A 57,671-nucleotide genomic window follows, 5' to 3' on the forward strand; every position below is an offset into this window, starting at 1 on the left:
ACAGATTGAGCCGCCCCGCAAGGGGCGGCTCAATCTGCTTTTGGGGCAGATTTGCCATCAGCCAGCGGCCGATCCCGTACCCGCGGCGGGCCGGCGGAGCTGTCATTCCCGGCCCCGGGGGACGCAGGCCGGGCACGGTGACCGACTCGGCGCACTTGTCGGCCACCATCTGCGCGAGCGGAGCGGCAACTCGCCGGCTCTCTCTGCCGCGATCTTGGAATTCTATGGTTGTCATAGCGACCGCAAGATTCCAAGATCCGCGAACCGGGCGGACGTATGACTGTGGGCTCCCCGCTTACGCAGGGAGCCCACAGTGGCGTCTGGATCAGCCGCGCTTGAGGACCTCGGCGCGGATCTGGCGGAACAGGTCGGCGCTGTCGGTGGACGAGCGGTTGACGAAGATCCCCAGCATGAGGCTGCCACCGTCGGCCCAGCCGCAGACGGACAGGGCCTGGCCGCTGCTTGCCGTGGTGCCGCAGCGCATCTTGCCGCCCAGCGGGCCCGGGTCGACGTCTTCGACGCCCGAGGCCGCGAGTTCGCTGCTGAAGGCGTCGTCGAGTTCGCCCTCGGGGTCGGTGATCCGGCCGGTGGCGCCGACCAGGCCCACGGCCTTGGTGAGGTCGCCGCTCGGGGCGTAGTAGGCGGCCACGGCGCTGTCGGCGTTGGTGGCGGTCTTGATCTTCTGGGCGGTGTCGTTGGCGGTCTTGTTCAGCGTGGCGTTGTCGACCTTGGTGAGGCCGGCGACGGTTGCGGGAAGGTCGATCCGCGCGGGGTACTCGGCGGCCTCCGCGGAGGCGCTGGGCTCGGCGGAAGCGCTGGCGGTCGGGCCGGCCGTCGGTTCGTCGTCGTCACCGGAGGTGAAGACCATCGCGGTGCCGACGCCGACGAGGATCAGCAGGATGACGATGCCGCCGATCACCAGTGCCAGCATGCCGCCGCGGTTGGTGCGGGGGGCGGCCGGTGTGACGAACGACGGGGGCTGCTGGGGCGGGGCGTAGCCCTGGTAGCCGGGTTGCTGCATGGGGGGGTAGCCCGGCTGGGGGTACCCGGCGGGCTGCTGCGGTACGGCGCCGTAGTTCGGGTCGTAGGGCTGCTGACCCTGGTAGGGCTGGCCGGACATCGGCGGCTCGGTGGTGTACGACTCCTGCGAGTAGCCCCCGGTTTCGTAGCCGCTGTAGGGCGGGCCGCTGAGCGGAGGGTTCGGGGTACCGCCGTAACCCCCGTACTGGGGCTGCTGCTGTTCCGGCTGGCCGTTCCAGGGCTGGCCGGATGGGGGATAGGTCACGGGGGTCCTCCACGAGGCTTGGTGCAAGGTCTTTGTTCGAACGTAGCTGGTCGGCACACCCGTGCCCCGGTTCAGCCGATCAGGGCAGCCTGCCCGCGCAACGCGTCGAACAGGACGTTAATTCACCTATTGTCGCGGATCGGCACGCTTCCGACCTCGGCCGACTGTGCCCCGGTGCGGGTCGATCGGGTGGCGACATCCGCCGCGCCGGTGGGCTGACACATGACCAGGTAGCGGGCACGCACCTGGCGACGGCGGGCACGGCCCGCTCCGTAGACTCGCATTGTGACCGATACCTCGACCACCCAGCGACGCGAACTCTCCGCGCAGTACCAGCCCGCCGAAGTAGAGGAGCGGCTGTACCAGGGTTGGGTAGAGGCCGGCGTATTCCAGCCGCAGGGCGACGGCGAGCCGTTCAGCATCGTCATTCCGCCACCGAACGTCACCGGGTCGCTGCACGTCGGGCACGCGCTCGACCACACGATCCAGGACACCCTGATCCGCCGCCGGCGAATGCAGGGGTACTCGACGCTGTGGCTGCCGGGCATGGACCACGCCGGCATCGCCACCCAGAACGTCGTCGAGCGCCAGCTCGCCGGCGAGGGCGTCTCGCGGCACGACCTGGGCCGGGAGAAGTTCGTCGAGCGGGTCTGGCAGTGGAAAGCCGAGAGCGGCGGCAAGATCCTCGGCCAGATGAAGCGGCTGGGCGACTCGGTCGACTGGTCCCGCGAGCGGTTCACGATGGACGAGGGCCTTTCCCGCGCGGTCCTCACGATCTTCAAAAAGCTCTTCGAAGACGGCCTGATCTACCGCGCCAACCGCATCATCAACTGGTGCCCGCGCTGCCTCACCGCGCTCAGCGACATCGAGGTCGAGCACTACGAAGAAGACGGCGAGCTGGTCTCCATCCAGTACGGAGAGATCGTCGTGGCGACCACCCGGGCCGAGACGATGCTCGGCGACACCGCCGTGGCCGTGCACCCCGACGACGAGCGGTACAAGCACCTCATCGGCACGGAGGTCGAGCTGCCGCTCACCGGGCGGCGGATCCCGATCGTGGCCGACCCGCACGTCGACCCGGCGTTCGGCACCGGTGCGGTGAAGGTCACGCCGGCGCACGACCCGAACGACTTCGAGATCGGGCAACGGCACTCCCTGCCCAGCGTCACGATCATGGACGAGCGTGGCGTGATCACCGCGCCGGGTCCCTTCCAGGGCCTGGACCGGTTCGAAGCGCGACCGGCGGTCGTGGCCGCGCTGCGCGAACAGGGCCGGATCATCGCCGAGAAGCGGCCCTACCAGCACGCGGTCGGCCACTGCTCGCGGTGCTCCACGATCGTCGAGCCGCGGCTGTCGCTGCAATGGTTCGTCAACACGGGTCCGCTCGCGAAGGCCGCCGGTGACGCGGTGCGCGACGGCCGCACGCGCATCGAGCCGCCCGAGCTGGCCAAGCGCTACTTCGCGTGGGTCGACAACATGCACGACTGGTGCATCTCGCGCCAGCTGTGGTGGGGCCACCGCATCCCGGTCTGGTACGGGCCCAACGGCGAGATCGTGTGCGTCGGCCCCGACGAGGAGCCGCCCACCGGCGAGGGCTGGGAGCAGGACCAGGACGTCCTCGACACCTGGTTCTCGAGTGGGCTGTGGCCGTTCTCGACGCTCGGCTGGCCGGAGCAGACCGAGGATCTGAAGAAGTACTACCCGACCAGCGTTCTGGTGACCGGCTACGACATCCTGTTCTTCTGGGTCGCCCGGATGATGATGTTCGGCCTGTACGCCATGGACGGCCGGCAGCCGTTCGACGTCGTGGCGCTGCACGGCATGGTGCGCGACCAGTACGGCAAGAAGATGAGCAAGTCGTTCGGCAACGTCGTCGACCCGCTCGACTGGATCGAGCGTTTCGGCGCCGACGCCACCCGGTTCACGCTCGCCCGCGGCGCCAACCCCGGCGCCGACGTGCCGGTGAGCGAGGAGTGGTGCCAGGGCTCGCGGAACTTCTGCAACAAGCTGTGGAACGCCACGCGGTTCGCGCTCATGAACGGCGCGACCGTCGAGGGCGACATGCCCACAGAGCTGAACACCGTGGACCGGTGGATCCTGAGCCGGCTGCAGCACGTCACCGCCCAGGTCGACCAGTACTTCGAGACGTTCGAACTCGCCAAGGCGTGCGACACGCTGTACCACTTCGCCTGGGACGACGTCTGCGACTGGTACGTGGAGCTGTCGAAGCCGGTCCTGGCACAGGGCAGCGAAAGCACCCGGCGCGTCCTCGGCCACGTGCTCGACACCCTGCTGCGGCTGTTGCACCCGGTGATCCCGTTCGTCACCGAGGAACTGCGCTCCGCGCTGAACCCCGGCGGGGGGTCGGTCGTCGTCGCGGCGTGGCCGGAGGCGGAGAAGCGGTACCACGACGGCACCGCCGAGGCGGAGATGGACGCGCTGCAGCGGGTGGTCACCGAGGTCCGGCGGTTCCGCGCCGACCAGGGCCTGAAGCCGGGCCAGCGGGTCGTCGCGCGGCTCGACGGCCTCGCCGGTGCCGGGCTGGCGCCGCACGAGTCGCTGATCCGGTCGCTGGCCCGTCTTGATCTTCCCGAGGCCGAGTTCGCGGCCACCGCGACGCTCGCCGTGGCGGGCGGGGTCACCGTCGCGCTGGACACGCGGGGCTCCATCGACGTCGCCGCCGAGCGGGCGCGCCTCGCGAAGGACCTGGCCGCGGCCGAGAAGGAGGTCGCGCAGACCCGGGGCAAGCTGGGCAACGCGGCGTTCGTCGAGAAGGCGCCGGCTCCGGTCGTGGCGAAGATCAAGGACCGGCTGGCGACGGCGGAAGCCGACATCGCCCGGATCAACGCCCAGTTGGCGGCGTTGCCGGCATGAACGAAGAGTTCCGGCGGGTCGACGCCGAGCTGATGAAGCGCGGCTACACCCGCATGGTGTTCGACCTCGGGCGGATCGAGGCGCTGCTCGACCTGCTCGGCAACCCGCAGCGGGCGTACCCGTCCGTCCACCTGACCGGGACCAACGGCAAGACGTCGACGGCGCGGATGATCGACTCGCTGCTCCGTGCGCACGGGTTGCGCGTCGGTCGCTACACGAGCCCGCACATGTCGAGCGTGCGCGAGCGCATCAGCATCGAGGGCGAGCCGGTCGGCGAGGAGCGGTTCGTCGACATTTACCGCGAGGTGGAGCCCGTCGCGTCCTATGTGGACGGTGAGGCCGACGAGCCGTTGACGTACTTCGACATGACCACGGCGCTCGCCTTCGCGGCGTTCGCGGACGCCCCGGTGGACGTCGGGGTGATCGAGGTCGGACTCGGCGGCGTCGACGACTCGACGAACGTGATCCAGGCGCGCACGTGCGTCATCACGCCGATCGGGCTGGACCACACCGAGTGGCTCGGCGACACGCTCGAAGACATCGCGTTGGCGAAGGTGGGCATCGTCCACAAGGGAGCGACGCTGATCTGCGCCGCCCAGCCGGACGAGGCGATGGAGCCGATCCTGCGGCACTGCGCCGAGGTCGAGGCGACGATCGCCCGCGAGGGCACGGAGTTCGCGGTGCTCGCCCGCTCGCTCGCCGTCGGCGGGCAGATGCTGGCGCTGCAGGGACTCTCGGGCGTCTACGAAGGCATCTACCTGCCGCTGCACGGTGCGCACCAGGCGCAGAACGCGGCCGTGGCACTGGCCACCGTCGAGGCGTTCCTCGGTGCGGGGACGGTGCGGTCGCTCGACGCGTCGGTGGTACAGGAGGGCTTCGCGGACGTGACGTCGCCGGGCCGGCTGGAGCGGGTCCGCAGCGCGCCGACGCTGCTGCTCGACGCGGCGCACAACCCGGCCGGCATGAAGGCTCTGGTGACGGCGCTGACCGAGGAGTTCGACTTCCGCCGGCTGATCGCGGTGGTCGCGACGCTCGGTGACAAGGACGTGCGGGGCATGCTCGATCTGCTCGAGTCGGCCGTCGACGCGGTGGTCGTCACGAAGAACACGTCGCCGCGGGCGATGCCGGTCACCGAACTGAACGACCTGGCCGTGGACATGTTCGGCGAGGACCGGGTGCGCGCGGTGTCGAACCTGCCCGACGCGATCGAGCTGGCGGTGGCGCTGGCCGAGGAGGACCTCGAACTCGGCCTCGGCGGCGTCGGTGTGCTGGTGACGGGGTCGGTGGTCACGGTGGCCGACGCACGGAAGCTGCTGGTGCGGTGACGGAGCCGGCCCGCGGGCCTGAAAGGGCCGGATCAGACGGGACCGGATCGGGCGCGGCCGGGCCTGGATCGGCCGGCTCGGGCGCGGTGCGGCCTGAAGCGGCCGGGCCGGAGCGGCCGTCCGGGTTGCGTAATCCGCCGGCCGCGGTGCGGGGTGCCGGCGCGGGTGCGCTGGCCACGATGGCGCTCGTGCTGCTCATGGGCATCGTGCCGCTGATCAGGCTCGACGCGCCCGGTGCGGCGATCGTCGTGATCGCGGTGCTGGCCGTGGTGGCGATCGTCCTGTGCGGACTGCTCAAGCACGAGTGGGCCTGGTACGCGGCGATCCTGGTGCCGTCGGTGCTGATCGTGGCGGGCTTCCTGCACGTGGCGCTCGCCGTGCTCGGCGTGATGTTCGCCCTGCTGTGGGCGTACATGCTCCACGTACGGCGCACCGTGTTGCGCTGACTCAGCCGTGGATCTCCCAGTTCGTCACCGCCAGGGTGTGACCGTCGGGGTCGTGGAACGTGGCGGCCCACAGCTCCAACTGCTCCCCGTGGCTCACCACCCGCGGCGGGTGCACGAAGTCGAGACCCTTGTCGCCGAGTTCCCGGTAGGACGCCTGCACGTCGGGCACCTCCAGGGTCAGGTACACCACGCCCGGATCGGCCGGCCCCGGGTCGGCGGAAAGCTTCAGCAGCAACCGGGACTGGCCCCGGGCCAGCCGCGCCGAGTTCTTGCCGGTCTCGATCTCGGACAGGTCGAGGACGTCGCGGTAGAACGCCACCGACCGGCTCAGGTCGCGGACGAGCAGCGTCACGTTGACGCCGCTCGCGCCGAGGTTCGACAGGCTCATCGACGGCGCCGCCAGGAACGCGTCGCCGGACAGGTCCTCGTCGGTCTCGGGGTCGTCGGTCTCGGGGTCGTCGCTGCCGGCATCCTCGGGAGGCGCGGGGCGGTCGCGGGCTTCGGTCCGCGACGCACTGCCGTTGGACGCCGCACCGGCGCGGTCGCGGTCGATCCGCAACGGGACGACGTTGAACGGGTCGCCGGGGTCCTCGTCGCGGGTGGCCGCCGGCCGGGCGGTTCCGCCTCGTGCGGGTTCGGCCCGGGGGGCTGGGCGAGCAGTGCCGTAGCCGTTGGGACCGGTGTCCGGCACGTCGATCTCGAGCGCGTGGTAACTGCTCCGGTCGAACGTCATGCGGTCGGTTTCGCTGCGGTCGGAGTAGGCGTGGTCGTCGACGATCGAGCCGGTGAGCACCTCGCCGTACCCGCCCTCGACGGTGCCCGAGACCACTTCGGTGTGGTCGGGCTCGGGCCGTGACTCGGGCCGGATCGGCGTGGCCGCCGGCTGGGCGTCGGGCTGTGGGGCGAGTGGCCAGTCGGGCGGTGGCTCGGAGGGCGCCTCGGCCACGTAGACGGGGTTGATGCCGGAGGAGGCGCGGGGTTCGCCGGTTTCGGTGTCGGCCGACTTGCGTTGCCGCGGGCTGGGCCGGCGCAGGTGCGGGCTGGGCCGGCGGCGGGGCAGCGGCAGGGAGACGGGCGGGCCACCGGCTTCGGCCGCGAGCGGGGTGCCCGGGTCGGGAGCGTCGGACCCGCCACGGCGACCGCCCCAGCTGGCGCCACCCGGAAGCGAGGACCCGCCGGGACCCTGGCCCCCGGGACCGTCGCCGCCGGGACCGTCGCGATCGTCGTCGTCGAGGTCGTCCGGGCCGCCGCGCCGGCTGGCCCAGCCGGTGCCGCGTGGGCGGTCGTCGCCGGGGTCGTGTGGGCGGTCGTCGGCGGTGCCGTGCGGGTCGTCGGTGGTGGTGGTGGTGCTCAGTGGGCGATCGTCGGTGGTGGTGCCGGCCCAGAGGGGGCGGTTGCGGTCGTGGGCTCCTTGCTCCGTGGCCGGTGGGTCGTCGTCGGTCGGGTCGGTTGGGTCGTCGACGGGTGTGGGCGGGGCGGAGCGGTTGGCGACGGGGGTGCTGCGGACGGGACCGGCGGCGGTGTCCGGAAGGTCGCTGTCTTCGGTGTCGTCGGGCTCACTGGAAACCGGGGGAGCGGCGGTGGCCGGGGGGTGCTGGGCTTCGGGTTCGTCGGGTTCGTCGGGGTTGCGCCAGTATTCGTGGAGTTCTTCGTCGTCGGGGTCGTAGGTCTCGGTGACGAAGGCGCGGTTCTGGCGGTCGCGGTCGGCTCGGATGTTTCGGCCGAGGGGGTTCGGCGCGGGGGTGAACGGCGCGGGGTCGGGTTCGTCGAAATCGGGCGTTTCGTCGCGTGGGAGTGGGGGTGCGGCGGCCGAATTCGAGACGATCTTGGTCTTGGGGGCGCCGGGTGGTGGCGGGGCGGCCGGCTCGACGAGCATCGGGGCGGAGACCGGGGCGAAGTCCATGCCCGCGGCGGCGATGGTGCCGGAACTGGTCGGCAGGTTCGGTGGCGGCGTGGGCGGCGGGCCTACCGGCAGCGGGGGGAGGTCGTCGAGGAACTCGTCGGCGGGGAGGTCGTCTTCGAACTCGTCGTCGAGGTCGGCGGGGAGGTCCTCGACGTACTGGGGGTAGAGGTCCTCGCCGGCGGCCTGGGCGTGGGTGACGACCTTGTCCCAGAGCACGCGTACTTTCCGAGGATTGTTCGCGACCACCTCGACCGGGAGGGTGGCACCGTCGTCGGGCCATTTGCTCACCGGGACGGCCGGGTCGAGCACCCGCACGGCGACGCCGTCGATTCCCGCGGCGAACACCGACAGGTGCAACTCGCACCGGCCGACCATGCCCGACGAGGGCGGCGGCGAGGCGCTGTAGACGTGCGCGGTGCCGAAGATGTACTGGCGACCGGCGGACCGCACGGCGGTGAGGATCAGCAACGCCGGACCCAGCACGCCGACGGCCACACCCACCGCCATGATGCCGGGATTGCCGAAGCCGATGCCGTAGGACACGACGAACAGACCGAGTGCGCCGAGCGCGATCGCCATGAACCGGCGCCCGTACGACATGCTCAGCCGATTGCCGTTAGCCAATGTGACCTCCCACGGGCTCAGATTGAGGCTAGGCCCCTGGCGCGCACCGCGAAAGCCGACGCCGCGTTCACTTGCACGTATTTTGCGAAACCCCGTTCACCGGTAATGGGGATGAGGCGCCGCGGACGGCTCGGGTACGCTGGACGGACAGGCGTCGACCCGGCCATCACCGGCGAGCCTCCGGAAGAACGGGCCCTGTTGGCAGTTCGGTGCACACGGGTCCTATTAGAACCGGACGGGGCGGCCCGTCACAGCCGGCCGATGAGCGGCCATCCGCGCCAAGCGGATGGCAAGCGGGGTGGTACCGCGGGCCAGACAATGGGCTCGTCCTCGCACGTTGAGTAGTAGCAACGCGAGGAGCCACCGATGTCATATCCGAAGCACGTCGAGAAGGCGGGCGTACCCGCCAGCCCCGACCTGCCCGCCGTCGAGCGGGGCGTGCTGGAACACTGGAACGCCGACGGCACGTTCGAGGCGAGCGTCGAAGCGCGCCCGGCCGGCACCAACGGGTCCAATGAATTTGTCTTCTACGACGGCCCGCCGTTCGCCAACGGCCTGCCCCACTACGGCCACCTCTTCACCGGCTACGTCAAAGACGTCGTGCCGCGCTACCAGACGATGCGCGGCAAGCACGTCGAGCGCCGGTTCGGGTGGGACACCCACGGCCTGCCGGCAGAGGTCGAGGCGGAGAAGCAGCTCGGAATAACCTCCAAGGCGGAGATCCTGGCGCTCGGCGTCGACAAGTTCAACGCCGCCTGCAAGGAGTCGGTGCTGCGCTACACCAACGAGTGGGAGCGCTACGTCAACCGGCAGGCCCGCTGGGTCGACTTCGACAACGACTACAAGACGCTCGACCTGCCGTACATGGAGAGCGTCATGTGGGCGTTCAAGACCCTGCACGACAAGGGTCTGGTGTACGAGGGCTTCCGCGTGCTCGCCTACTGCTGGCGCTGCGAAACCCCGCTGTCGAACACCGAGACCCGCATGGACGACGTGTACCAGGACCGGCAGGACCCGGCCCTCACCGTCGCCTTCAAGCTGGAGACGGGCGAGAACCTGCTCGCCTGGACCACCACGCCCTGGACGCTGCCGTCGAACCTGGCGCTCGCGGTGGGCCCCGACATCGAGTACGCCGTGTACGAGGAGAACGGGCAGAAGTACATCCTCGGTGCCGCCCGCGCGGGCGCGTACGAGAAGGAACTCGCCAACGCCACGAAGACGGGAACGGTGCTCGGCAGCGAACTCGTCGGCCGCAGGTACACGCCGCTGTTCGACTTCCTCGTGGAACCGGCCGGCCCGAACGCCTTCCAGGTGCTCGGCGCCGACTTCGTGTCCACAGAGGACGGTACCGGCGTGGTGCACATGGCACCCGCGTTCGGCGAAGACGACCAGACCGCCTGCAACGCCGCCGGAATCCCGACGGTGGTGACGGTCGACGACCACACCCGGTTCACGTCGCTGGTGCCGCCGTACGAGGGCCTGCAGGTGTTCGACGCGAACAAGCCGGTGACGCGCGACCTGAAGGCCCGCGGTCTCGTGGTGCGCCACGACACCTACACCCACTCGTACCCGCACTGCTGGCGGTGCGCCACACCGTTGGTCTACAAGGCGGTGTCGAGCTGGTTCGTCGCGGTAAGCACGTTCCGCGACCGGATGGTGGAGCTCAACGAGCAGGTCACCTGGGTGCCCGGGCACGTCAAGGACGGCTCGTTCGGCAAGTGGCTGGCCAACGCCCGCGACTGGTCGATCAGCCGGAACCGGTTCTGGGGCTCGCCGATCCCGGTGTGGAAGAGCGACGACCCGCAGTACCCGCGCGTCGACGTCTACGGCTCGCTCGACCAGCTCGAGGCCGACTTCGGGGTTCGCCCCGACGACCTGCACCGGCCCGGCATCGACGAGCTGACCCGGCCCAACCCGGACGACCCGACCGGTCGCTCCACCATGCGGCGGGTTCCGGAAGTGCTCGACTGCTGGTTCGAGTCGGGGTCGATGCCGTTCGCCCAGGTGCACTACCCGTTCGAGAACCGCGACTGGTTCGAGCACCACTACCCGGGCGACTTCATCGTCGAGTACATCGGGCAGACCCGCGGCTGGTTCTACACCCTGCACGTGTTGGCGACGGCGCTGTTCGACCGGCCGGCGTTCCGCACGTGCATGGCGCACGGCATCCTGCTCGGCGAAGACGGCCGGAAGATGTCGAAGAGCCTGAAGAACTATCCGGACGTGCAGGGTGTGTTCGACACGTACGGCTCCGACGCGATGCGCTGGTACCTGTTGTCGTCACCCGTGTTGCGCGGCGGCGACATGCCGGTGAAGGACAGCGGCGTGCGCGACTCGGTGCGTCAGGTGCTCCTTCCACTGTGGAACGTGTGGTCGTTCTTCTCGTTGTACGCCAACGCGGAGAACTACGACGCCGTCGCGCGAACCGACTCCACGCACCTGCTCGACCGGTACGCGCTGGCGAAGACGGCCGACCTCGTGGAAACCGTCACCGCGCAGATGGACGCGTACGACATCTCCGGTGCGTGCGCGTCGGTGCGGTCCTACCTGGACGCGCTGACGAACTGGTACGTGCGACGGTCGCGCGACCGGTTCTGGGCCGGCGACCGCGACGCGTTCGACACGCTGTACACGGTGCTCGAAACCCTGTGCCGGGTGGTCGCGCCGCTGGCGCCGCTGACCGCGGAGGAGGTGTGGCGCGGGCTCACCGGCGAACGGTCGGTGCACCTGCGGGACTGGCCGACCGCGGACGCCATGCCAAAAGACGCCGAACTCGTCAGGAGCATGGACGCCGTCCGCGACGTCTGCTCGGCGGCCCTGTCGCTGCGCAAGGCGAAGGGGCTCCGGGTGCGGTTGCCGTTGCCGGCGCTCACCGTGGCCACGCCGCGCGCCGAGGAACTGCGGCCGTTCAAGGATCTGATCGCCGACGAGGTCAACGTCAAGACCGTCGACCTCACGGCCGACCTCGCCGGGCACTGCGAACAGGTGCTGACGCTCGTGCCGCGGGTGCTCGGGCCGCGCGTCGGCAAGCAGGTGCAGGTGGTGATCAAGGCGGTCAAGGCCGGCGACTGGGAACTCGTCGACGGTCAGCCGGTGGCCGCCGGGGTCACGCTGGCCGAGGGCGAGTACGAGCTGAAGCTCGTGGCGGCCGACGCCGACCACTCGGCCCCGTTGCCGGGCGGCGAGGGGGTGGTGGTGCTCGACACCGCGGTCACCCCGGAACTGGCCGCGGAGGGGCTGGCGCGCGACGTGGTGCGCGTCGTGCAGATGGCCCGCCGCGATGCCGGGCTGGCGGTGTCGGACCGGATCACGCTGAGCGTGGAGGCACCCGGCGAGGTCGGCGACGCGGTGCGGGCGCACAGCGCGTTCGTGGCGGCGGAGACGCTGGCGGAGCGGGTGGAAACAGCACCGGTGGAGTCAGGGTTCGAGGGCGAAGCCGGCGACGGCGTGGCCGTGCGGGTGCGGGTCCAGAAGGTGTGAGCGCAAGGGAGACGGCCCCCGGGCCGTCTCCCTCAGCTCTTGTTGACGTTCCAGACGGTGAACGCGTTGCCGTCGGTGGCGCAGGCGAGGTGGAAGTAGTCGCCGTGGCAGGTGCCCGGCCGCACGGTTTCCTCGCTGGCCTCGGTCTTCCCGTCGTCGCCCATGTAGATCGAGACGATCTCGACCGTGTGCGGAGCGAGGTCCGATCCGGGGACGAACACCACGTGACCGTTGCCGAGCGCCCAGAGCTGCCCGCCGTACTTCTTCGCCGTGCCGTCGGCGGTCTCGACGGTGGTGGTGAACGCGGCGTCGCCCTCGGTCGAGGTCACCAGGATCCAGCCGAACGGGCTGCTCTTCTCGTCGGCCACGGCGCCCGGGATGTTCGCGAACGGCACCTTGGCGCGGAAGGTCTTGTCGGCGCCGGCGAACGTGGCGATCTCGCGGGTCGACGCGTCGTCGCCGACCTGGTCGATCACGCAGCTGATGCCGCGGTTCTGGTTGCAGCTGCCGATCCACAGCGGCTTGCGGTTCGCCGGGCCGCGGGTCAGCTGCGGGACGCCGGTGCCGTTGAAGACCTGGTACTCCAGCTTGTTCTCCACGTAGTAGAGGAGGTTGTCCTCGGGGTGGAGGTGGACCAGGTTCGGCGGCGTGGCCGGCGGCACCTTCTCGACGGCGTACTTGATCTCGTTCTTCGCGATGTCGTAGAGGTACAGCACGCCCTCGTTGTTGAGGACGCCGACCTTGTCGGTGGAGTGGCGCAGGTCGGAGAGCAGCCGGGCGCCGGGCGGCAGGTTCTGCGGAGCGTTCTCCTTGGGGGTCTTGCCGGCGACACCCGATTTGATCTTGCCAGCGCTCGGCGCGTAGACCACGTAGTCGAGGTTCTGCGTGAACCGGTCGAACCGGTGGAGCATGACGTCGTCGTCCTTGCCGAGCGTCAGCGTCGTGTGCAGGTCGTCGACGCCGTTGGTGAGCTCGACGTACTTCTTCCCGTCGGCGGTCGGCTTCGAGATGACCGCGATCCAGTTGTCGAGCATCCGGGCGCTCGCCCACTCGCCCTTGACCGTCGACCGGTGCCGCCGTTCCGCGCCGGTGGCCAGGTCGACGGTGACCACCTCGACCGTCCCGTCGGTGCGCTGGCCGATCGCGTAGGCCTTGGTCTCGGCGGCGAACGCCTGCCGGAACCCGTTCGGGGCGAGGTCCGGGATCGTCGTCGTCCGGGGATCCGCGAGGGTGGGCGTGGTGAAGTAGTGGTCGTAGACGTAGTAGCCGGCGGCCACGAAGCTGAGCACCAGCACCGGTACCAGGAGAAGGGCCGCCCAGAGCCACTTCCGGCCGCGCCGGGCCCGGCGGGGCCGCGGCGGCGCAGGATGACCCGGCCCGGGGTAGCCGGGGCCGCGCGGCGGCGAAAACCCGGGCGGGACCCCGGGTGGACCGCCAGGGGGTCCGCCCGGAAGGGTCGAGACGGGCAGCGCTGAGACGGGCATCGCGGTGGGCGGCCCGGACGACGGGACGGCCGACACCGGCATGCCGCCGGACAACGACGTCGCGGTGACGGACGCGGGCGCGGGCCGCTGGGCCGGGACCGTCGGCGCGGCTGCCCCGGCGACGGCGCCCTCGGCCACCGGCAGTTCCGGCTGCTCCAGCACCGTCGGCGCGATGCCCGTGTACGTGTGCAGGAGCCGGCTGACCAGCGGCACCCGGCTCGTGCCGCCGACCAGGAAGATGCCGGTGAGCCGGTCGGGGGTGAGACCGCTGCGGTGCAGGGCGGTGGTGAGCTCGCCGGTGGCCCGGTTGAGCAGGGGCGTGGCGAGCTGTTCCAGTTCGTCGCGGGTCAGGTGCAGCGACGCGCTCACGCCGGGCACCGCGATGGGCGCGGTGGTGGCCCGGGACAGCATCTCCTTGGCCGCGCGCACGTCGTCCCAGAACATCCGCCGGTTCCGCCGGGCCAGTTCGTCGGTCGGCCGGCTGATCTGGGCCCACACCTGCGGATGCTGGGCCGCGAGGAGCTGTCCCAGGTGGTTGACGATGGCCGCGTCGATGTCGAGGCCGCCCAGATCTTCGGCGCCACCGGCGCCGACCACGGTGAACGTGGCGCCGTCGTTGCGGACCAGCGCGACGTCGAGCGTGCCGCCGCCGAAGTCGAAGATCGCCAGGACGTGGCCGGGCGGCACCGGCTGCCGCAGCGTCTCGGTGAAGTACCGGGCGGCGGCGATCGGTTCCGACATCAGGGTGACCGGTGGCCAGCCGGCCGCGGCGGCGGCCTGCTGCAGCCGTTGGCGGCGGTGGGCGCCCCAGGCGGCCGGGCAGGTGATCACCGCGGGCGGCAGGTGCCCGAGGGTGTCCTGCACCGCCCGCGCGACGGCCCGCAGCGGTGCGGCGAGGACCTCGACGATCGGCAGTTCCCGGTCGCCGAGGAACAGTGCGTCCTCGTCGATGCGCCGCTTGGGGTTGGGTTCGTAGCGGGCCGGGTCGAGCTGGGCCATGCGTTGGGCGTCGCGACCGACGTGCAGGGAGCCGTCGTGGTCGAGGAAGACCGCGCTGGGCAGCACCGGTTGGCCGTCGAAGAGCACGGGCCGGGTGCGGCCGTCGGGCCACCGGACGATCGCCACCGTGTTGGACGTGCCAAGGTCGATTCCCACGGCATAGCCACTGCTCATGGCGCCTCCCCCGCGCAGCACAGAACCCGCGCGAGCATACGGGCCGGAACTTCTATTGCGGTCGGCGGGCGTAACGCGCGACGTACTCCTGCCCGGTCAGCTTCGCGATCTCGTGCATCAGCTTCGCCGTGACCTCGCGCATCAGCTTGGCGTTCGCGGCTTCCTTCTCGTACGGGGAGAGGTCCATCGGCTCGCCGAAGACGACCTCGCAGCGGGCCAGCTTCGGCAGCCGCGCCCCGATCGGCTGGATGCGGTCGGTGCCGATCAGCCCGACCGGCACGATCCTGGCGCCGGTGTCGAGGGCCAGCTTGACGGTGCCGGGCCGGCCGCGGTGCAGGCGTCCGTCGGGGGAGCGGGTGCCCTCCGGGTGGATGCCGAGGACGTTGCCGGCCTTCAGGACGGGCACCGCGGCGTCGATGGCGAGCAGCGCCTCCCGGCCGCCGGTGCGGTTGACCGGGATGTTGTTGAGCCCGGTGAGCAGCGGGCCGAGGATCCGGTGCTGGAAGTACTCGGCCTTGGCGAGGTAGTACACCGGCCGTGGGCACACCATCGGCACCACGATCGAGTCGACCACCGACAGGTGGTTCGCCGCCAGGATGACCCCGCCGTCGGTGGGGATGTTCGAGATCCCCCGGACCCTGGGACGCCACACCATACGCAGAACCGGTGAAACCGTGAGCTTCCCGAACGTGTACAGCGCGGACAACCCGGTACCCCTTCGTCGTGCGATCGTGGGCAGTGTGACCGACGATCGGCTGCACCGGTATGCGACAAACGTCACCGCCGACGTCCGTGACCCCGCGGTGGTCGACGCGTTCGCGCGAGTGCCGCGCGAACACTTCGTGCACGCCGTCGTCGATGAGGACGGCCGGCCGGTGCCGGTCACCCTGGAACAGGTCTACTCCGACGAGGCGCTGGTGACCAGGGTCCACGACGGGCGGCCGAGCAGTTCCAGCTCGCAACCGTCGCTGATGGCCCAGATGCTCGCCGAACTGCGGCTGCGGCCGGGCCACCGGGTGCTCGAGGTGGGGACCGGCACCGGCTACAACGCGGCGCTGATCGCCACGATCACCGGCGCCCCGGTGGTCACCGTCGACGTGCAGCCCGACGTGATCGCCGAAGCCACCGCGGCGCTCGCCCGGGTCGGCGTCTCCACCGTGACCGCGCTGCTGGCCGACGGGTACCTCGGCGCGCCCGGATACGGGCCGTTCGACCGGATCGTCGCCACGGTCGGCGTCGGTGGGGTGCCGCCGTCGTGGCTGGAACAACTCGCCCCCGACGGGCTGATCCTGGCCCCGATCGAGCACGGCGGAATCCAGCCGTGCGTGTCGGCCACGGTCTCACCGGACGGCCTGGCCGGCCGGGGCGCGCTGCGGTCGGGGTTCATGCTGGCGGCCGGCGCGCTGCACCCGCGGGCCACGCCACCGGCGACGATCACGATGCCCGAGCCGTCGGTCACGGTGCCGGTGCCACCGGTGGCGACCCGTCACTACTACGAGCTGTGGTTCGCGCTCGCGGCCTGGGACGCCCGCGTCGAGCGCCGGTACGCGGAGGGGCTGGTCGAGGGCGTGTGGCCGGGCCCGGCGACGGCGTGCACCGTGGTGGATCCCGCCGACGGGTCGGTGGTGGTCGCCCTCGACGCGCTGTACCCGGTGGGCGCGACGCCGGAGTTGGTGGATCATGTCCGATCGCTGGTCGGCCGATGGCACGCCGCGGGCGGTCCGGCCGTCTCCGACTGGCGCTGCGACTTCACGTTCGGCGACGGCCTGTGGCTTCCCACCGGGTGGCGAACCGAGGCGCCCGGACGTGCGCCGACCCCGTAGGATCGCGGCCGTCAATGTAGGCCGGGGGGACCAATGGCCAGCGGGTATGCGGTCGGCATCGATCTGGGCACGTCGAACACCGTGGCGATCGTCCGGTGGCCCGACGGTCGTACCCGTCCGGTGCTGTTCGACGGGCAACCGGTGCTGCCCAGCGCCGTCTTCCTCGACCAGGACGGCACCCTGCGCGTGGGTCGCGACGCCCAGCGGATGGCCCAGCTCGACCCGGCCCGGTACGAACCCAACCCCAAGCGGAGCATCGACGACGACGCGCTGTTCCTCGGTGACCGGGAGCTGCCGATCGTCGACGTGCTCGCGGCGCCGCTGCGGGCGGTCGCCCGGGCCGTCACCGACACCGTTGGCCACCTGCCGCCGGCGGTGATCACCTGCCCGGTGGCGTGGGGCAGCGCCCGCAAGGGCCGGCTTCAGCAGGCCGCTTCCCGTGCCGGCTGGCCGCCGGTGACCGTGGTGCCCGAGCCGATCGCGGCGGCCCGGTACTTCACCGAGACGCTGCGCCGGCCGATCCCGCCGGGCAGCACGCTGGCGATCTTCGACTTCGGCGGCGGCACCCTCGACGTCGCCCTGGTGCGCAACGACGGGGCCACCTTCACCGTCGTCGGCACCGGCGGCGCGGAGGACCTCGGCGGCCTCGACATCGACGCGGCCATCGTCGCCCACCTGGGGCAGTTGCTGGCCGTGCAGCACCCGCAGGTGTGGGCCCAGATCAGCCAGCCGACCGACGAACTGGCCCGGCGGAACCGGCGGATGTTCTGGGACGACGTCCGCGCCGCCAAGGAGATGCTGTCCCGCTCGAACAACGCGCCGATCCCGGTGCCCGGCGTGAGCGCGTCGCTGCACCTGACCCGCGACGAGCTGGAGCAGCTGGCCACGCCGCTGCTGCGCCGGGCCACCGGTGAACTGACCCGCGCCCTGCGCCAGGCCAACCTCACACCCGCTCAGCTCAGCGGGATCTTCCTGGTGGGCGGCACGAGCCGGGTCCCGTTGCTGAGCCGGATCCTGCACGCCGAGAACAACGTCGCACCGACGGTGCTGGAGCAGCCGGAACTTCCGGTGGCCGAGGGCGCCGTCGCGGGTGGGGTGGCCGCCGCGTCCACGCCGACGCAGGCACCGGTGTCGGCGTCCCCGGCCGTGCCGGTGTCGGGAACGCCGGTGTCCGGGCTGCCGGTGTCGGGAACGCCGATCTCGGGGTCACCCTCCTCGGGAATGCCGTCGTCGGGAATGCCGTCCTCGGGAATGCCGTCGGGAATGCCGACCCAGGTTCCGCCGCGACCGGTCCCGAGGCCGTACACCAACGTGGGTCCACCCCCGCCCCGTCCCATGCCCGCCGGGCCGATGTGGGTGACGACCGGGCCGCCGCCGCGCCCGCCGCGCCGCTACCGGGCCTGGCCGTGGCTGCTCACGATCGCGCTCGTCGTGGGCGGCCTGTGCTACGGCGGTTATCTGGTCTACCAGGCCCAGACGGTCGAGCCGTTCGCGAAGGAACACACGATCACCATCGCCGACCTGGCGCCGACCGGTCTGCACCAGATGGTCGTCACCGCCTCGACGGCGTACGCGATCGGCCAGCACACCGACGGCTCCGTCGAGGTGTCGACGGTCAACCTCGCCACGGAGGCGAAGCACTCGTACAGGTCGGCGCCGGCCGGTGGGTGGACCGTCGCCGTTCAGCTCGGCGACTGGGTGGCGGTGGTGTCCGTGCCCGCCGCGGACGGAAGCCGGCAGATGTTCGTGGCCAACCCCGTCACCGACGAGTCGGCGACGGCCACGCTCGGCAACGGCGAACTGGTGACGCTGCAGGGCACGAAAGGCGGCGGGGGAACCGCCCTCGAATACGTCACCCACTCGGCGGCCGCCAACACCGCGCGGTACGGCACCGTCGACAGCAAGAGCAACGTGCCGGGCACACCGATCGGGCTGCCGGGCGGCTCCCGGCCGCTGTACAGCGAGAACGGAACGTTCTTCATCGACGGCGCCGGCAAGGTCTACCGGTTCTCGTCGGCGGGGTTGCAGGCGACGCAGGCGAAGGTGCCGCCGGGGCATCCGACCACGTTGATCGAGTACGACTACGACCGCAGCGCCCTCCTCCTCGCCGAGAGCAAGCTGGGCTACCAGGTGCTCCGGTCGGGATCCCCGATCTACCAGGGTCCGACCGACCGCCAGCCGGTGTGGATGGGTTTCTGCGGTGCCGACGACGACGTCTGCGTGATCGACGAGAGCCCGAACTCGCCGGTCAGCCGCGAGTTCGTGCAGATCGAAACCGGCTCCGAGCAGCGCACCCCGGTGCCGTACGCGGCGGTGTCCTACCGGGTGCCCGGCCTGTCGTACGGCACGGACAACTTCATGATCGTCCCGGCATTGCAACAGGACAAGTTCAGCTCGATCGTGGTCGAGCCGACGCGGGGGTTGAACCACATCTATGACAGCGAGGTGCTGCTGCTCGCCGACGACCTGAACGGCGGTGACATCGACGCCCTGATGCTGCCCACCCATCCCTTCGGCGCGGCAGCCGACTGGGATGCGATCCCGCAGTCGTTGACGGTGACCGGCCTCGACCTCGACGGGGACAACCGGAAGACACTGGGCCAGGTGACCATCCGCCGGGCCAGCTGCGACGTTGCCGCCAGCCGCCTGGCCTGCGCCACCGCGACCGATTTCCAGGTATGGAAGATCGGGCGGGGATAAGCCGTTGACCGCGGCTGTTAGCGTGACTCATAGTTGTTAACGGCCACCCGGCCGACGAGGCCTTACACGCAGCCCATAATAATGGGCCAGATTGAGATTCTGGTTTATTCAGGCTTCGTCACTCGGGTGGCATTTCTTTTGTCATTACACGGGGATTCAACGTCGCCATGAACCTGCCAGCCGAAGACCGCGGCGCCGCCGACCGCCTGCTCCACCTGGTGCTGAACTCCGGCGCCCACCTGTGGCACAACCGGCCGGGCATCGACAGCAACGGTCAATGGCTCCCGGCCACGCGCGGCCGCCGGCAACCCGGCGCTGCGTTGTCGGCGCTCGCTCCGCTCGCGCGGGCCCCGGGGCCCGAGGAGGCGACGTCTTCCCTCGTCGCTCCGGTCGCTGCGCTCCCTGCGCTCCTCAGTACAGACGCCGCCGGCCCCGGGGCCAAGCGGGTGGCACCTGGGCTGTTCGCGCCCGCGGCGGTGCACCTCTACGGCACACTGCTCGACATCTACCGTCTCGACCCCGAACTCGCCGCCCGGTTCGCCAGCTACGCCGCCACCGAGAGCGACTGGCGTGACCTGCAGGTGTGCCTGGCCGCGCTGATGCTGGTGCAGCACCGCACCGGCGCGCCGGTGCACGACGACGACGGTTCGGTCGCCTTTCACGACGACGACTATCGCGGGGTGGGCGTCGCGATGATGCTGCGCCTCGGCGACCGGTCGATGACGCCCAAGCAGGTGCTCCGGGTCGCCCACCTGCTGGAGACGCCCGAGATCGCCGCGCTCAACCGGTCTGCCGGATTTGCCGACCCGGCGGGCCGCAAGCCGCCGCTCGGGCGGTGGCCCGCCGCCGCCCGGCGTTGGCTCGCGCACCGCGAGCGCAACGCCCCGCTGCTCGACGGCCTGGTCAAGGCCGGTTACAAGGAGACGATCAAGGCGCTGGCCCGCAAGTGCGGCTACAAGCCGGCCACCGACCGGTTCTTCAGCGTGCTCGGCTGGGCGCAGAAGCAGGCCGCCGGCGGGCACCGCACCGTGGGCGTCGGCGGCGACCTGGTGCTCCAGCGCCGCGAGCGGTTCGACGGGCTCGGCGAGGCCGAGATCTGCGAGCGCATCGTCGCGGAGAAGCTGTCGTTCAAGGAGACGGTCGGCCGGCTGCCGGCCGGCGTCGGCCTCACGCCGGCGATCATGGTGACACTGCTGCCGTCGCTGAGCGACCGGGACGTCCGCATCCTGACGCCCACGCTGGAGAGCCTCGGCCTGCTCGCCGACGCCGAGATCCGTGCCCGCTGGGAGAAGGCCCTGCTCTCGGCCACCGACCAGCGGTCGTTGAACGTCGCCCGCAACGTGCGCGGTGCCGACGTGCGCGAGTCGCTGGAGGTCGCCGCCGAGGCCGCGGTCGCCAGCGCGGTCAGCGACGCCGTCGCCGACGAAGACGTGCACGTGTTCTTCCTGGTCGACAAGTCGGGCTCGATGGAGGGCGCGATCGCGAAGTCGAAGGAGACGCTGGTCCGCATCCTCGCCGGCTTCCCGCCGGAGCGGCTGCACATCGCGACGTTCGACACCATGGGCCGGGTGCTGCGGCCGAAGGTGACCAGCCGGGCCGGTGTCACGCACCTGCTGTCGTCGGTCAACGCCGGCGGCGGCACGCTGCACGGCGCCGCGCTGCGCGCGCTTCGCGTGGCCGAGGTCGAGATCCCGGCCGGCGCGGCGCTGATCGTGATCGTGGTCGGCGACGAGGCCGGCGAGAGCGGATCGGGATTCGCCGAGGCGTTCCGGAGCTACGGCTACCGGCCGTCGGCGATCGCGTTGATCGTCAATGTCGACAGCAGTTGGCAGCGCGGCAGCACGGTGCGCGACGCGTCGCACGATCTCGGCGTGCCGTTCAGCGAGGTCGAGGTGGGCCAGTTCGACGATCCGTACCAGGTGACGCGGGTGCTCAAGACGCTGCTCGACGCGCCGGTGGCCGATCGGTCGCGCCCGGCTGCCTCGTACCCGTGGCTCGACAAGGTGTTGGCAACTCCCCTCCTCACGGCGACATGACCGAGCGGAGCGAGGTCATCATTTGGCTCAGTGGAGCCGAGGAGGGCGCGGAGCGACCGCCTCGGCGGCATGGCCGCAGGTCGCGGAGCGAGCTGCGGCCATGACGGATTACAGGCGATTCCTGAAGCACGAGGCCGAGACGATGGTGCTGCCGTACCTCGGCGGCCCCTACGTCGACACCCGCGACCGGCGGCTGCGGGCGTCCGGCGCCACCTCCACCGGGTACTGGCGGTTCGAGGTCAGCGGGCGCACCGCGACGGCGGTCGAACCCGCCGACCCGCCCGACCTGAGCGACCTGCCCGCGGTGCGCGGCTACTGGGTGGCCGGCTATCTGGTCGGTGAGCGGGCCGTCGCGTACCGCCTCGCGATGGGGCCGGACACCGATCCGATGCGGTTCGCGCCGGTGATCGCGCGGCGGTGGCCGGGCGGGGCGTTGCTGTACGACACGGAGGACTTCGAGACCGGTGTCGAAGACCGGGTGCGGGCCGTGTTCGAGCAGGGTACCGAGCAGGGCGTGAACGGCTCGCTGACGGCGATCTCCGGCGTGCCGGCGCCGTTGCGGGCGGCGTTCGGGTACGCCGTCATGCTGCGGGTGGCCACCGCGCTGGGTGTGCCGATGCGGCCGGTGCAGTTGCGGTGGCACATCGGTGAACTCGTCGCGGTGGGCGACGTCGCGGCCCGCCGGATCCTCACGGCCGCGCAGGAGCGGCGCTACGCCGAGCCGAACCACGTCGAGGAGTGGCGGGCGCAGCGCACCGACGCGCGGCTGCGGCCCACCTCGTCGCGGGAGCGGGTGCTGGAGCGGGCCGAGGCCGCCCTGTACGGCGCCGGCGCGGTGCTGCGCGACAGCCGGTGGCTCAGCGGCGACCTGCTCGAGGTGCGGTACGACTTCATGGACGACCGGTTCGTCTCGGTGGTCGACGGTGAGTCGCTGCGGGTGGTCGACGCCGGGATCTGCCTGGCCGGCGCCGACCGCCGGGTCACACTGGAGAGCCTGCCGGGCGTGATCGCCGAGGCGATCCGCACGTTCCAGTTGGAGATCACCGCGTGGTGACTGCGTCTTGTTAGTCACCGAGGTGTGCTTTTTATTGGACGCCGAGGGCACGGTGCTGTGGCGCGACTCCTCCGGCGACCCGTCGGCGTTGCCCGACTCGCGGGAGCGGTGGTCCGCGATCTGGGCCTGTCGCGACGCGCTCGCCGAGGTGGCCCACTCGCATCCCCGCGGCCCGTTGGCGTTCTCCGCCACCGATCTGTCCACTATGGACGCCGTCGACGCAGCCCTCGGCCGCCCGCTCGGATACGCCGTGGTGACACCGGAAAACCTGCTGCGCCGACGGCCCGATGGCACCACCCTGATCGAGGACGTCGAACCGGCGTGGGTTCTCGACCTGCGCCGGGCATCCGGACTGGGGGGATAGGGCATGGCGATTCTGAACGTGACGTACAGCGGCCGCTCGGCCGACGTCCCGTGGGACGTCGACGACAAGCTCAGCGACGCCGAGGTGAAGCGCGTCGCGGCCGAGGCGATGCGCGAGCGGGCGATGCGGCGCGCGCTGCATACCGACACCGCGCAGCCGGGCCTGTTCGCCAACTTCGTCGTCGACCGGATCCACGGTCCCGACGGGGTGCTGCGGCTCTACCTGCGGCCGAAGGTGCCGTTCGGGTGTTGATTCTCTTCTGCGGCGCGGGCGCGCTCGGCTCCACCGCCGTCACCCTGTGCCGCACGCTGCCGGCGAAACTGTCCATTGTGGACTTCGACCGGGTGGAGTCGAAGAACCTGCTGTCACAGGCGTTCACGCGCCAGGCGGTCGGCCGGAACAAGGCCGAGGCGCTGAAGTTGCAACTGCGCACGTTCTACGGTGTCGACGCGACGGCGTATCCGGTGCGACTCACGGCCGACAACGTCGCCACCGTGGCCGCCGGTGCCGACCTGCTCGTCGACTGCTTCGACAACGCCGCCTCGCGGCTGGTGGTGCGCACGTTCGCGGCCACGGCCGGAGTGCCGTCGGTGCACGCCGGGCTCGCCGCCGACGGCACGTTCGGGCTGGTGCGGTGGGGCGAGCGGTTCGAGCCCGACGACCCTGATGACGCGGCCGAGCCCGGGCGAACTGCCACCTGCGTCGACGGCGAGCACCTGCCGTTCATCGGGCTGGTCGCGGCGCGGCTCGCCACCGTTGTCGCGCGGTTCGTCCGGGCCGGGGAGCAGGAGGACTCGCTGGTCACCCTCGCTTGAGGACGGCGCCGCGGATCGTGTCGAGCAGCGTCGACGACTCGTCGACCGAGCGGTTGCCGAACACCCCCACGGCCAGCGACCCGTGGTCGGCCCAGCCGCAGACCGCCACCGTGCGACCGTTCAGCGAGCCGGTGCCGCAGCGCTTGTAGCCGCCCAGCGGGCCGGCGTCGACCTCGGCGTCACCGGTGATCTTCAGGTCGCCGGTGAGGTCGGCGAAGCGCGCGGTGAGGTCCTTCTCCGGGTTCCAGATGAACCGGGTGGTCGCCAGCAGCGTCGCGCCGCGCTGGCGGCTGTCGCTGTAGAGGACCGACAGCGAGCCCTCGTCCCACTGCTCCGACTCCACCTTGCCGAGGAGCGCGTCGGCGGTCTTCTGGCGGGTGGCGTCCTTCGAGCGGGTCAGGCCCGGCACGTCGGCCTCGGCCGCGATGCTCGCCGGGTACTCCTCGGTGTACGGCTTGGCCCACAGGGTGGCGCCGCCGCAGCAGGCGACCGCCGCCAGGAACCAGAACAGCAGCCACCACGGCCAGCGGCGGCGCCGCCGTCGGGGCGCGGGCGGTGGGGCCGCGTACGGGTACGGATTCACGGGTGGGCGAGCGGGCTGTGCCCGTCTCCTCTGATCTTGCGGACGTGGCGGGCGACCGGCCGGTGGGCCGTAACCACCGCGCTGGCCGGCCCATGACGTGGGTGGGCCCGCCGGCGGCCCGTAATAGCCCGGCGGCGGTTGCGCCGGCCGGGTGTGACCCGGCGGCAGTTGCGGTGGCATCGAGCGGGTCGGTGGCTGCGCCGGCGGCGGGGCGACCTGGGCGACCCGGCGGCGGCCGGACCGCCAGACGCGGAAGCGTTCCCGCAGCGTGGGGCCGTAGTCGTCGTCGGCGGGCAGATCGTAGGTGTCTTCGTCGTCGTCGCGCAGGCCGCTCCGGCGGCGCGGAGTGCCCGGCGGGGGGACGGTGGCCGAGCCCGACCAGCGCGGCTCGGGATCTTGTGTCTCGCCTTGGGCGGCTTCGCCGGAAATGCGGATCGTCGGGGACTCGTCGTCGCTGGGGTCGGGGAGCGCCGGGGTCACCTGAGCGCCCGGCAACTTCGGATCGTCCCGATCCGACATGACCCCACCCCCCGGTCGCTCTCACGTTTTGTAATTCGAGAGTACGGCGGTGGTTCACGTACGCTGGGTTCCCGTGACCGTTACGAGCGTTTTCCCGCAGCTCGAGCACCTGCTGCCGCAGGTCAGCAAGCCGATCCAGTACGTGGGTGGCGAGTTGGGTGCCGTGGTCAAGCCGTGGGAGGCGGCCGCCGTGCGGTGGGTGCTCATGTACCCCGACGCGTACGAGGTCGGCCAGCCGAACCAGGGCGTCCAGATCCTGTACGAGGTGCTGAACGAGCGCGACGACGTGCTGGCCGAGCGCACGTACGCCGTCTGGCCCGACCTCGAGGAGCTGATGCGCACCCACGGCGTGCCTCAGTTCACGGTCGACAGCCACCGTCCGGTCGGCGCGTTCGACCTCTTCGGCATCTCGTTCGCGACCGAGCTCGGCTACACGAACCTGCTCACGGCGCTGGATCTCGCGGGGATTCCGTTCTCTTCCGCCGACCGCACCGATCATCCGCTGGTGATCGCCGGCGGGCACGCGGCCTTCAACCCGGAGCCGATCGCCGACTTCATCGACGCCGCGGTGCTGGGCGACGGCGAGGAGGCCGTCCTCGAAATCACGAACATCGTTCGTGACTGGAAGGCGGCGGGGTCGCCGGGTGGGCGCGACGAGATCCTGCTGCGGCTCGCCCGCACCGAGAGCATCTACGTGCCGCGCTTCTACGACGTCGACTACCTGCCCGACGGTCGCATTCAGCGGATCGTGCCGAACCGGGCAGACGTGCCGTTCCGGGTGCACAAGCGCACCACGATGAACCTCGACGAGTGGCCCTACCCGAAGAAGCCGATCGTGCCGCTCGCCGAGACCGTGCACGAGCGGTACGCGGTGGAGATCTTCCGGGGCTGCACCCGCGGCTGCCGGTTCTGCCAGGCGGGCATGATCACGCGGCCGGTGCGGGAGCGGTCGATCACCACCGTGGCGCAGATGGTCCGCGACGGGCTGGAGTACTCCGGGTTCACCGAAGTGGGTCTGTTGTCGCTGTCGTCGGCCGACCACTCCGAGATCGGCGACATGTGCTCCGGGCTGGCCGAGCAGTACGCGGGCACGAACGTGTCGCTGTCGCTGCCGTCGACCCGCGTCGACGCGTTCAACATCACGCTGGCCGAGGAGCTGTCGAAGAACGGGCGGCGGACCGGCCTGACGTTCGCGCCGGAGGGCGGCTCCGAGCGCATCCGGCGGGTGATCAACAAGATGGTGTCCGAGGAAGACCTGATCCGGACCGTGGTCACCGCCTACACGAACGGCTGGCGGCAGGTGAAGCTGTACTTCATGTGCGGCCTCCCGACCGAGACCGACGACGACGTGGTGCAGATCGCGCGGCTGGCGCACGAGGTGATCAAGGCCGGGCGGGCGGCGACCGGGACCAAGGACATCCGGTGCACCGTGTCGATCGGCGGGTTCGTGCCGAAGCCGCACACGCCGTTCCAGTGGGCGTCGATGGCGTCGCCGGAAGTGATCGACAACCGGCTGCGGCTGCTGAAGCAGGCCATCAACGCCGACCGGTCGCTCGGGCGGGCGATCGGCTACCGGTACCACGACGGGCAGCCGTCGCTGATCGAGGGCCTGCTGTCGCGCGGCGACCGCCGGGTCGGCGCGGTGATCCGCCAGGTCTGGGCGGACGGGGGACGCTTCGACGGCTGGTCGGAGCACTTCTCGTTCGACCGGTGGGTGAATGCCGCGGCTTCCGTCCTGCCCGATTTTGGCCTTGACCTGGACTGGTACACCACCCGCGAGCGCGGCGAGGCCGAGGTGCTGCCCTGGGACCACCTCGACTCCGGCCTCGACAAGACCTGGCTCTGGCAGGACTGGCAGGACTCGGTCTCCGGCTACGAGCAGGACGACTGCCGCTGGACCCCGTGCTTCGACTGCGGCGTGTGCCCCAGCCAGGACACCGAGATCCAGATCGGCCCGACCGGTAAGAAGCTCGTGCCGCTGACGCTGAACAGCACGCTGAGGGTGCCCGCCAATGGCTAAGAACCAGCCGCCGGGCGGGCAGGCGCCGATCGTGCAGCGGGTGCGCCTGCGGTACGCCAAGCGCGGGCCGCTGAGATTTACCTCACATCGCGACTTCGCCCGGGCGTTCGAGCGGGCCATCCACCGCGCCGGCGTGCCGATCGCGTACTCGCAGGGCTTCTCGCCGCACCCGAAGGTGTCCTACGCGTCGGCGGCGCCGACCGGGGTCGCCAGCGAGGCCGAGTACCTGGAGATCGGGCTGCGCGAGGTGGTCGACGTCGGCCTGCTGGCCCGGGCCGTCGACGCGGCCCTGTCGCCCGGTCTCGACGTCGTCGACGCGATGGAGGCTCCGCTCGCCGGTGGCGGGTCGCTCGCCGACCGGATCGACGCCGGATCGTGGACGATCGAACTGCCCGGCGTGCCCTCCGCGGTGGCGTCCGCCGCGGTCGAGGCCTTCCTGGCGGCGGCCGAGGTGCCGGTCGAACGGATGACCAAGCAGGGCCGCCGGACGTTCGACGCGCGGGTCGCCGTCGCGTCGCTCGCCGTGCGGGATGACGTACCTTCCGGGGTCGACGGCGCACCGTGTGCGATACTCGACCTTGTCGTACGGCAGGTCACCCCGACCGTGCGACCCGATGACGTTCTGTCCGGCCTGCGCGTGGTCGCTGGCCTGGAGCCGCCGAGCCCGCCGAGGGCGACCCGGCTGGCCCAGGGATTGCTCACCACGGAGGGCGAGATCGTCGATCCGTTCGCGGCTGACCGCGCACAGGAGGCCATCGGCGCCCCGTCGGCCTGACGGGGTGGGCAGACTTCGGTGGCCAGCCGCCCGCGCTTTAGATCTTGGAGCGGGGTGGCGGGCCGTCGGCACCACAACGGTGCTCCTGCGTGGCTGCGTTGGCACGCGCCCGGGAGCGCCAGAACTGGAGAACGTCCCGAATGCTCGACAACGAGCCGAGCGGCGAGACGGGTGGGGCGCAGACGCACCCCGACGTTGCCTCAGCCGCCGATACGTCCGACATCCCTACGACCCCTGCTCCGAGCAAGTGGGAACAGCTGCCGCCCCTGGTGGCGGCCGATGAGCTGACCGACGAGGCCGAGGAGGCTTCCGAGCCGTTGGCCGAGGAGGCCGACGCGCCGTCCGGTGTGGCGGCTGAGCTGCCGGCTGAGCCCGTTCAGGCGCCGGCAGTGGTTGCCGAGGTGCCGGCCGCGGTGCCTGTCGCCGAGGCGCCGGCCGCGGTGCCGGTCGCCGAAGTGCCGGCCGCGGTGCCGGTCGCCGAGGCGCCGGCTGCCGTGGCGCCGGCTGCCGTGGCGCCGGCTGCCGTGGCGCCGGCTGCCGTGGCGCCGGCTGCCGTGGCGCCGGCTGCCGAGGTGCCGGCCGAGGTCACCGAGGAGCCGGCGGCGCCGGCCCGGCGGAGCCGGCGGCGGGCCACCAAGAGCACCCCGGCGGCCGCGGCCCCGGAGGTCTCGGCCGGGGCGGCCGTCGAACCGGGTGCGGCGATCGAGGCCGAGGCGGCCGTCGAAGCGGTCGAGCCCGCGGCGGAGCCGGCCCCGCGTACCCGTCGCCGGCGGGCCACCAAGGCCGCGGCTCCGGCGGCAGACGCTCCGGCGGCCGAGGCAGTTCCGGCCGCTGAGCCGGACGCGGCGGGGGAGACCCCGTCCGTGGAAAACGACAATCTTCCCGAACCTGACACCATCGGCGTGTCTACCGAAACGGCGCCGGAGCCGGCGCGCCGGACGCGGCGGCGGTCGAGTGCGGCCGCGCCACCGGTGCTCATCGAGCCGGGCGCCCCCGATGCCGCGGAGGCCTCGGCCGCGCCCGAGGAGGCCGCGGCGCCGACCCGGTCCCGGCGGCGGCCGGCGCCGGCCGTCGTGCTGTTCATGGCGGCCGAGACCACCGAGGAAGAGGCGCCACCCACCCGGACCCGACGGTCCCGGGCGGCCGCCGCACCCGTGGTCCCGGCCATCCCGGCCGCCGAGGAGCCGGTGCGGCGGGCAGACCGCGCCGACGGCGACGCTCACGACGTCACCGAAGACAGCGAAACCGAGGCGGCGGGTGAGCCGCCGGCGCGGACCAGGCGGCGGCGCGGCCGGCGCGGGGCCGACGCCGAGCCGGCGGTGCCGGAAGAGACCGCTGAGGAGCCCGAGGACGTCACCGACGCCGACACCGAGGACGACGACGAGGACGACGACTCGACCGCCGCCGGTCGCCGCCGCCGGCGTGGGCGCCGGGGACGCGGCCGGGGCCGGGGCGGAGCCGACGACGAGGGCGACGGCGAGACCGAACCCGACGCGGTCGACGACACCGAGGCCGTCGCCGAGGACGAGGACGACGACGAGGGCTCGACCACGCGCCGCCGGCGCCGGCGGCGCCGGAAGGGCGCGGCCGACTCCGACGCGAGCGACGACCCGAACGTGGTCGTCAAGATCCGCGAGCCGCGGCCGGCGCGCGACGAGGTGCAGGGCGTCTCCGGGTCCACGCGCCTGGAAGCCAAGCGGCAGCGCCGGCGCGACGGTCGTGAGCAGCGGCGGACCCGTCCGCCGATCCTGAGCGAGGCCGAGTTCCTGGCCCGCCGGGAGGCGGTCGACCGGGTGATGGTCGTGCGGCAGCGCGGCGAACGAACCCAGATCGCCGTGCTCGAAGACGACATCCTGGTCGAGCACTACGTGACCCGGAGCACGTCGCAGACGCTGGTCGGCAGCGTGTTCCTCGGCCGGGTGCAGAACGTGCTGCCCAGCATGGAGGCGGCGTTCGTCGACGTCGGGCGGGGGCGCAACGCCGTCCTCTACGCCGGCGAGGTCAACTGGGACGCCACCGGGCTCGAGGGCCGCACCCGCACGATCGAGCAGGCGCTGAAGTCGGGCGACTCCGTGCTCGTGCAGGTGACCAAGGACCCGATCGGGACCAAGGGCGCGCGGCTCACCAGCCACATCGCGTTGAGCGGCCGGCACCTCGTGTACGTGCCGAACGGGAACGCGTCCGGGATCAGCCGCAAGCTGCCCGACGTCGAGCGCAAGCGCCTGCGCGACATCCTCAAGAACCTGGTGCCCGAGGGCGCCGGCGTGATCGTGCGCACCGCCGCCGAGGGGGCCAGCGAAGACGAGCTGAGCCGGGACGTCGCCCGGCTGCAGGCGCAGTGGGAGGCGATCCAGAAGCGGTCGACCTCGGTGAACGCGCCGGCCATCCTCGACGAGGAGCCCGACCTGGTGATCCGGGTCGTCCGTGACCTGTTCAACGAGGACTTCAAGGATCTCGTGATCCAGGGCACCGACGCGTACGAGATGGTCGAGCCCTACCTGCAGCACGTCTCGCCCGACCTGGTGCCGCGGCTGCGCCGCTACACCGGCACCGGCGACGTCTTCCACGACATGCGCATCGACGAGCAGTTGATGAAGGCGCTCGACCGGAAGGTCTTCCTTCCGTCCGGCGGCTCGCTGGTGATCGACCGTACCGAGGCGATGACCGTCATCGACGTCAACACCGGGAAGTACACCGGAGCCGGCGGCAACCTCGAGGAGACGGTCACCCGCAACAACCTGGAGGCGGCCGAGGAGATCGTGCGCCAGCTGCGGCTGCGCGACATCGGCGGCATCATCGTGATCGACTTCATCGACATGGTGCTCGAGTCGAACCGCGACCTGGTGCTGCGCCGCCTCACCGAGTGCCTCGGCCGCGACCGCACCAAGCACCAGGTCACCGAGATCACGTCGCTCGGCCTGGTGCAGATGACCCGCAAGCGGGTGGGCCAGGGCCTGCTGGAGGCGTTCAGCGAGACCTGCGAGCACTGCCGCGGGCGGGGCCTGATCATCCACCCGGAGCCGGTCGGCGACAAGCGCGGCGGCGGGGGTGGCGGCGGCAACGGCCACGGCGGCGACCGGTCGGCGCTCGCGAAGGTCGCGGCCGCGTCCTCGGCGCCGGCGGCCACGAACGGCTCCGGCGGCGAGGGGACGACGACGCGGGCCAGCCGGCGCCGCAGCCGGCGCGGATCGGCCGCCGCGGTGGCGGAGGCGCCGGAGGTCGAGGCGCCGGAGGTCGAACCGGTCGACGTCGAGGAGGCGGAGACCGAGGACATCGAGGACCCGACCGTCGAGGCCGACGAGGCCGCTGTGGTCGAGGACACCGACGGTGACGCCGACGACACGGGTGACGGGCTGCGTCGCCGCACCCGGCGCGGCACGAGGCGGCGCACCCGTCCTTAGGTCGTGACCTGGCAGTCAGCTGTGACCTGGCTGCCAGGTTCATCGAATACGGTCGCATCGAGCGGTACCGGTTCGGGTAAGCGACGTACTGTGTGCCGCGGCACCGCCGTACGTCGACCGAGGAGTTCCCCCTGATGCTTGCTCGAACCGGGCTGGTTCTGTTCGCGTCCGTCGCGCTCGCCGTCGGACTCGCCGGATGCGGTAACGACAAGCCGAAGCGCTCCGGGTCCGGCGCGCCGAACGCGTCCGCGTCGGCCTCCGCGTCCGGATCGGCACCGGCCGGGGTCGACCCCTCGGCCTCGGGCGGGTCCGGTGCTCCGGGTGCTCCCGGTGACCCGGGCGTCGCCGGTGACGGCGGCACCGCGACCGGCTCCGACAAGCAGGTCTGCGCCGACCAGGAGAAGCTCGTCGCCGACTCGACCCGCAGGTTCGGCGAGGCGGTCGTGCAGGCGGCCTCGGGCGAGGGTGGCGAGCAGGCGGCCGTCAACGCGGTGAAGACGCTGTTCTCGGAGTGGGCGGCCGGCATGCGCACCCAGGCCGGCAAGGCGACGAGCCCGGAGCTGAAGCAGGCGCTCACCGAGTACGCCCAGGGCCTCGAGAAGGTCAACAGCCAGATCAACGGCGTGCAGGACCTGGACAAACTGGGCGACCTGAACACGGCCGAGATCGAGTCGGCCACCGACAAGGTGCTGCGCATCTGCGGCTGATCCCCGGGATTTGGGTCGTCGGGGCTCCATGGCGTACGCTTGCCTGCGGCGCATTTCTATGCGCCCCGTTGCTGTGTGCCCGAGGTTATCCGGGGGTCCGGCAACCATCAAGGTCCACCAGCTACGACAGGAGTCCGCGTCGATGTACGCGATCGTCAAGACCGGCGGCAAGCAGTACAAGGTCGCTGAGGGCGACGTGATCGAGGTCGAGAAGCTCGCCGGTGCGCCGGGCGACTCGCTGTCGCTGGCCGCGGTTCTCCTGGTCGATGGCGACAACCTGGTCACCGACGCGGCGAAGCTGGCCAGCGTCGCGGTCACCGCCGAGCTCGTCGCCCACACCAAGGGTCCGAAGATCCGGATCCACAAGTTCAAGAACAAGACCGGGTACCACAAGCGTCAGGGTCACCGTCAGCCGTTGACGCAGGTCAAGGTGACCGGCATCAAGTCCGGAAAGTAGGCAGGCGATGGCTCATAAAAAGGGTGCCTCCAGCTCGCGCAACGGTCGCGACTCGAAGGCTCAGCGGCTCGGCGTGAAGCGGTTCGGCGGCCAGTTGGTCAACGCCGGAACGATCATCATCCGCCAGCGTGGTACCAAGTTCCACCCGGGCGAGCTCGTCGGTCGCGGCGGCGACGACACGCTGTTCGCCCTTGCTCGCGGCTCGGTGCTGTTCGCCAACCGGCGCGGCCGCAAGACCGTCAGCATCGTGCCGGTCGAGGCGTAACACACACAGCTTTTCGTCAACGGCGGGTTCCGGGCTCGAACGCCCGGGCCCGCCGTTGATGCTTGTTGAGAGGATCATCGTGGCCAGTTTTGTCGACCGGGTGGTTTTGCATGTGCGCGCCGGCGACGGTGGCCACGGATGCGTCTCCGTCCACCGGGAGAAGTTCAAGCCGTTCGGCGGCCCCGACGGCGGTGACGGCGGGCATGGCGGCAACGTGACGCTCGTCGTCGACCCGCAGGTGCACACCCTGCTCGACTTCCGCTTCCGCCCGCACGTGCGGGCCGGCAACGGCAAGGGCGGCCAGGGTGGCGACCGCGACGGCGCCAACGGTGAGGAACTGGTGCTGCCGGTGCCCGACGGCACCGTCGTGTACTCCGAGAGCGGCGAGCTGCTGGTCGACCTGATCGGCGAGGGCACGTCCCACGTGATCGCGATGGGCGGCCGGGGCGGGCGCGGGAACGCGGCGCTGGCGAACACCCGGCGCAAGGCGCCCGGCTTCGCCGAACTGGGCGAGCCCGGCGAGCAGTTCGACGTGGTGCTGGAGCTCAAGAGCGTCGCCGACGTGGGGCTGGTCGGCTTCCCGTCGGCGGGGAAGTCGTCGCTGATCGCGGTGATGTCGGCGGCCCGGCCGAAGATCGCCGACTACCCGTTCACCACGCTGACCCCGAACCTCGGGGTGGTGCGCGTCGACGACCACACGTTCACGGTGGCCGACGTTCCCGGGCTCATTCCCGGTGCGGCCGACGGTCGGGGGCTGGGGCTGGAGTTCCTGCGGCACATCGAGCGGTGCGCGGTGCTCGTCCACGTGGTCGACACGGCCGCATTGGAGACGGAGCGCGACCCGCTCGCGGACATCGACGCGATCGAGGCCGAACTGGCCGCCTACGGCGGCCTGGAGGACCGGCCGCGGCTGGTGGCGCTGAACAAGATCGACGTGCCCGACGGGCGCGACCTGGCCGAGATGGTGCGGCCCGACCTGGAGGCGCGCGGGCTGGCGGCCTACGAGGTCAGCGCGGCGACCCGGGAAGGGTTGCGGGAACTCATGTTCGCGATGGCGCAGGCCGTCGAGGAGCACCGCAAGTCGGCGCCGCCGCTGGAGCGGACCCGCATCGTGTTGCGGCCGACGGCGGTGAACGACTCCGGGTTCACCATCGAGCAGGACGACGAGGGCGTCTACGTGGTGCACGGCACGAAGCCCGAGCGGTGGGTGCGCCAGACCATGTTCGACAACGACGAAGCGGTCGGATATCTGGCTGACCGGCTGGCCCGGCTCGGCGTCGAGGACGCGTTGGCGAAGGCCGGCGCCGAACCCGGCTCCCCGGTGCGCATCGGCATGCGTGAATTCGACTGGCACCCCACGGTGCCGGTCGGCGACAACTTCGTTCCAGGTCCCCGCGGCACCGACCGGCGGCTCGACGTCGACGAGGTTCGCGCAGCCGCCGCGGAGCGGCTCGCGGCACGCAATGCGCGCCGCGTCCACACGGAGGTTGACGACGAATGGACCGACTGAGTTCGGCGCCAACACCCGTGCCCACCTGCGTGTAGTCTCCCGACGTGGACGCCAGGGAGAACTTCGTCGCCGAGGTGCTCTCGGAGATGCGGGCCCAGGGAGCCTCCGACGCCCGCTTCGACGAGGAGCGCTTTGCCGTGGCGTACCAACGCGACGCCGACGCGACACAACCGGTCTGGATGTACCTGGCGACGCTGTTCGCGGAGTGCGAACGCGAGCCCGAGACGCGCACCGACCGGATCCGCCGCTACGTCACCACCTTGCTGGGTACGCAGGAGCCGCCGGCGGACTGGGCGTCCGTCCGGCCGCTGCTGCGTCCGGTGCTGCGCGGCGCGATGTTCGGCCGCAGCAACGAGTCCAACCGGCCGGCGGTGCTGCGCCGGCCCGCCCAACCGTTTCTCGACGAGCTCGTCGTGGTCGACCGCCCGACCTCGATGTCGTACGTGACGGCCGCGATGGCCGCCAACTGGGGCGTCGGCGACGAGGAGGTGTTCGCCACGGCGCGGGGGAACCTGGCGGCCGGCGGCGTGCTGCCCGACGCGGAACCGGCCGAGGGGCCGGTGCTGCTGCGCTTCGTCGACGACGGCGACGCCTACTGGCCGTCCCATCTTCTCCTCGACGGGTGGCTGGCGAGCCTCGCCGGCCGGGTCGGCGGGCCGCCGATCGCGTTCGTGCCCGACGTGAACACGTTGATGGTCACCGCCGCCGACCCCGACGGGCTGGCGCCGTTGCTGGAACTGATCGCCGACGAGTACCTGGAGGCGCCGCGGCGGCTGTCGCCGGTCGGCTACACCGTCGACGCGGTGGGCCGGGTCGTGCCGTACGCGGCGCCGTCGGGCCACTCTGTGAGCGCGATGCTCGGCCGGGCCGAGCGGCTGCTCGCCACCCACGAGTACGCCGCCCAGCGGGAACTTCTCGCCGAGGCCGACCTGCCCGAGTTCGTGGCGAAGCTGGAACTGTTCGCCCGCGACGACGGCTCCGTGTTCACCGTGACCGCGTGGACGACGTCGCTGCCGACGCTGCTGCCCCGGGCCGACTACGTGGGGCTGGTGGTCGACGGCGCCGAGCCGTTCTTCGTTCCGTGGCCGGCGGTGACGGGCGAGGGGTTGTGCGCGGAGGCGGTGGAGTACCGGCCGGTGCGGTACCGGACGGTGCCCGACGTCGGTCCGCCACTGGTCACGGTGCTGCGGCAGCAGGCGGTCGACCCGTAGACCGGTCCGCATGGTGGGAAGCTGGCCCACATCGCCGGCCCACAGGGCGGTGAATGGCCCCTCTGGTGGCCCCTCCGATCGTTCGTTGTGGCGGGTTCAATGCGGGGGCGGACAAGCCGACGGGGGGAATCGGCATGGCTTTCGACCTATTGCGGATCGCGGCGGAACAGGGGCTGCTGGTGGTGGGCCTCCCGGCCGGCCCCGGGGTGGAACGGCCCGGGTGGCGGCTGGTGTGCCAGCGCTGCCGTGGGTGGCTGGCGCTGCCGGCGCGGCCGCCCGAGGCGACGTGGTGGCTGCGCCGGGTGTGCGCGTTCGCCGTCCGGCACCGTCATCCGCCCAGCGGGTCGCGGAGGGCGGGGAGGGCCGGGCGATGACCGTGTTCCAGTACGGGGTGCGGGTGGCCGCGTCCCGGCCCAGGGACGCGCTGGTGGCCCCGCTGGTGCGGGGAACCTGCACCGATGCGGTGGTCGAGAGCGGTCCGGCCACCCGTCGGGTGCTGGTCTACTTCGACCGGGAAGCGACATCGTTGCCTGCTGCGGTCGTCACCTCGGTTCTCGACCTGGAGGACAGTGGCCTGGACTGTCTCGCGGTCGGGCCCGACGACGACCTCGTGACCCTCGATGTGATCGCGCCGCGCCTGGGCCTTTCGCCCGGCGCGGTAGGTGATGGCCCGGTGTTCGATGGTGCCGTGCCGGCGGTCGAGTGCGGCGGGTTCCGGGTGTTCCGGTGGAGCGACGTCGTGGCGTGGCTGCGGTCCGCGCCGGGCCCGGCGGCACGGGAACCGGCTCCGGCCTGGCCGCCGGTGTTCGCGGCGCTGAACCTGGCGCTGCGGCTGCGCCGGCTCATCCGGGCCGATCCGGGCCTGGTCGCGGCCGTCCGCGACCTGCTGGGGTCGTGATGATCTACGATGCCCCGAATGAACGTCGTGCGGCGGGTCGGCATCATGGGTGGCACGTTCGACCCGATCCATCACGGCCACCTGGTGGCGGCCAGCGAGGTCGCCGACCGGTTCGCGCTCGACGAGGTGGTGTTCGTTCCCACCGGTCATCCCTGGCAGAAGGCCGACGTGCCGGTGAGCCCGGCCGAGGACCGCTACCTGATGACGGTGATCGCCACCGCGTCGAACCCGCGGTTCACGGTGAGCCGGGTCGACGTCGACCGCACCGGGCCGACATACACCATCGACACGCTCCGTGATCTGAAGAAGACGTACGGACCCGATACCGGGTTCTACTTCATCACCGGTGCCGACGCGCTCGAACGCATCCTGTCCTGGAAGGACGCCGACGAGATGTTCAAGTTGGCGCACTTCGTCGGCGTCACCCGGCCGGGGTTCGAGCTGAGCGACGAGCACCTGCCGGCCGACACGGTCAGCCTGATCGAGGTGCCGGCGATGGCGATCTCGTCGACGGCGTGCCGGGCGCGGGTCGCCGGCGGCAAACCGGTCTGGTACCTGGTCCCCGACGGTGTGGTTCAGTACATAGCGAAGCGTGGTTTGTACCGCTTGTCCTCCAGCGAGTGAAACGAGCGCATGAATTCGGTTGGCGAGTAACCGAGAGGCGACTCCTGCGCCGCGCGTGAGAGGCTTGAGCGGTCCGGATTGGCGGAGAGAGGAGTCAGGTGCCCGCTACCCAGCGTGCCATCGAGATGGCACAGACCGCGGCCCAGGCGGCGGCCGACAAGAAGGCCGAAGGCGTCGTCATTCTCGACGTGGCCGACCAGCTCGTCATCACCGACGCGTTCCTGTTGGCGTCCGCCCCCAACGAGCGGCAGGTGCTCGCCATCTCCGACGCGATCCAGGAGAGCCTGCTCGCCCTGCCCGAGAAGGCGAAACCTGTTCGCCGGGAAGGGGAGCGGGCCGGCCGGTGGGTCCTCCTCGACTACATCGACATCGTGGTGCACATCCAGCACACCGAGGAGCGCGAGTTCTACGCACTCGACCGGCTGTGGAAGGACTGCCCGACGATCCCGTTCCACGACCGTGACCTGCAGCCGGCGGAGTCCGGCGAGTGACGTCGACCCGCCTCGTTCTGTGGCGGCACGGCCAGACGGCCTGGAACGCCGAGGGCCGCATCCAGGGCCAGCACGACGCCAAGCTCGACGACACCGGCCGGGCGCAGGCCAAGGTCGCCGCACGCGAGTTGGCGCTGCGTAAGCCCGACCTCATCGTGTCGAGCGACCTCTCCCGGTGCTCCGACACCGCCGCCGAACTGGCCGCGCTCACCGGTCTCACGCCCACCTACGACGTGCGGCTGCGCGAGCGCGGGTTCGGCGACTGGCAGACGCTCACCCGGGCCGAGGTGCGGGAGCGGTGGCCGGAGGCGTTCGCCCGCTGGGTCAACGGCGAACCGATCGACGACGCCGACGTGGAGAGCACCGAGTCGGTCGGCGAGCGGGTGGCGGCGGCCCTGATCGAGATCGTCGAGGCGCACCCGGGGAGGACGGCGGTGGTCACCACCCACGGCGGTGCCGTGCGGCATGTGATCGAGGCGCTGCTCAAGTGGCCGCACGGCGTCGTCTACTCGGTGGCGCCGCTGTACAACTGCCACTGGAGCGAACTGCGCCATCACCCGTCGCGCGGGTGGCGGTTGCACTCGCACAACGTGGGGGTGGGCGCGGCGGAACCCGGTCCGGCGCGCTAACGTCCGAGGGGTATGCGCAATCGACTGTCGCTGTCCGTCGCCCTCCTGGCCAGTCTGCTGGCCGGGCTGCTTCTGACCGGGTGCGGAGGAACCGACAGCGGTTCCGACGGCGGTTCCGGCAGCAGCGACTATGGCAGCAGTTCGTCGTCTTCGGAGCCGGGAGGGCCGAGCGTGTCTTCCACTGATCCGTCCGGAAAGTCATCGCCCGGGATCACCATTACCGGCACGCCGACCGAGGGCGTGGAGAACGGCTGCATCGTCATGCAGTCGGGCGCCACGCTGTACCTGCTGCTCGGCGGCGACCGGTCGGTCCTCATGTCGGGCCAGCCGGTGGTCGTGCGGGGCGTACCCGACCCGGGCCTGATGACCACCTGCCAGCAGGGGACGCCGTTCCGGGTCACCGAGGTCAAGCCGGCCTAGGTTCTGGCGGTCCGGTCGGCTAGCGTGCCGGGCATGAGCGTCGCTGTGGTCACCGATTCCACGGCTGCGTTGCCCGCGCCGCTCCTTGCCGGTCTCACCGTGGTGCCGCTGACGGTGGTCATCGACGGGGTCGGTGCCCAGGAGGGCGTCGGCGTCGCACCCGGCGCGGTCGCCGAGGCGTTGGCCGCCGGCAAGTCGGTGAGCACGTCGCGTCCCACGCCGGCGGCGTTCGCGGAGGAGTACGAGCGGCTTCTCGGTGCGGGCCACGAGGCGGTCCTGTCGGTGCATCTGTCGGCCAAGCTCTCCGGCACCTGGGAGTCGGCCGCGCTGGCCGCAAAGGACTTCGCCGGCCGCGTCGAGGTGATCGATTCCGGCGGCGCCGGCATGGGGCTTGGCTTCCCGGCCGTCGCGGCCGCGGGCGCCGCGTCGGCGGGCGCCGACCTCGCGGACGTCCGGGCCGCCGCGATGTCGGCGATCGAGCGGACGACGACGCTGTTCTACGTCGACACCCTCGAATTCATGCGCCGTGGCGGCCGGATCGGCGCCGCTTCCGCGGCGGTGGGGACGGCGCTCGCCGTCAAACCGATCCTCGGCATGCGGGACGGCGCGGTGGTGCCGTTGGAGAAGGTGCGGACGAGCAGCCGGGCGATCGCGCGGGTGGTCGAGCGGGCCTTCGAGGCGGTCGGCTCGCACGCCGTCGACGTGGTCGTGCAGCACGCCGCCGCGCCGGAGCGGGCCGACGCGCTGGCGTCGGCGTTGTCGGCACGGTTGGCCGTGCGGGACCGGTACGTGGGCGAGATCGGCGCGGTGCTGGCCGCGCACTCCGGCCCGGGCCTGGTGTGTGCGGTGCTGTACCGCGTCGCGCCTTAGCGGTCGCTTCTCCGGTTCGCAAGCTTTTCCACAGGCCAACCTCGATATCCACAGAACGCGATTGACCGGTGCGCGACCGGGTGGCGCGCGAATACGTTGCCCCGCATGCCGTTCCGTCGCCGTTCCGCCGAGGTCCCCGAGACCGATCCCGTTGTCGCCGCTCGCCTCGCTCGTGTCGTGGGCCCGGAAGACGGCGTCTTCCAACTGGTTCCTCCTCCTGAAGCGGACGATTCCGTCGACCCGGCGGCCGGCCGGCGGGCGCTGGCGGCGTTCGACCCGGGCCGGCGGGCGGTGCGGGCGCTCGCGGTACTGGCGCTCGTGGTGGCGGTGGTCGTCGGGTTCGTGGTGTGGCGGGCCCGGCCGAAGGCCGAGCCGGTGGCGGCCGATCCCGGTGCCGCCACGGTGGCGGCGGTTCCCGTGTCGTCACCGGTGGCCTCCATCGTGGTGTCGGTGGTCGGTCGGGTGAACCGGCCGGGCCTCGTCCGGTTGCCGCACGGCGCCCGGGTCGCCGACGCGATCGAGGCCGCCGGCGGCGTCCTGCCCGGCACCGACCTCGGATACCTCAACCTGGCCCGCAAGGTGGTCGACGGCGAACTGATCGCCATCGGCGTCAGCCCACCACCGGCCCCGCCGGGCGGCGGCACCGGCGCCGGGCCGGGTGCTCCGGGCGGCCTCGTCAACCTGAACACCGCCACCGTGGCCGAACTCGACACGCTGCCCGGCGTCGGCCCGGTGCTCGCCCAGCGCATCATCGACCACCGCAACCGCACCGGCGGCTTCAAGTCGGTCGAGGAACTGCGCAAGGTCGACGGCGTCGGCGACGCCCGGTTCGAACAGCTCAAAGATCTGGTGACGGTGTGAGCCCACCGTCCGGCAAGCCGGCGCCCGACCTGCGGCTGACCGCCTTCTCCCTTGGCGTGTGGCTGTTCGCCCTGCTGGCGTTGCAGCTGTCCGCGCCGGTTGCGGTGGGAGTAGCGGTGGGCGCCGGTGCCGTTGCCGCAGCCGCTCTGTGCTGGTGGCCCGGGTCCGGTTGGCGTTCGCGTCCGTCGCCGGGTCGTCGCGGCGCGTGGTTGCGTGCGCTGCCGGGCGGGCGCGGCGCCTCGCTTTCGCGTCCCTCGTCGAGCCGGCGCGGCGTCGTGCCGGCGTTCGGGGCCGGGGCGGTCGGCCGGATTGCCGTGGCCGTGCTGCTCGGTGGTGGCCTCGGGGCGGCCGTCACCGCCGCCCGGCTCGCCGAGCGCGACGCCGATCCGATCCGCGACCTCGCCACCGCCCGCACCACGGTGCGGGTCCGCCTCGTCGTGAGCGACGACCCGCGCGCGATCAACGGCCTGCCCGGGCGGCCGGCCACCTACCTGTTCCCCGCCCGCCTCCGTCTCATGTGGACAGACGAGGTCCGGGTACGGGCGGGGGCGCGGGTGCTCGTCCTGGCCGGGCATGCCGGCTGGCGCGGTCTCCTGCCGGGCCAGGTGGTGGAGACGCGCGGACGCCTCCAGCCGTCGCGCGGCGGCGATCTGCGGGCGGCGGTGCTGTCGGTCAATGACGCGCCCCGGCCGCTCGGCCGGCCGCCGGTGGCGCAGCGGATGGCCGGCTGGCTGCGGGCCGGGCTGCAGAAGGCCTGCGAGCCGCTGCCCGACGCGGCGGGTGGCCTGCTGCCCGGGCTCGTCGTCGGCGACACCAGCCGGCTCGATCCCGCGGTCGAGGCCGACTTCCGTACCACCGGCCTGACCCACCTGACCGCCGTGTCCGGGGCGAACTGCGCGATCGTCGTCGGGGCGATTCTGCTCCTCGTCCGGGCGGCGCGGGCCGGTCCGCGGACGGCCGCGGTGCTGTCGGTGCTGGCGCTTGCCGGTTTCGTCGTCCTGGCCCGGCCGTCGCCGAGCGTGCTGCGCGCGGCCGCGATGGGTGCGGTGGCGTTGATCGCGCTGGCGTCGGGACGGCCACGCGCCGCGCTGCCCGCGCTCGGTGCGGCCGTCGTGGTGCTGGTGGTCGTCGATCCGGAGCTGGCCGGGTCGCCCGGGTTCGCGCTGTCGGCGCTGGCCACGTCCGGTCTCCTGCTCCTGGCGCCGCGCTGGCGCGACGCCCTGCGCCGCCGTGGGGTGCCCGCCGGGGTGGCCGAGGCGCTCGCGGTGCCGGCCGCGGCCCAGGTGGCGTGCGGACCGCTGGTGGCCGGCCTGTCGGGAACCGTGAGCATCGTGGCCGTCCCCGCCAACCTGCTCACCGGGCCGGCGGTGGCTCCGGCAACCGTGCTCGGGGTGTTCGCGGCCGTCGTCTCGCCGGTCTGGCCCGGCGGTGCCGAGTTCCTCGCGTGGCTCGGGTCCTGGCCGGCGCGGTGGCTGGTGCTGGTGGCCCGGCACGGGGCCGAGGTGCCCTCGGGTGCGGTGCCGTGGCCCGACGGGGCGTACGGCGGGCTGCTGCTCGGCGCGGTCACCGTCGGGCTGTTCCTGCTCGGGCGGTGGCCGGTGGTCCGGCGGTTGTCGGTGGTGGTCGGGCTCGCGGCGGTCGTCGCGGCTCTGCCGGTGCGGGTGCTGACCACGGGTTGGCCGCCGCCCGCCTGGCTGGCCGTGGCGTGCGACGTCGGGCAGGGCGACGCGCTGGTCCTGGCGGCGGGGCGAGACTCCGGTGTGGTGGTCGACGCCGGTCCCGACCCCGCGGCCGTCGACCGTTGCCTGCGCCGGCTCGGCATCCGGTCGGTTCCGATGCTGGTGATCAGCCACTTCCACGCCGACCACATGGGCGGGGTCACCGGCGTGTTCCGGGGCCGCGCGGTCGGCTCCGTGGTGACGCCCGAGCACGCCGAACCGGCCACGGGCCGGGCAGCGGTCGCAACGGCCGCGGCCGGCACTCCGATCACGGCCGCCGGTCCCGGCTGGGCCGCCTCGGCCGGTCGCCTGCGGCTGCTGGCCCTCACCCTGGCCGAGCCGTTACGCGGTACCCGGTCCGATGCGAACAACAACTCGCTGATCCTGCGGGTCGAGTCTGCCGGGTACGTGTTCCTGCTCGCCGGCGACGCCGAAACCGAGCAGCAGCACGCCCTCCTGGCGCGTTACGGCCCGGCAGCCCTACGCGCCGACGTGCTCAAGGTCGCGCACCACGGCAGCGCCTTCCAGGAGCCCGACTTCCTCGGTGCGGTCGACCCCTCGGCGGCCCTGGTGTCGGTCGCCGCCAGGAACGACTACGGCCACCCGAACCCGGGTGTGCTGGCCCGCATCGCCGCCGGCGGCGCCCGCGTCATGCGCACCGACCGCGACGGTGACATCGCCGTGGTCGTGGCCGCCGGTGGCCGTCTCGCGGTGGTCGCCCGCGGCGTAGACCCGGGCCGCCGAAAATGATCGACGCCGGAGGTTGGGGGAGGGGGGCGGGCCCCCCAGGCGACCCGCGGGAGCGTGGCAGCATGGCGGGATGGCCGACGCTGTGACCGTCCACGTGGTGTTTGGTGAGGAAGAACTTCTCGCGTCCCGGGCGGTGGCCGGGATCGTCGCGGCTGCCAAGGCGGCCGATGCGGATGCCGAGGTGCGGCAGTACGAGGCCGGCGCTCTCGTGCCCGGGGAGCTGGCGGAGATGCTCAGCCCGTCCCTCTTCGGGGGGAATCGGGTGCTCGTCGTCCGCAGCGCGCAGGACGCCAAGAAGGACGTGATCGCGGCGCTGGTCGCGTACGCGAAGTCGCCGGAGCCCGACGTGACGTTGGTGCTCCAGCACAACGGGGGCGCGAAGGGCAAGGCGCTGATCGACGGGCTCAAGGCGGCCAAGGCCAACATGGTGGCCGTCCCGAAGATCGGGCGGGCGCGGGAGCGCGTCGAGTTCGTCACCGGGGAGGTTCGCCGGCTCGGCGGCCGGGCCAGCGAGGACGCCGCGGAGGCGCTGATCGCGGCCGTGGGCACGGATTTGCGTGACCTGGTGTCGGCCTGTTCGCAGCTCGTCGCCGACACCGGCGGTGGCGCGATCGACCGCAAGACGATCGCCCGTTACTACCGGGGGAAGGCCGAGGTGAGCGGCTTTCAGGTCGCCGACGCCGCGATGGTCGGCGACGTCGCGGCGGCCCTGGAGGCCCTCCGGTGGGCGCTGCACATCGGGGTCGACCCGGTTCCGATCGCCGACGCGCTGGCCGACGGCATCCGCACGGTCGCGCGTGTCGCGTCAGCCGGAAGGGGCAATTCGTACCAGATAGCGGGAAATTTGGGCATGCCGGCATGGAAGGTCGAGCGTGCCCAGCGTCAGGCCCGTGGCTGGACGGCCGATGCGCTCGTTGATGCCATGCGAGTGGCCGCTGAATGCAACGCGGCCGTCAAGGGCGGATCCGACGACCGGGAGTACGCCCTGGAACGTGCGGTGTTCGCCGTCGCGGCGGCGCGTCAGGGAGGTGGTGGTGCTCGGTGAGTACCGTTGAGCGGAGTGTTGGGCGCGCCCCGATCTACGCCAGGTTGTTGCGGCTGCGCCGGCTCAAGATCACTGGGTTGATGAGTTTCCTGCTCCTCGAGTGCACGGTCGCGGTCGCGATCCTGCTCGCGCTCGCTGAGCTGGTCAGTTGGTGGGCCGTCCCGCTGCTGCCGATTCTCGTGGCGGTCATGGTGAAGGTCAACGACATGGTCGGCGGGCCGGCCAAGTCGTCGGTCCCGGCCGTGGCCGAGGCGCGCTCTGTGCGCGTCACAAAGCAACGTGACGACGTGGGTGAGCCCACCGATCACCGCGCCCCCGACGAGCATCGGGACTGGGACGAAGAGCCGGAGTGGGACGCGGCGCGCGACTGGAACGCCCAGGCCAGCGCCAGTGCCAGCGGCGAGCGGACCGTCGACCGGCCCACCGAGGAGATCATGCTTCCGGTGGAACTCACCGGCCGTCCGCGGCAACGCCAGGCGGCCCCGGCCGAGCATTACGACCCGGCCGTGACCACCGAGTTCCAGATGATCACCGACGATCACGTCCCGGAGCCCCGGGCGTACGAGTCCCCGAACCCCTACGCGCGCGAGGTCTACGAGACGCACGAGTTCCAGGCGGTCCGCGACCCCGACGACAGGCCCGCACACGCGTACGCGCAGCAGGAGTCGTACCAGCATTCCGGGTACGAGGAACGCGGGTACCAGGAGTACGCCGAGTACGGGCAGGCCGTCTACGAGACGTCGGCACATGAGGCGAACTCCGGACGCCATGCCGCGGTCCTCCCTGCCCCGCCGTCGGTTCCCGTCGCGCGATCCGCTCCGACCGCCGCGGGGTTCCCCGGGTCGATGGCGGAGACCCTTCCCGCGATGCCGGTGGTCTCGGCCACGCAGGCGGGTCCGTCGGGTGCCGCGTTCCCGGCGCAGGCCGTGCCGGTTGCGCGATCGATGTCCGGGGGATCGTTGGCGGCAGCGGGCAGCGCTCTCGCCGCCCGCGGACGCTCAGGCCACGACGAGGTCCGGCAGCCCGCACACAGCGCGGCAGAGGCCGGCAACGCGGCCTGGAACACGACCGAGGCCGGCAATGCGGCCGATCACGCGGCGTGGAACACGGCGGAGGCCGGCAACGGGGCCGATCACGCGGTGTGGAATGCGGCCGAGGCCGATCATGCGTCGTGGAATGCGGCCGGGGCCGGGAACGCCGGATGGAGCGAGGGCCGGAACAGTCAGCCACGGGACTCCGCCGAGGGCGGCAATGCCGTGTGGAGCGCGGTCGGGAGCCGGCAGGCGGCAGCGGCGCGGAGCCGGCAGGAAGTGGCGGCCGAGGGCCGGCAGGCGGCGTGGACGGCCGACGATCGCAGCGGAGCCGAGGGCTGGAACACGGCCGACGGCTGGAACACGGCCGACGGCTGGAACACGGCCGAGGGCGGCAACATGGCCGAGGGCGGCGGTCACGCTGCCTGGGATACGGCCGAGGGCCGCAATGCGGCCTGGAGCACGGCGGCCGAGGGTGGGAACTCCGCCTGGAACGCGGCCGAGAGTGGACGGTCGGGCGGCGACACGGCCTGGAATGCCGGCGGCAACACGGCCTGGAACACGGCTGAGGCCGATCACGCCGCGTGGAACACAGCCGAAGACCGGAACCAGGCCTGGAACTCCGCCGGGAGCGACAACGCAGGCTCGGGCACGTCGGAGCGCCGGCAGGCGGCATGGGCAGACGAGGCCCGGGACACGGCGTGGAACACGACCGAGAGCCGGGACACCGCCTGGGTTCCGGCCGAGGACCGCGGCCGCGGCGACGGGCGACCGGTCGCCTGGAACACCGCCGAGGTGCAGGCCGCTGCCCGCAACGCGACCGATGGTCGTTCGGTGGCGGGGAACGCCGCGACCCGCAACGCGTCGGATCGTCGGGTGGCGGCGCGGGGTGCGGTCGACAACCGTGGCTCGGCCCGGAACTCGACCGACCGCCGCGCGCCGGTCGGGAACCCGGTCGAAGGCCGGCCGGGCGTCCAGGGCGCGACCGAGAGGCCGGGCGTCCGGACCGGGGGCGAGGGACGGCCGGGCGGCCAGGACAGGGTCGAGACCCGGCCGGCTGTCCGCACCGGCGCCGAGAGCCGCACCGCGGCCCGGGGCACGTCCGACGAACAGAGCCACCAGGCCCGGGCCGCCAGCCACGCGGCGAGCTACTGGAGTCGCGTGGCGGGCGGGGGCCAGCCCGGTGCGGCCACGACCCCGGCCGCGCAGCCGGAAAGTGGACCGCCGAACCTGCCCGGTGCGGCGGCGCCCCGGCGCGCACAGTTGTTCGGGGCGGCGGTCCGTCGGTCGATGGCGGCGCAGGCTCAGCAGCTCGGGGTGAATGCCCTCGGTGGGACCACTCGGGGGGCCAGTACCCGCAGTCCGCGTGGCGCCTCCAACGAGACCGGACGTCACTCACGCGGTGACGGGAACGGTAGTGGGACTTCACGGCCGGGCATCCGGTTCAACGACCGCGGGTTCGGTCGCCTCCGGGACGCCTGAGGCGCGGCCGGGTGGCTTGAGGCGCGTCGGTGCTCCGACGCGGGATCGACCGGCGCGCTGATGTCTTTGCGGCCGGCGTTGGTGCTCGGGTCCACCGCGTAGGTGCCGGCGGGTAGGTGTACGGATACCCGCCGGCCCGGTTGCGGCCGTATACGTGTTGGTGCCGTTGGCGTGCGCGCGAACGGCATGTTTGGCCCACCTGTGTCAGCCGAGGAGCCGGCGGTGCCAGAGCCCCAGTGCTGGCTCCACACGTTCCCCGTGACGTGGAATGCCGTTCCGCGAGACATTGACGCGAACCGCTGCCGTACGCGATCATGTGCCTACTAGCGTATTGCGTCACGGGGAGGGCACTAAGCTATGCTAGAAAACCTAATTACAAACGTAAGACGGAGAGCCAGGCAAGCAACGTTGGCAACTATTGCCGTTGTAGTTGGATTGATATCGCCACTGGTTCTTCTGTCCGAGAATGCATTCGCTGCCGCGCCAAATGCGCCGGTCAACCTGAAGGCCTATGTCGGTGGGAACAGCATCGCCCTGACGTGGAATTATGCTTCTGATCAGGTGCCGACGCAATACGACATCTACCGAAACAACGTGTTGGTCGGCACTATTGCACCGGCAAGTGACAACCGGTCTGATGATTTTACCCAGCGCTGGTTCGACACGAGTGTCGCCAATGGTACGACGTACTCGTACAAGGTCGTCTCGAAGAATGCCGCGAACGAGGCCTCGTCACCGAGTTCCACGGTCTCCGCAACACAGCCGGCAAGTCCATTCGGAGTGCCGACGATCACCATCTCGTCGAGCGTGTCGTCGACGTACGTTCCGTACATGACGGCAGTCAAGGCCCTGCTCCAGAAATGGTATCCGAAGATTGTCACCAAGCTTGGTGCGCAGGCGAATGCTCCGGCAACCATCACGCTCAACACCGACCCGTCCTTCGGTGGTGCATACGTAAGTGGCAACAACATCTACATCGGAGTGCCGTTCCTCAATGCACATCTCAACGACCCGGATATGGCGATCGCCATCCATGAGGTGACGCACATTGCGACCTCCGGCATCAACTGGACGTTCAATCCCAGCTGGATCACCGAGGGCTTTGCGGACTATGTGCGCTACTGGGTGTACAGCAGCGGCATGGCGATAGCGAACCCTGCAACGTTCACGTACCTGCATGGCTATGAGCACGCCGGCTACTTCTTCAACTACATCTCGACCACGTTCAACAAGCCGAACTTCGCCAGGGACCTCTACGCCAACCAGCTTGCGAGCAGCGACCTCAACACGTTCATCAGGTCGCAGACCGGCAATGCGAACGGCTACACCACGCTGGGTGAGGCGTGGAACAACATGACCGGCAAGAAGGTCAGCTCGATCCTGACTTTCAAGAACGGCTCGACCAACTCCTGTGCCGATGTACTGAACTACACCGACTCGGACAACAATCCTGTTCAGATCGTCAGCTGCACGGGCAACATCGCACAATGGTGGACGTTTACGCCGATCAGCAGCACCAGCACCTACGGCACCATTCGAACAAACGTGGGGCAGGCGCTGGCCGGTAACCCGCTCCGGGACGGTAGCGAGCGTTGCCTCTACCCGCAGGGCAACGGTACAACCAGCGGCACCGCGGTCGTAATCTACAACTGCGACCCTGGCAGCACCGGCATGCAGTGGTACTTCCAGACCAACGGTCTCATCCGCAACGTGAACTCGAATCTCTGCTTGCAGCCTCAGGGCGGTAGTACCGCCAACAACACACGACTTCAGGTCGTGACGTGCAACAGCGCTGCGGCTTCGCAGAACTGGAACGTTCGTCCACTGGATATCATGCAGAGCAAGGGCAGTACGACCACTGCCATCAACTACTGCCTGGGTTCTTCGACCGACGGCACCATTCCAGCCACCACCAGCTACCTGCAGGACCGCACGTGCAACTACAACAACGGTCAGCGACTGGTATTCGTTCCGTCCAGCGCCGGCGGCACCTCTGGCTATTACAAGGTTTACACCCACACCGGCAACGCGAGCGACGCACGTTGCCTGGATCTGAACGGTGGAAGCACCGCCAACAACACCCGGGTGATTCTTGCTCCCTGCACCGGCAGTACCACGCAGCAGTGGATGCGCTACCCAAGCGAACGCCTGGCCAGTGTGGCGGCAAGCGGTGCGTGTCTCCAGCTTGAAGGTAACTCGACGGCGGTCAACGCGTACATGGTGATCAACACCTGCAACACCACCGACTACCAGAAGTTCAAATTCGCCACGATGTAACAGTCGTACGTCCAATAGCCGGCGCATATGCGCCGGCTATTGCGTATGACCTCAGTCCCAGCCGTCCAGGCCGGTCGGGCAGGTGGTCGCATGCTGGGTGAGTGCGTCCATGGCCCGGCAGTAGGAGTACGCGGAGATCCATTGCGGGGAGTGGTACGCCATCAGGTCGTAGGCGGTGACCTTCCCGGCGGCGTCGAGCCCGGCGATGACGCGGAGTTGCGGTGTGGTCCGCAGCCCGACCCAGGCACCCATGGAGCCGTCGGGACGCGGGTAGTTCGGGTCCGGGTCCTGCGTCACGTCGGGGGTGTGGTGCAGGCCGAGGGCGTGGCCCATCTCGTGGGCCAGGGTCAGGCCCTCGCCGTCGGCGGGTTCCAGCTGCACGTTGAGCCTGATGTTGTTCTTGTCGCTGCGGGTGTAGGCGCCGAAGTATCCGGTCGGGTTCTCCGGCTGGATGACCACGAGCCACTGGTCGCCGCCCGGGAACAGTTCGTCGAACTTCTTCGCCGCCCAGATCCGGGCGTCCTCGAAGCCGGCACACGTGATGTGGCCGCTGCTGGACGTGGTCGCCCTGCAGTCGAAGGCGGGGATGCCGATCCGGTCCTCGAACGACCAGTCGGTGACCAGCGACGCGAGTGGGAGGACGTTCCGGGCGCCGAGCCGTTGCCGTTCCACGTCCGCGCGGGACCGGGCCGGGTACGTGTCCCCGGTCAGCCCGTCCTGTTGCTGCAAGGTCTTCGGCACGTTGGTGTAGGTGTAGCGGAGGGGATAGATCCGTCGTCCGGTGATGATGTTGTGGTCGCTGGCCGGCAACGGCCCGAAGGCGACGGTGACGGTCCGGGTGGTCAGGTCGTCTCCGGGCGGGGCGGTCCAACCGGACGGGTATCGCAGTTTCGCGGTGAGCGTCCGGGTGCCCGGTTGCACCTGCGTCGGGTCGAGTTTGAACACGAAGGTGGTATCGATCTGCGTGGGGTCGGCGACGGTGGTGCCGACGGTGCGGGTGAGCCCGTTCACCGGTTGCAGGACGCGGGCCGGCAAAGGTGCGACGGACGCGGTCGTCCCGGTCACCGTCACCGTGGTGCCACCGACCGTCAAGGTCGCGGCGACCCCGGCCGCGGCCCTGGTGCCGCCGACGCGGGCGTACACCCGGACGTACGTCTCCTTGTAGGCGATCATCGGGATGACCGCGGATCCGGGGAACTGGACACTCTGGATCGTCTCGACCCCGTCGATGCCGAGCTGGCCCGCGTTCAGCGGGACCGGATCACAGGCGGACGCGGCGAACCCGGCGGCAAGTGCCGCCACGACGGCGGCTGTGCGGCGTAGCGGTCTGGTGCTCATGTGAACCTCCTGGCGATGTGCTGACACACGGTCAGTGGCCGGCGGGGCCAGACGGTTACGGAGCGACCGGACGCCGTCACCGGTTCGTAAGATCCGCCCCCCGCGGGTGACAGGACCGCAGGACGCCGGGGCAGCGACCTGGGGCGGACTATCGTGATCCGGCGGGAACTCGGGTGACGGGAGCGAGGCGATGGCCGCGGACGACGACCCCGTGACCCGGTTGCGGTCGGGCGACGAGGCGACCTTCGTCGCGGTGGTGGACGCCTGGTCGCGGGGGATGTTGCGCACCGCCCGCGCCTACGTGGGCACCGCCGAGGCGGCCGAGGACGTGGTCCAGGAAACCTGGCTGGCCGTGATCCGTGGATTGCACCGGTTCGAGGGACGCTCGTCGCTGCGGACCTGGGTGTACCGGATCCTGATCAACATCGCGAAGACCCGCGGGGTCGCCGACAACCGCACCGTCACCTGGTCCGATCTTGTGGGGGAGGACGCCGGACCGACGGTGGACCCGGACCGGTTCCAGGGCCCGGGCGAGCGGTATCCCGGCCACTGGCGGCACGCGCCGGAACCCTGGCCGTCCGCCGAATCCGCCGCTGTCGGCGAGGAGGTGCGTCGAACCGTCGAGGCGGCGGTGGCGGAACTGCCGCACCGCCAACGCGTCGTCATCACCCTGCGGGACATCGACGGGTACAGCTCCGACGAGGTGTGCGAGATCCTGGACCTCAGCGCGGCGAACCAACGGGTGCTGCTGCATCGCGCCCGTGCCGCGGTCCGGGCCCGGTTGGCGCACTACCTCACCGCGGAGATGATGACGCCATGAACTGCGACGAGTTCGTCGAACTGGTCACCGCCCACCTGGACGGCAGCCTCGACGACGCCACCGAGCGGCGGTTCGTCGAGCACCTGGCCGCATGCGACGGCTGCGCCCGCTACCTTGAGCAGATCCGCCACACCGTGCACACTCTCGCCTCGATGCCCGACGAGACTCTGACCGGTCAGGCCCGCGACCGACTGCTCGCCGCGTTCCGCACGTTCCAGCGCTGAGCTTCCCAGGCCGGACCTGTCCGTCCGGGTCGTACGGTTGCCGTTATGACGATCACCGACGAGGACCTGGCCGTCGAGGCTGCTACGGCGGGTGCGGCCGTCGTGCGGGCCGGGTACGGCGCGCCGCTCGAGCGCTTTGCCAAGGAGGGCAACGACTTCGCCACCGCCGCTGATCTGGAGGCCGAGCAGGCCATTCTCGCCGTCATCAGAGCGGCTCGGCCCGATGATGCGTTTGTCGGGGAGGAGTTCGGGTCGGTCGGGTCGAGCGAGCGGACGTGGTTGGTGGACCCGTTGTGCGGCACGTTGAACTTCGCGGCCCGTACGCCGCTCGTCGCGGTCAACGTCGCGTTGCGCACCCCGTCCGGTATCACCGCCGCGGCGGTGGCCGATCCGTTCGCGGGCGAACTGTACTGGGTGACCGGTGGCGGAGCCGGGCTGCGCCGTGACGGCGCGGTGCTGCCGCTGGCGCCGTCCGCGGTGTCGGGTCTGGTCGACGTGGACCTGCCGGCCGCCGACGCGGCCCGGTTCGTGGTACCGCGGCTGCTCACCGACCGGGCGTTCCTGGCCCGGTTCGACCCGCGGGTCATCTCGTCGACGCTGGCCCTCGTGTGGGTGGCCTCCGGTCGGCGTGCGGCGTACGTCTTCGACGGCGACGTGGTGGACAACGTCCATTTCGCGGCCGGAATCGCGGTGTGCCGGGCCGCCGGATGCATCGTCACGGACCTGCACGGCGGGCCCGTGGGCGATCGGCCCGGGCTGCTCGTGGCCGCCGACGAGGCGACACACGCCACGTTGCTGCCGCTGCTCGCCGAGGCACTGGCCGTCGCATGATCGGCTTGGAGAGGCGCCGGTACCGTTGCGCGGATGGAGACATCACCGCCGCGGCCGCTGGCGCCGGGTGACGTGGTTGCGGCCTATTCCGAGGAACTGAGCGAGTGGACGGCGGCTCAGGTGACCGACCTGGACCCGGCGTGGCGCACAGCCGGCGTGCTCGAGCTGGACTGGTCCGGAGCTGAACCCTCCTCGGTGGACGATCTCGACGAGCCCGCCGCGCTCCGACTGACCCACCACGCACACACCGGCAGGCTTTCGCACTGCAACTACGAGTGGCTCCTCCCGCGCAGCTACAAGGTGCTCGGGAATGTGCCGCTCCTGCACGACCGCAGGTCGAGCAGCTACTCGTCGGGCTGGTCCATCGGTGGTCAACTCGCGATGCAGCGGCGGTGGGATCGCGGCGAACGAAGTGCACACCACCCGGGCGAACGATCGTTCCTCGGCGCCGAAATCGCCGACCTGGTGGCCCGGTCCGAACCGTTCACCGACATCTGGAGCATCTCCGTCACCGAGATCGACTCCCTCGACGGCGACGACATCGCCGCCCTCTTCCCGAAGCTGACCCGCCTGTCGTTGTCCGGAAACCTCGGCACCCTCAGCGGTGCGGCCGGCCTGAACCGGCTCCCCAGCCTGAAGACGCTGTTCATCACCGACCTGTTCGGAATGTCGGCGGCGGACTGCCTGTCGAGCACGGCGGTACCGGGCCTGGAGATGCTCGGCCTGCACAGCGTGCCGGCCGAATACGCCACAGCCATGAGGAAGACCTGGAGAGCCGAGATCCCGAACGGCACCTTCGTCGAGATCACCAGCCCGCGAAAGCCCGACTGGGTCACCGAGAACCGCGACAACCCGCTCCGCGACTGGGACGGCCGCGAACACATCAGCGCCGCGCGATACCGGAAGTCCGTGGCCCAGTACAAGGCCACCCGGCGAGCCGTCCTCGCGGCACTCGACGACGGGACGGACGCGGCCCGCCTCGCCGAACTGGGCAGGCAGTTCGGCGAGGCCTTCAACCAACTCGACGGCACGGCCGACCCGTTCATCGAGACCGAGGAACGGGAGGAACTGTTCGGAGCACTCGACGCCATCGTCGACCATGCCCAGGCACAGCACGGCCGCACCTTCGACGCCGCCCGCCAGCACCTGACCGCCGGCGCCGACGGCGTCCGAAACTGGTGATCGCGGACGCCTACCCGGCGTCGTCGTCGGCGTCGTCGGCGAGCCGGAACCGGTCGGCGAAGGCAGACATCTCGTCGCGTTGTTCGACGGGGTCGGTGGCGGCCACGTTGACGACGAGGCGGGTCACGCCCTGCGCGGCGAAGGCCTCGACCCGGTCGGGTGTGATCTCGGTCGACGCCCATCTGGTGTATTCGAGCGCCCGCGGGTCCCGGCCGGCGTCGGCTGCCGCTGTTCGGGCGAGGTCCAGTTGTGTGCGGCGCTCGTCCGGTGTGAGCATGCCGCCGGGGAAGTATCCGTCACCGCGTCGGCCGGCGCGGCGGGCCGCCGCCCGGCTCGACCCGCCGACGTGGATGGGGATGTCGGCGCGACCGTGCGGCTTCGGGAAGCTGACGAGGTCGTCGAAGTCGAAGAACTCCCCGTGGAAGCTGACGCCGTCGGCGTCGCCGGCCCAGAGCAGTCGCATGACGTCGATGGCCTCGTCGGCCCGACGGCCGCGACCGGCATAGTCCACTCCGACCGCGGCCGCCTCACCCGGCAGGCCACCCAGACCGATGGTGAGCAGCCGCATCCGGCCCTTGGACAGGACGTCGATCGTGGCCAACTGCTTGGCGAGGACGACGGGGTGCCGGTAGGGCAGCAGGAGCACGCCCGTTCCGAGGAGAATCCGGTTCGTCGCCGCGGCGATGAAGGCCAGGCAGCTCAACGGGTCGACGTAGGGCAGCGTCGGGGGCAGCTCGACGGGGCCGATGGTCGCGCCGGGGTACAGCACGATGTGCTCGGGCATATAGAGCCCTTCGAAGCCGCATTCTTCGGCATGCTGTGCGAAGGCGACGATCCGGTCGGGATCGACGCCGTAGTACGGGGTGCTGTAGCTGACGGCGAACCTCATCGCGCGACCGTAGGCGTTGACGCCGGTGTCAGGGCAAGGCCGCGACCGACAGCCACGATCGTTCGCCGGCGATCGTGGTGACCTGTGCCGGTTCGCCGGTGGCGAGGTCGTACACCACCACCCGTCGCATCTCGACGCACATTGATGCGGACGACGTCGATGCGGCGCCACGCGTTGTCGTCGCTGAGCGCGTAGATCGGCTGTTCGCCGCGCAGGCCGGCGTAGCGCTGCAGGAGCAGGCGGGCGCGCCGGATCGGGTTGCCGCTCAACGGTTTCGTCGTGGGCGCGTCCGGGTCCAGGCGTGGCGGCAGTTCGGTGTGGCGTTCGGCCAGCGGCGTGCCGAGGACGTGGCCGGGGTGGCGGCCTGACGCTCTCCTCGGTCCCGGATGGCCACGCCCACGACCGCGAGGAGACTGATCGTCAGCACGGCGGCCAGGGCCGCGCCACGCCGGCGCCGCGCGCGGCGGTCGGGCGCGCGCGGCGGATCCGGACCGTCCGCGAGGACGCGGATGTCGCCGTCGTCATTCATGAGCGTCCCCTGAATGTCGTCCGGTGGAGGAATGGCGGGGTTGACGCTGATCGGTCGATGGACGGACGGTAAGTCGGCCTGCGAGATTGACATCCGTGGTTGCCGTTGAGTTACGGATCCAGGTTCTCGGCCGGGTGCGCGGGTGGCACGGGGACGTCGAGCTGGACCTCGGTCCGGCCCGTCGCCGGGCGGTCTTCGCGTTGCTGGCGTTGGCTGCCGGCCGTCCCATCACCCGGGCCGACCTTATCGACTCGCTGTGGGGCGAGCATTCGCCGCCCAGCGCCACGAACATCATCCAGACCCACGTGAAGCACCTGCGCCGCCTCGTCGACCCGGACCGGCCGCCGCGGGCGTCCAGCACGGTCCTGCCTACCATCGGCGACGGATACGCCCTCAACATCCGGAGCGGCGGCGTAGACCTGGTCCGCTTCCGCGAGCTGGTCGTCGCCGCCGGGACGGCGCACGACGACGGCGATCTCGACCGTACCGCCGCGCTGCTGGGCCGGGCGCTGGCCCTGTGGCAGGGCGCGCCCCTGTCGGACGTCCCGCTTCTGGCCACCCATCCCAAGGTCGTCGCGTTGCTCGGCGAGCGACGGTCCGCACTGGCCCGCTACGGCGAGGCGATGGTCGCCGTCGGCGCCGCCGCCGAGGCGCTCCCGGCGCTGGAGGAGGCCGCGGCCGAGCAACCGTTGGACGAGGCGGCCCAGGCCCGGTTGATCCTGGCGTACCGGTCGGCCGGGCGGCGGGCACAGGCGTTCGCCGCGTTCCACACCACGCGTGGCCGCCTGGCCCAGGAACTCGGGGTCGACCCCGGGCCCGAGCTGGCCGAGGCGTACCGCGTCCTGCTCGCGGGGACCGGCACCGGCGCCGCCCCGGAGCGGCCGCAGCCGCTTCGGCATCCGGTGCCGGCCCAGCTCCCGTCCGACATCGCCGCGTTCGCCGGCCGGGTGGCGCACCTGCGGCACCTTGACGGCCTCCTGCCCCGGGACGACGGCACGCGGCCGCCCGCGGTGGTCATCTCCGCCTTGTCCGGCACGGCCGGCGTGGGCAAGACCGCCCTGGCGGTGCACTGGGCGCACCGCATCGTCGACCGGTTCCCCGACGGCCAGCTCTACACGAACCTGCGCGGCTTCGACCCCGCCGGGTCGCCGCGCACGACGGCCGAGACGGTGCGCGGCTTCCTGGAGGCGTTCGCGGTGCCGCCGGACCGGGTTCCGGCCGGCCTCGAGGCGCAGATCGGGCTGTACCGCAGCCTGCTGGCCGGCATGCGGGTCCTCATCCTGCTGGACAACGCCCGCGACGCCGAACAGGTCCGGCCGCTGCTGCCCGGTGCGCCGGGCTGCCTGGCGGTGGTGACCAGCCGCAACCGGCTCACCGGGCTGGTCGCCAGCGAGGGCGCCCACCCGCTCATGCTCGACCTGCTGTCCCGCGACGAGGCGCGCGAACTGCTGGCACGCCGCCTCGGGCGGGCGCGGGTGGCGGCGGAGCCCGCCGCCGTGGACGAGATCGTCACCCGGTGCGCGCGGCTGCCGCTGGCGCTGGCCGTCGTGGCCGCCCAGGCGGCGGAACGGCCGGCGACGTCGCTGTCGACGCTCGCGGGCGGGCTGCGGGACGCGCACGGCAGGCTCGACGCGCTCGCCGAACACGACCCGGGAACCGACGTGCGGGCCGTGTTCTCGTGGTCCTATCGGACGCTTCGCCCGTCCACCGCAAGGCTTTTTCGTTTTTTGGGTCTTCACCCCGGCCCCGACGTGGCCGCGCCCGCGGCCGCGAGCCTGGTCGGCGTGCCGGTCGCGGAGATCACCGACGCGCTGGCCGAGCTGAACCGCGCCCACCTGGTGGTGGCGGACGCGGCCGGCCGGCACACCATGCACGACCTGCTGCGTGCCTACGCCGCCGAGCTGAGCGCCACGCACGACACCGACGAGGAACGCACCGCGGCCCTCGGTCGCGTGCTCGACCACTATCTGCTCACCTCGCTCGGCGCGGACAAGCTGCTCTTCCCGCACCGCGACCGGATCACCCCGGCCCCGCCGCGCGACGCGGTCGCCATCGTGGACCTCACCGACAGCGCGGCGGCGAAGTCGTGGTTCGCCGCGGAACGCGCGACGCTTCTCGCGGCGATCCGGCACGCCGCCGCCACCGGCTTCGACACGCACGCGTGGCAGCTCTCGTGGAGCCTGGACACCTACCTCCACTGGCGCGGGCACTGGCAGCACCAGGCGGACAACCACCGCGTGGGTCTTGCGGCCGCGAACCGCGCGGCGGATCCGGCCGGGCAGGCGCACGCGCACCGCCACCTGGCGCGGGCGTACGGCGTGCTCGGCCGGCACAGTTCGGCGCTCGCGCACTACCGCCACGCCCTGGACCTCTACGGCCAGCTCGGCGACGCGGCCCGGCAGGCGCACACCCACGTCGGGTTCGGGATCGTGTTCGAGCGGCAGGGCCGACGCGACGACGCGCTCGGCCACGCCGAGGAGGCGCTGCGCCTGTACCGGGCCGCGGGCCACCGGGTGGGACAGGCGAACGCGCTGAACAACCTCGGGTGGTGCCACGCCCAACTCGGCAACCACGAACGGGCGCTGGCGTACTGCGAGCAGGCCCTCGCGCTGCAGCGGGAGATGGGCGACCGCGACGGCGAGGCGGCCACCTGGGACAGTCTCGGCTTCGCCAATCACCGGCTGGACCGCTTCGAGGACGCGGTCCGCTGCTACCGGCACGCCCTCGACCTGCGGCGCGATCTCGGTGACCGCTACTACGAGGCGGCCACGCTGGTCCGCCTCGGCGACACGCACGCCGCCGCGGACGGACACGACGCGGCCCGCGACGCGTGGCGCGACGCCCTGGACATTCTCGACGACCTGCACCACGGCGACGCCGACCAGGTGCGGGCGAAGCTCCGGTCCGGTCACGGGCCAGTGCCGGACCAGTCGGCCCCGCGATCCTGCCGGGTGGAGACGCCCGGTGCGTCGCCCGAAGCGACGAAAGGAGAGCGAAAATGGGCCGCAGGGTCAACTGGATCTGCCACAGCATCGCGTGCCTCGCCGCCGTGATGACGATCGCGGCGACGTCCGCGGTGCCCGCCGGCGCGGAGCCGACGGCACCCGCGGGTGGTGAGACCGCCGCGCTGTCGAAGCTCGCGGTCTCACCCGGCAAGGCGCAGATCGTCAGCTTCCGCGCGCCTTCGGACCGGGCCGGCACGCAGGCCGACCCCTACCAACCGCCGGTCATCTACTGCTTCATCACGGCGAGGAACCCCTACTGGTTCCCGTCCACCAGCTCGATCCCGTTCGACACCGTCAACGCCGAGGTGAACGTCTGGTGCACCTGGCCGGTCGCCAGGATCGCCGCGCTGGCGTGAGGGGTGCCAGTTCGTGGATCGATCGTCTGGTGGCGTGGCCGGTGGTAGCCAGGCCCTTCGTTCCGTGGCATCGGCTGGTTCCTGTACTGCGGTGTGCGGATCGTGTCTGCTGCCCGCCCTGGCGCCGGCGGATGCCGGCGCTTGCGAGGTTGGAAGTGGATATGCGACGGCCGGCGAATCGTTCAGCACGGACGGGGGGTCACGCGGCGCGCTGGTACTCGTGGATCAGGCCACCGAGCACGTCGACCCGACGTACGTCCGCGGGCGCGGGAGCCGGCCCGGTGACAACGACCGGCCGGGCCGGGTCGGGTGGGTGTAGGTTCAGCGACCGGTGTGGCCGTGCCCGGTGTAGTGCTCGAGATAATCGGTCAGCACTCGGTGGAGTTGCTGTTTGTTCCAGATCAACGTCCAGTCCAGGCACTCGTGGCGGACGGTGCGTGCCCACCGTTCGGCGTAGGCGTTGGCCTTCGGCGCCCGCGGCGGGATCTTGACCACCTCCATGCCAGCGGCGGCGAACACTGCGTCGAACGCAGCGGTGAACTTCGTGTCCCGGTCCCGGATCAGAAA

46 protein-coding genes (1 of these 46 running past the window's edge) are annotated in these 57,671 nt (G+C 71.4%); 37 read left to right on the forward strand and 9 right to left on the reverse strand.

Translation table 11 applies throughout. From position 1 onward, the window contains the following. Positions 1 to 325 precede the first annotated feature (325 nt). Positions 326 to 1,285, reverse strand: coding sequence for a hypothetical protein (locus Vau01_RS25730; RefSeq protein ID WP_203997193.1), 960 nt, complete (start codon positions 1,283 to 1,285; stop codon positions 326 to 328). A gap of 285 nt (positions 1,286 to 1,570) precedes the next feature. Here Vau01_RS25730 and Vau01_RS25735 point away from each other — a divergent pair, with 285 nt between their 5' ends. The 3 genes from Vau01_RS25735 to Vau01_RS25745 all read left to right on the forward strand — a co-directional run bounded on the left by Vau01_RS25735 (position 1,571) and on the right by Vau01_RS25745 (position 5,930). Then, positions 1,571 to 4,159 (forward strand): valine--tRNA ligase, encoded by a 2,589-nt coding sequence (locus Vau01_RS25735; protein WP_239151845.1) that lies wholly within the window; start codon positions 1,571 to 1,573, stop codon positions 4,157 to 4,159. Beyond that, positions 4,156 to 5,484 carry a bifunctional folylpolyglutamate synthase/dihydrofolate synthase gene (locus Vau01_RS25740; RefSeq protein ID WP_203997194.1) on the forward strand — a complete coding sequence of 443 codons (1,329 nt, stop codon included), beginning with the start codon at positions 4,156 to 4,158 and terminating at the stop codon, positions 5,482 to 5,484. The genes Vau01_RS25735 and Vau01_RS25740 overlap by 4 nt, the downstream gene beginning before the upstream one ends. Positions 5,485 to 5,570: 86 nt before the next feature. Then, positions 5,571 to 5,930, forward strand: a complete 360-nt coding sequence (locus Vau01_RS25745) for a DUF4233 domain-containing protein (protein WP_239151846.1) — start codon at positions 5,571 to 5,573, stop codon at positions 5,928 to 5,930. A gap of 1 nt (position 5,931) precedes the next feature. Here Vau01_RS25745 and Vau01_RS25750 read toward each other — a convergent pair whose 3' ends face one another. Further along, positions 5,932 to 8,457, reverse strand: coding sequence for a VOC family protein (locus tag Vau01_RS25750; RefSeq protein ID WP_203997198.1), 2,526 nt, complete (start codon positions 8,455 to 8,457; stop codon positions 5,932 to 5,934). Between the two features lie 366 nt (positions 8,458 to 8,823). Here Vau01_RS25750 and ileS point away from each other — a divergent pair, with 366 nt between their 5' ends. Beyond that, on the forward strand, positions 8,824 to 11,937 hold the full coding sequence (gene ileS, locus Vau01_RS25755; RefSeq protein ID WP_203997204.1) for an isoleucine--tRNA ligase: 3,114 nt from the start codon (positions 8,824 to 8,826) through the stop codon (positions 11,935 to 11,937). Positions 11,938 to 11,969: 32 nt separating this feature from the next. Here ileS and Vau01_RS63515 read toward each other — a convergent pair whose 3' ends face one another. Both Vau01_RS63515 and Vau01_RS25765 read right to left on the reverse strand, forming a co-directional pair. After that, positions 11,970 to 14,594: an Hsp70 family protein gene (locus Vau01_RS63515; RefSeq protein ID WP_239151847.1), complete on the reverse strand. Its 2,625-nt coding sequence runs from the start codon at positions 14,592 to 14,594 to the stop codon at positions 11,970 to 11,972. Positions 14,595 to 14,646: 52 nt separating this feature from the next. After that, the gene (locus Vau01_RS25765) at positions 14,647 to 15,300 is read right to left on the reverse strand and encodes a lysophospholipid acyltransferase family protein (RefSeq protein WP_203997205.1); all 654 of its coding nucleotides are present in this window, start codon (positions 15,298 to 15,300) and stop codon (positions 14,647 to 14,649) included. A 34-nt stretch (positions 15,301 to 15,334) separates the two neighbouring features. Between Vau01_RS25765 and Vau01_RS25770 the strand changes: the two genes are divergently transcribed. The 7 genes from Vau01_RS25770 (at position 15,335) to Vau01_RS25800 (ending at position 23,386) form a co-directional block, all read left to right on the forward strand. Continuing rightward, the gene (locus tag Vau01_RS25770) at positions 15,335 to 16,417 is read left to right on the forward strand and encodes a protein-L-isoaspartate O-methyltransferase family protein (protein ID WP_203997207.1); all 1,083 of its coding nucleotides are present in this window, start codon (positions 15,335 to 15,337) and stop codon (positions 16,415 to 16,417) included. Positions 16,418 to 16,450: 33 nt separating this feature from the next. Beyond that, positions 16,451 to 19,117 carry an Hsp70 family protein gene (locus Vau01_RS25775; protein WP_203997208.1) on the forward strand — a complete coding sequence of 889 codons (2,667 nt, stop codon included), beginning with the start codon at positions 16,451 to 16,453 and terminating at the stop codon, positions 19,115 to 19,117. A gap of 167 nt (positions 19,118 to 19,284) precedes the next feature. Beyond that, positions 19,285 to 21,153 (forward strand): vWA domain-containing protein, encoded by a 1,869-nt coding sequence (locus tag Vau01_RS25780; RefSeq protein ID WP_203997209.1) that lies wholly within the window; start codon positions 19,285 to 19,287, stop codon positions 21,151 to 21,153. Between the two features lie 100 nt (positions 21,154 to 21,253). Then, positions 21,254 to 22,207, forward strand: a complete 954-nt coding sequence (locus Vau01_RS25785; RefSeq protein ID WP_203997210.1) for a hypothetical protein — start codon at positions 21,254 to 21,256, stop codon at positions 22,205 to 22,207. Between the two features lie 7 nt (positions 22,208 to 22,214). Further along, positions 22,215 to 22,571, forward strand: a complete 357-nt coding sequence (locus Vau01_RS25790; RefSeq protein ID WP_203997211.1) for a hypothetical protein — start codon at positions 22,215 to 22,217, stop codon at positions 22,569 to 22,571. A gap of 3 nt (positions 22,572 to 22,574) precedes the next feature. Further along, positions 22,575 to 22,823 carry a hypothetical protein gene (locus Vau01_RS25795; RefSeq protein WP_203997212.1) on the forward strand — a complete coding sequence of 83 codons (249 nt, stop codon included), beginning with the start codon at positions 22,575 to 22,577 and terminating at the stop codon, positions 22,821 to 22,823. Further along, positions 22,817 to 23,386 (forward strand): ThiF family adenylyltransferase, encoded by a 570-nt coding sequence (locus tag Vau01_RS25800; protein ID WP_203997214.1) that lies wholly within the window; start codon positions 22,817 to 22,819, stop codon positions 23,384 to 23,386. Before Vau01_RS25795 ends, Vau01_RS25800 begins: the two co-directional genes overlap by 7 nt. On the opposite strand, the gene Vau01_RS25805 is transcribed toward Vau01_RS25800, so the two are convergent. After that, positions 23,373 to 24,488, reverse strand: a complete 1,116-nt coding sequence (locus tag Vau01_RS25805; protein WP_203997217.1) for a hypothetical protein — start codon at positions 24,486 to 24,488, stop codon at positions 23,373 to 23,375. The genes Vau01_RS25800 and Vau01_RS25805 overlap by 14 nt on opposite strands. Before the next feature lie 73 nt (positions 24,489 to 24,561). Between Vau01_RS25805 and Vau01_RS25810 the strand changes: the two genes are divergently transcribed. From Vau01_RS25810 to Vau01_RS25905, 20 genes are all read left to right on the forward strand, one after another. Then, positions 24,562 to 26,508: a TIGR03960 family B12-binding radical SAM protein gene (locus Vau01_RS25810; RefSeq protein WP_203997219.1), complete on the forward strand. Its 1,947-nt coding sequence runs from the start codon at positions 24,562 to 24,564 to the stop codon at positions 26,506 to 26,508. After that, positions 26,501 to 27,283 carry a TIGR03936 family radical SAM-associated protein gene (locus Vau01_RS25815; protein WP_203997221.1) on the forward strand — a complete coding sequence of 261 codons (783 nt, stop codon included), beginning with the start codon at positions 26,501 to 26,503 and terminating at the stop codon, positions 27,281 to 27,283. Before Vau01_RS25810 ends, Vau01_RS25815 begins: the two co-directional genes overlap by 8 nt. 89 nt (positions 27,284 to 27,372) lie before the next feature. Then, positions 27,373 to 30,684, forward strand: coding sequence for an Rne/Rng family ribonuclease (locus Vau01_RS25820; RefSeq protein WP_444546039.1), 3,312 nt, complete (start codon positions 27,373 to 27,375; stop codon positions 30,682 to 30,684). Positions 30,685 to 30,818: 134 nt separating this feature from the next. Further along, complete coding sequence (locus Vau01_RS25825; RefSeq protein ID WP_203997222.1) at positions 30,819 to 31,391, forward strand: Rv2240c family protein; 573 nt, start codon at positions 30,819 to 30,821, stop codon at positions 31,389 to 31,391. A gap of 142 nt (positions 31,392 to 31,533) precedes the next feature. Next, positions 31,534 to 31,848 carry a 50S ribosomal protein L21 gene (rplU, locus tag Vau01_RS25830; RefSeq protein ID WP_203997225.1) on the forward strand — a complete coding sequence of 105 codons (315 nt, stop codon included), beginning with the start codon at positions 31,534 to 31,536 and terminating at the stop codon, positions 31,846 to 31,848. Positions 31,849 to 31,855: 7 nt separating this feature from the next. Continuing rightward, a complete protein-coding gene (gene rpmA / locus Vau01_RS25835) occupies positions 31,856 to 32,113 on the forward strand; it encodes a 50S ribosomal protein L27 (RefSeq protein ID WP_203997227.1) in 258 nt (85 codons plus the stop codon). Positions 32,114 to 32,192: 79 nt separating this feature from the next. Beyond that, positions 32,193 to 33,623 carry a GTPase ObgE gene (gene obgE, locus Vau01_RS25840; RefSeq protein WP_203997228.1) on the forward strand — a complete coding sequence of 477 codons (1,431 nt, stop codon included), beginning with the start codon at positions 32,193 to 32,195 and terminating at the stop codon, positions 33,621 to 33,623. Between the two features lie 44 nt (positions 33,624 to 33,667). Further along, positions 33,668 to 34,834 (forward strand): DUF1444 domain-containing protein, encoded by a 1,167-nt coding sequence (locus Vau01_RS25845; protein ID WP_203997230.1) that lies wholly within the window; start codon positions 33,668 to 33,670, stop codon positions 34,832 to 34,834. A 134-nt stretch (positions 34,835 to 34,968) separates the two neighbouring features. After that, positions 34,969 to 35,208, forward strand: coding sequence for a hypothetical protein (locus Vau01_RS25850; protein ID WP_203997232.1), 240 nt, complete (start codon positions 34,969 to 34,971; stop codon positions 35,206 to 35,208). Beyond that, complete coding sequence (locus Vau01_RS25855; RefSeq protein WP_203997233.1) at positions 35,205 to 35,732, forward strand: hypothetical protein; 528 nt, start codon at positions 35,205 to 35,207, stop codon at positions 35,730 to 35,732. Before Vau01_RS25850 ends, Vau01_RS25855 begins: the two co-directional genes overlap by 4 nt. Positions 35,733 to 35,750: 18 nt before the next feature. Continuing rightward, the gene (gene nadD / locus Vau01_RS25860) at positions 35,751 to 36,356 is read left to right on the forward strand and encodes a nicotinate-nucleotide adenylyltransferase (protein ID WP_203997234.1); all 606 of its coding nucleotides are present in this window, start codon (positions 35,751 to 35,753) and stop codon (positions 36,354 to 36,356) included. Positions 36,357 to 36,454: 98 nt separating this feature from the next. After that, positions 36,455 to 36,847, forward strand: coding sequence for a ribosome silencing factor (gene rsfS / locus Vau01_RS25865; RefSeq protein ID WP_203997236.1), 393 nt, complete (start codon positions 36,455 to 36,457; stop codon positions 36,845 to 36,847). Further along, positions 36,844 to 37,476: a histidine phosphatase family protein gene (locus Vau01_RS25870; protein ID WP_203997237.1), complete on the forward strand. Its 633-nt coding sequence runs from the start codon at positions 36,844 to 36,846 to the stop codon at positions 37,474 to 37,476. Before rsfS ends, Vau01_RS25870 begins: the two co-directional genes overlap by 4 nt. A 171-nt stretch (positions 37,477 to 37,647) precedes the next feature. Next, on the forward strand, positions 37,648 to 37,896 hold the full coding sequence (locus Vau01_RS25875) for a hypothetical protein (protein ID WP_203997239.1): 249 nt from the start codon (positions 37,648 to 37,650) through the stop codon (positions 37,894 to 37,896). Between the two features lie 33 nt (positions 37,897 to 37,929). Further along, positions 37,930 to 38,766 (forward strand): DegV family protein, encoded by an 837-nt coding sequence (locus Vau01_RS25880; protein ID WP_203997241.1) that lies wholly within the window; start codon positions 37,930 to 37,932, stop codon positions 38,764 to 38,766. Between the two features lie 105 nt (positions 38,767 to 38,871). Beyond that, positions 38,872 to 39,627, forward strand: coding sequence for a ComEA family DNA-binding protein (locus tag Vau01_RS25885; protein WP_203997243.1), 756 nt, complete (start codon positions 38,872 to 38,874; stop codon positions 39,625 to 39,627). Next, entirely contained in the window at positions 39,624 to 42,095 is a 2,472-nt protein-coding gene (locus tag Vau01_RS25890; RefSeq protein WP_203997250.1) for a ComEC/Rec2 family competence protein, read from the forward strand. Before Vau01_RS25885 ends, Vau01_RS25890 begins: the two co-directional genes overlap by 4 nt. Positions 42,096 to 42,165: 70 nt before the next feature. Beyond that, positions 42,166 to 43,140, forward strand: a complete 975-nt coding sequence (gene holA, locus Vau01_RS25895) for a DNA polymerase III subunit delta (RefSeq protein WP_203997255.1) — start codon at positions 42,166 to 42,168, stop codon at positions 43,138 to 43,140. Positions 43,141 to 43,220: 80 nt separating this feature from the next. After that, complete coding sequence (locus Vau01_RS65310) at positions 43,221 to 45,653, forward strand: hypothetical protein (RefSeq protein ID WP_203997257.1); 2,433 nt, start codon at positions 43,221 to 43,223, stop codon at positions 45,651 to 45,653. Positions 45,654 to 46,061: 408 nt separating this feature from the next. Beyond that, positions 46,062 to 47,930: a ricin-type beta-trefoil lectin domain protein gene (locus Vau01_RS25905; RefSeq protein WP_203997259.1), complete on the forward strand. Its 1,869-nt coding sequence runs from the start codon at positions 46,062 to 46,064 to the stop codon at positions 47,928 to 47,930. A 51-nt stretch (positions 47,931 to 47,981) separates the two neighbouring features. Here the strand turns inward: Vau01_RS25905 and Vau01_RS25910 are convergent, their stop codons facing one another. Beyond that, positions 47,982 to 49,268: a zinc metalloprotease gene (locus tag Vau01_RS25910; RefSeq protein ID WP_203997260.1), complete on the reverse strand. Its 1,287-nt coding sequence runs from the start codon at positions 49,266 to 49,268 to the stop codon at positions 47,982 to 47,984. Positions 49,269 to 49,458: 190 nt separating this feature from the next. On the opposite strand from Vau01_RS25910, the gene Vau01_RS25915 reads away from it, so the two are divergent. The 4 genes from Vau01_RS25915 to Vau01_RS25930 are packed head-to-tail and all read left to right on the forward strand — an operon-like array spanning position 49,459 to position 52,325. Continuing rightward, positions 49,459 to 50,088 (forward strand): RNA polymerase sigma factor, encoded by a 630-nt coding sequence (locus Vau01_RS25915; protein WP_203997262.1) that lies wholly within the window; start codon positions 49,459 to 49,461, stop codon positions 50,086 to 50,088. Continuing rightward, a complete protein-coding gene (locus Vau01_RS25920; RefSeq protein ID WP_203997264.1) occupies positions 50,085 to 50,312 on the forward strand; it encodes an anti-sigma factor family protein in 228 nt (75 codons plus the stop codon). Before Vau01_RS25915 ends, Vau01_RS25920 begins: the two co-directional genes overlap by 4 nt. 45 nt (positions 50,313 to 50,357) lie before the next feature. Next, entirely contained in the window at positions 50,358 to 51,143 is a 786-nt protein-coding gene (locus tag Vau01_RS25925) for an inositol monophosphatase family protein (protein ID WP_203997266.1), read from the forward strand. A gap of 33 nt (positions 51,144 to 51,176) precedes the next feature. After that, entirely contained in the window at positions 51,177 to 52,325 is a 1,149-nt protein-coding gene (locus Vau01_RS25930; RefSeq protein WP_203997268.1) for a hypothetical protein, read from the forward strand. Positions 52,326 to 52,335: 10 nt separating this feature from the next. Here Vau01_RS25930 and Vau01_RS25935 read toward each other — a convergent pair whose 3' ends face one another. Both Vau01_RS25935 and Vau01_RS25940 read right to left on the reverse strand, forming a co-directional pair. Continuing rightward, the gene (locus Vau01_RS25935; RefSeq protein ID WP_203997270.1) at positions 52,336 to 53,214 is read right to left on the reverse strand and encodes a TIGR03619 family F420-dependent LLM class oxidoreductase; all 879 of its coding nucleotides are present in this window, start codon (positions 53,212 to 53,214) and stop codon (positions 52,336 to 52,338) included. A 265-nt stretch (positions 53,215 to 53,479) separates the two neighbouring features. Then, a complete protein-coding gene (locus Vau01_RS25940) occupies positions 53,480 to 53,743 on the reverse strand; it encodes a hypothetical protein (protein WP_203997272.1) in 264 nt (87 codons plus the stop codon). Positions 53,744 to 53,838: 95 nt separating this feature from the next. Between Vau01_RS25940 and Vau01_RS25945 the strand changes: the two genes are divergently transcribed. Then, a complete protein-coding gene (locus Vau01_RS25945) occupies positions 53,839 to 56,796 on the forward strand; it encodes an AfsR/SARP family transcriptional regulator (protein WP_203997280.1) in 2,958 nt (985 codons plus the stop codon). Beyond that, positions 56,742 to 57,104 (forward strand): hypothetical protein, encoded by a 363-nt coding sequence (locus Vau01_RS25950; RefSeq protein ID WP_203997282.1) that lies wholly within the window; start codon positions 56,742 to 56,744, stop codon positions 57,102 to 57,104. The genes Vau01_RS25945 and Vau01_RS25950 overlap by 55 nt, the downstream gene beginning before the upstream one ends. A gap of 321 nt (positions 57,105 to 57,425) precedes the next feature. Here Vau01_RS25950 and Vau01_RS63525 read toward each other — a convergent pair whose 3' ends face one another. After that, positions 57,426 to 57,671: the end of an integrase core domain-containing protein gene (locus Vau01_RS63525; RefSeq protein ID WP_239151848.1), read on the reverse strand. Its footprint extends 336 nt past the window's final position; 246 of the gene's 582 nt are visible here — the last part of the coding sequence; its start codon lies beyond the right edge, outside the window — the gene reads right to left on this strand; its stop codon occupies positions 57,426 to 57,428.

Origin of the sequence: Virgisporangium aurantiacum (assembly GCF_016863635.1) — a bacterium.
Classification (GTDB): domain Bacteria; phylum Actinomycetota; class Actinomycetes; order Mycobacteriales; family Micromonosporaceae; genus Virgisporangium; species Virgisporangium aurantiacum.

Bases quoted from the DNA above. Each gene is read 5' to 3' on its own strand.
- Vau01_RS25740 (WP_203997194.1), top strand. From the start codon at position 4,156: ATGAACGAAGAGTTCCGGCGGGTCGACGCCGAGCTGATGAAGCGCGGC.
- ileS (WP_203997204.1), top strand. From the start codon at position 8,824: ATGTCATATCCGAAGCACGTCGAGAAGGCGGGCGTACCCGCCAGCCCC.
- Vau01_RS63515 (WP_239151847.1), bottom strand. From the start codon at position 14,594: ATGAGCAGTGGCTATGCCGTGGGAATCGACCTTGGCACGTCCAACACG.
- Vau01_RS25775 (WP_203997208.1), top strand. From the start codon at position 16,451: ATGGCCAGCGGGTATGCGGTCGGCATCGATCTGGGCACGTCGAACACC.
- Vau01_RS25780 (WP_203997209.1), top strand. From the start codon at position 19,285: ATGAACCTGCCAGCCGAAGACCGCGGCGCCGCCGACCGCCTGCTCCAC.
- Vau01_RS25785 (WP_203997210.1), top strand. From the start codon at position 21,254: ATGACGGATTACAGGCGATTCCTGAAGCACGAGGCCGAGACGATGGTG.
- Vau01_RS25795 (WP_203997212.1), top strand. From the start codon at position 22,575: ATGGCGATTCTGAACGTGACGTACAGCGGCCGCTCGGCCGACGTCCCG.
- Vau01_RS25805 (WP_203997217.1), bottom strand. From the start codon at position 24,488: ATGTCGGATCGGGACGATCCGAAGTTGCCGGGCGCTCAGGTGACCCCG.
- Vau01_RS25815 (WP_203997221.1), top strand. From the start codon at position 26,501: ATGGCTAAGAACCAGCCGCCGGGCGGGCAGGCGCCGATCGTGCAGCGG.
- Vau01_RS25825 (WP_203997222.1), top strand. From the start codon at position 30,819: ATGCTTGCTCGAACCGGGCTGGTTCTGTTCGCGTCCGTCGCGCTCGCC.
- rplU (WP_203997225.1), top strand. From the start codon at position 31,534: ATGTACGCGATCGTCAAGACCGGCGGCAAGCAGTACAAGGTCGCTGAG.
- rpmA (WP_203997227.1), top strand. From the start codon at position 31,856: ATGGCTCATAAAAAGGGTGCCTCCAGCTCGCGCAACGGTCGCGACTCG.
- Vau01_RS25850 (WP_203997232.1), top strand. From the start codon at position 34,969: ATGGCTTTCGACCTATTGCGGATCGCGGCGGAACAGGGGCTGCTGGTG.
- Vau01_RS25855 (WP_203997233.1), top strand. From the start codon at position 35,205: ATGACCGTGTTCCAGTACGGGGTGCGGGTGGCCGCGTCCCGGCCCAGG.
- nadD (WP_203997234.1), top strand. From the start codon at position 35,751: ATGAACGTCGTGCGGCGGGTCGGCATCATGGGTGGCACGTTCGACCCG.
- Vau01_RS25880 (WP_203997241.1), top strand. From the start codon at position 37,930: ATGAGCGTCGCTGTGGTCACCGATTCCACGGCTGCGTTGCCCGCGCCG.
- Vau01_RS25885 (WP_203997243.1), top strand. From the start codon at position 38,872: ATGCCGTTCCGTCGCCGTTCCGCCGAGGTCCCCGAGACCGATCCCGTT.
- holA (WP_203997255.1), top strand. From the start codon at position 42,166: ATGGCCGACGCTGTGACCGTCCACGTGGTGTTTGGTGAGGAAGAACTT.
- Vau01_RS65310 (WP_203997257.1), top strand. From the start codon at position 43,221: ATGAGTTTCCTGCTCCTCGAGTGCACGGTCGCGGTCGCGATCCTGCTC.
- Vau01_RS25910 (WP_203997260.1), bottom strand. From the start codon at position 49,268: ATGAGCACCAGACCGCTACGCCGCACAGCCGCCGTCGTGGCGGCACTT.
- Vau01_RS25915 (WP_203997262.1), top strand. From the start codon at position 49,459: ATGGCCGCGGACGACGACCCCGTGACCCGGTTGCGGTCGGGCGACGAG.
- Vau01_RS25920 (WP_203997264.1), top strand. From the start codon at position 50,085: ATGAACTGCGACGAGTTCGTCGAACTGGTCACCGCCCACCTGGACGGC.
- Vau01_RS25925 (WP_203997266.1), top strand. From the start codon at position 50,358: ATGACGATCACCGACGAGGACCTGGCCGTCGAGGCTGCTACGGCGGGT.
- Vau01_RS25930 (WP_203997268.1), top strand. From the start codon at position 51,177: ATGGAGACATCACCGCCGCGGCCGCTGGCGCCGGGTGACGTGGTTGCG.
- Vau01_RS25935 (WP_203997270.1), bottom strand. From the start codon at position 53,214: ATGAGGTTCGCCGTCAGCTACAGCACCCCGTACTACGGCGTCGATCCC.
- Vau01_RS25940 (WP_203997272.1), bottom strand. From the start codon at position 53,743: ATGAATGACGACGGCGACATCCGCGTCCTCGCGGACGGTCCGGATCCG.
- Vau01_RS25950 (WP_203997282.1), top strand. From the start codon at position 56,742: ATGGGCCGCAGGGTCAACTGGATCTGCCACAGCATCGCGTGCCTCGCC.